Origin of the sequence: Clostridium sp. C2-6-12 (assembly GCF_009928485.1) — a bacterium.
In the GTDB taxonomy this organism is placed as follows: Bacteria; Bacillota; Clostridia; order Clostridiales; family Clostridiaceae; genus Clostridium.
Window position 1 is genome coordinate 57,672 of record NZ_JAABNP010000016.1, and the last position, 57,671, is coordinate 115,342.

General features: G+C 28.4%; 49 protein-coding genes (2 of these 49 cut by a window edge). 13 read left to right on the top strand and 36 right to left on the bottom strand.

Translation table 11 applies throughout. The features are described 5' to 3' along the window. From GXK56_RS14565 to GXK56_RS14590, 6 genes are all read right to left on the bottom strand, one after another. A protein-coding gene (locus tag GXK56_RS14565; RefSeq protein ID WP_160688606.1) for an N-6 DNA methylase crosses the window boundary here: on the bottom strand, positions 1-55 show its beginning. It extends 1,940 nt beyond the left edge of the window; 55 of the gene's 1,995 nt are visible here — the first part of the coding sequence; it begins with the start codon at positions 53-55; its stop codon lies beyond the left edge, outside the window. A 1,089-nt stretch (positions 56-1,144) separates the two neighbouring features. After that, positions 1,145-1,630 carry a gamma-glutamylcyclotransferase family protein gene (locus tag GXK56_RS14570; RefSeq protein ID WP_202127891.1) on the bottom strand — a complete coding sequence of 162 codons (486 nt, stop codon included), beginning with the start codon at positions 1,628-1,630 and terminating at the stop codon, positions 1,145-1,147. Positions 1,631-1,674: 44 nt separating this feature from the next. Next, positions 1,675-2,583, bottom strand: coding sequence for an amidoligase family protein (locus GXK56_RS14575; protein ID WP_160688608.1), 909 nt, complete (start codon positions 2,581-2,583; stop codon positions 1,675-1,677). 151 nt (positions 2,584-2,734) lie between these two features. After that, complete coding sequence (locus GXK56_RS14580; protein WP_160688610.1) at positions 2,735-4,312, bottom strand: DNA adenine methylase; 1,578 nt, start codon at positions 4,310-4,312, stop codon at positions 2,735-2,737. An 87-nt stretch (positions 4,313-4,399) separates the two neighbouring features. Then, complete coding sequence (locus GXK56_RS14585) at positions 4,400-4,675, bottom strand: sugar phosphate nucleotidyltransferase (RefSeq protein WP_160688612.1); 276 nt, start codon at positions 4,673-4,675, stop codon at positions 4,400-4,402. A 412-nt stretch (positions 4,676-5,087) separates the two neighbouring features. Continuing rightward, positions 5,088-6,803 carry a methyl-accepting chemotaxis protein gene (locus tag GXK56_RS14590; protein WP_160688614.1) on the bottom strand — a complete coding sequence of 572 codons (1,716 nt, stop codon included), beginning with the start codon at positions 6,801-6,803 and terminating at the stop codon, positions 5,088-5,090. Positions 6,804-7,075: 272 nt separating this feature from the next. Between GXK56_RS14590 and GXK56_RS14595 the strand changes: the two genes are divergently transcribed. Beyond that, positions 7,076-8,617 carry a GAF domain-containing protein gene (locus tag GXK56_RS14595; protein ID WP_160688616.1) on the top strand — a complete coding sequence of 514 codons (1,542 nt, stop codon included), beginning with the start codon at positions 7,076-7,078 and terminating at the stop codon, positions 8,615-8,617. A gap of 98 nt (positions 8,618-8,715) precedes the next feature. On the opposite strand, the gene lon is transcribed toward GXK56_RS14595, so the two are convergent. The 9 genes from lon to GXK56_RS14640 form a co-directional block, all read right to left on the bottom strand. Next, the gene (gene lon / locus GXK56_RS14600; protein ID WP_160688618.1) at positions 8,716-11,103 is read right to left on the bottom strand and encodes an endopeptidase La; all 2,388 of its coding nucleotides are present in this window, start codon (positions 11,101-11,103) and stop codon (positions 8,716-8,718) included. A 117-nt stretch (positions 11,104-11,220) separates the two neighbouring features. Then, positions 11,221-11,787, bottom strand: a complete 567-nt coding sequence (locus GXK56_RS14605) for a TetR/AcrR family transcriptional regulator (protein ID WP_160688620.1) — start codon at positions 11,785-11,787, stop codon at positions 11,221-11,223. Positions 11,788-11,924: 137 nt separating this feature from the next. Beyond that, positions 11,925-13,817, bottom strand: coding sequence for an SEC-C metal-binding domain-containing protein (locus tag GXK56_RS14610; protein WP_160688622.1), 1,893 nt, complete (start codon positions 13,815-13,817; stop codon positions 11,925-11,927). Positions 13,818-14,278: 461 nt separating this feature from the next. Continuing rightward, the gene (locus GXK56_RS14615; protein WP_160688624.1) at positions 14,279-15,916 is read right to left on the bottom strand and encodes an alpha-glucosidase; all 1,638 of its coding nucleotides are present in this window, start codon (positions 15,914-15,916) and stop codon (positions 14,279-14,281) included. 23 nt (positions 15,917-15,939) lie between these two features. Continuing rightward, positions 15,940-17,628, bottom strand: coding sequence for a glycoside hydrolase family 66 protein (locus GXK56_RS14620; protein WP_160688626.1), 1,689 nt, complete (start codon positions 17,626-17,628; stop codon positions 15,940-15,942). Between the two features lie 16 nt (positions 17,629-17,644). Further along, on the bottom strand, positions 17,645-19,480 hold the full coding sequence (locus GXK56_RS14625) for a glycoside hydrolase family 66 protein (RefSeq protein ID WP_160688628.1): 1,836 nt from the start codon (positions 19,478-19,480) through the stop codon (positions 17,645-17,647). 20 nt (positions 19,481-19,500) lie between these two features. After that, a complete protein-coding gene (locus GXK56_RS14630) occupies positions 19,501-20,343 on the bottom strand; it encodes a carbohydrate ABC transporter permease (protein ID WP_202127892.1) in 843 nt (280 codons plus the stop codon). Positions 20,344-20,357: 14 nt separating this feature from the next. Next, on the bottom strand, positions 20,358-21,317 hold the full coding sequence (locus GXK56_RS14635) for a sugar ABC transporter permease (RefSeq protein WP_160688632.1): 960 nt from the start codon (positions 21,315-21,317) through the stop codon (positions 20,358-20,360). Positions 21,318-21,382: 65 nt separating this feature from the next. Further along, a complete protein-coding gene (locus tag GXK56_RS14640; RefSeq protein ID WP_160688634.1) occupies positions 21,383-22,675 on the bottom strand; it encodes an extracellular solute-binding protein in 1,293 nt (430 codons plus the stop codon). A 291-nt stretch (positions 22,676-22,966) separates the two neighbouring features. On the opposite strand from GXK56_RS14640, the gene GXK56_RS14645 reads away from it, so the two are divergent. After that, entirely contained in the window at positions 22,967-23,872 is a 906-nt protein-coding gene (locus GXK56_RS14645; protein WP_160688636.1) for a helix-turn-helix domain-containing protein, read from the top strand. A 116-nt stretch (positions 23,873-23,988) separates the two neighbouring features. Here GXK56_RS14645 and GXK56_RS14650 read toward each other — a convergent pair whose 3' ends face one another. The 4 genes from GXK56_RS14650 to GXK56_RS14665 form a co-directional block, all read right to left on the bottom strand. Continuing rightward, positions 23,989-24,945: an aldo/keto reductase gene (locus GXK56_RS14650; protein WP_160688638.1), complete on the bottom strand. Its 957-nt coding sequence runs from the start codon at positions 24,943-24,945 to the stop codon at positions 23,989-23,991. Between the two features lie 171 nt (positions 24,946-25,116). After that, positions 25,117-25,935 carry an AraC family transcriptional regulator gene (locus tag GXK56_RS14655; protein WP_243156134.1) on the bottom strand — a complete coding sequence of 273 codons (819 nt, stop codon included), beginning with the start codon at positions 25,933-25,935 and terminating at the stop codon, positions 25,117-25,119. Between the two features lie 356 nt (positions 25,936-26,291). Continuing rightward, positions 26,292-28,076, bottom strand: coding sequence for an ABC transporter ATP-binding protein (locus GXK56_RS14660; protein WP_160688643.1), 1,785 nt, complete (start codon positions 28,074-28,076; stop codon positions 26,292-26,294). Further along, complete coding sequence (locus tag GXK56_RS14665; protein ID WP_160688645.1) at positions 28,077-29,837, bottom strand: ABC transporter ATP-binding protein; 1,761 nt, start codon at positions 29,835-29,837, stop codon at positions 28,077-28,079. Positions 29,838-30,099: 262 nt separating this feature from the next. Between GXK56_RS14665 and GXK56_RS14670 the strand changes: the two genes are divergently transcribed. Beyond that, positions 30,100-30,942: an AraC family transcriptional regulator gene (locus tag GXK56_RS14670; RefSeq protein ID WP_160688647.1), complete on the top strand. Its 843-nt coding sequence runs from the start codon at positions 30,100-30,102 to the stop codon at positions 30,940-30,942. Positions 30,943-31,018: 76 nt separating this feature from the next. Here the strand turns inward: GXK56_RS14670 and GXK56_RS14675 are convergent, their stop codons facing one another. Beyond that, a complete protein-coding gene (locus GXK56_RS14675) occupies positions 31,019-31,858 on the bottom strand; it encodes a patatin family protein (protein ID WP_160688649.1) in 840 nt (279 codons plus the stop codon). A 602-nt stretch (positions 31,859-32,460) separates the two neighbouring features. Between GXK56_RS14675 and GXK56_RS14680 the strand changes: the two genes are divergently transcribed. Next, positions 32,461-35,124, top strand: a complete 2,664-nt coding sequence (locus tag GXK56_RS14680; RefSeq protein ID WP_160688651.1) for a cation-translocating P-type ATPase — start codon at positions 32,461-32,463, stop codon at positions 35,122-35,124. 148 nt (positions 35,125-35,272) lie between these two features. On the opposite strand, the gene adhE is transcribed toward GXK56_RS14680, so the two are convergent. From adhE to GXK56_RS28570, 6 genes are all read right to left on the bottom strand, one after another. Then, the gene (adhE, locus tag GXK56_RS14685; RefSeq protein WP_160688653.1) at positions 35,273-37,870 is read right to left on the bottom strand and encodes a bifunctional acetaldehyde-CoA/alcohol dehydrogenase; all 2,598 of its coding nucleotides are present in this window, start codon (positions 37,868-37,870) and stop codon (positions 35,273-35,275) included. A gap of 290 nt (positions 37,871-38,160) precedes the next feature. Continuing rightward, positions 38,161-38,391 (bottom strand): transporter suffix domain-containing protein, encoded by a 231-nt coding sequence (locus tag GXK56_RS14690; protein ID WP_160688655.1) that lies wholly within the window; start codon positions 38,389-38,391, stop codon positions 38,161-38,163. Positions 38,392-38,462: 71 nt separating this feature from the next. Continuing rightward, a complete protein-coding gene (locus tag GXK56_RS14695) occupies positions 38,463-39,257 on the bottom strand; it encodes an EFR1 family ferrodoxin (protein ID WP_160688657.1) in 795 nt (264 codons plus the stop codon). 82 nt (positions 39,258-39,339) lie between these two features. Beyond that, positions 39,340-39,783, bottom strand: coding sequence for a MarR family transcriptional regulator (locus GXK56_RS14700; RefSeq protein WP_347707957.1), 444 nt, complete (start codon positions 39,781-39,783; stop codon positions 39,340-39,342). A 145-nt stretch (positions 39,784-39,928) separates the two neighbouring features. Then, a complete protein-coding gene (locus tag GXK56_RS14705) occupies positions 39,929-40,108 on the bottom strand; it encodes a hypothetical protein (protein WP_160688661.1) in 180 nt (59 codons plus the stop codon). A 121-nt stretch (positions 40,109-40,229) separates the two neighbouring features. Next, complete coding sequence (locus GXK56_RS28570; protein WP_279283109.1) at positions 40,230-40,352, bottom strand: hypothetical protein; 123 nt, start codon at positions 40,350-40,352, stop codon at positions 40,230-40,232. A 697-nt stretch (positions 40,353-41,049) separates the two neighbouring features. Between GXK56_RS28570 and GXK56_RS14715 the strand changes: the two genes are divergently transcribed. After that, positions 41,050-41,586 carry a hypothetical protein gene (locus GXK56_RS14715; RefSeq protein ID WP_160688665.1) on the top strand — a complete coding sequence of 179 codons (537 nt, stop codon included), beginning with the start codon at positions 41,050-41,052 and terminating at the stop codon, positions 41,584-41,586. Between the two features lie 51 nt (positions 41,587-41,637). Here the strand turns inward: GXK56_RS14715 and GXK56_RS14720 are convergent, their stop codons facing one another. Together GXK56_RS14720 and GXK56_RS14725 are read right to left on the bottom strand one after the other, a co-directional pair. Next, positions 41,638-42,075, bottom strand: coding sequence for a hypothetical protein (locus GXK56_RS14720; protein ID WP_160688667.1), 438 nt, complete (start codon positions 42,073-42,075; stop codon positions 41,638-41,640). Beyond that, complete coding sequence (locus tag GXK56_RS14725) at positions 42,056-42,277, bottom strand: helix-turn-helix transcriptional regulator (protein ID WP_160688669.1); 222 nt, start codon at positions 42,275-42,277, stop codon at positions 42,056-42,058. Before GXK56_RS14725 ends, GXK56_RS14720 begins: the two co-directional genes overlap by 20 nt. A 226-nt stretch (positions 42,278-42,503) precedes the next feature. Here GXK56_RS14725 and cloSI point away from each other — a divergent pair, with 226 nt between their 5' ends. The 3 genes from cloSI to GXK56_RS28215 all read left to right on the top strand — a co-directional run bounded on the left by cloSI (position 42,504) and on the right by GXK56_RS28215 (position 44,846). Further along, positions 42,504-44,102, top strand: coding sequence for a clostripain (gene cloSI / locus GXK56_RS14730; protein WP_160688671.1), 1,599 nt, complete (start codon positions 42,504-42,506; stop codon positions 44,100-44,102). Between the two features lie 163 nt (positions 44,103-44,265). After that, positions 44,266-44,565 (top strand): transposase, encoded by a 300-nt coding sequence (locus tag GXK56_RS28210; RefSeq protein WP_243156135.1) that lies wholly within the window; start codon positions 44,266-44,268, stop codon positions 44,563-44,565. An 11-nt stretch (positions 44,566-44,576) separates the two neighbouring features. Continuing rightward, the gene (locus GXK56_RS28215) at positions 44,577-44,846 is read left to right on the top strand and encodes a hypothetical protein (protein ID WP_243156136.1); all 270 of its coding nucleotides are present in this window, start codon (positions 44,577-44,579) and stop codon (positions 44,844-44,846) included. On the opposite strand, the gene GXK56_RS14740 is transcribed toward GXK56_RS28215, so the two are convergent. Continuing rightward, positions 44,830-45,108 (bottom strand): hypothetical protein, encoded by a 279-nt coding sequence (locus tag GXK56_RS14740; RefSeq protein WP_160688673.1) that lies wholly within the window; start codon positions 45,106-45,108, stop codon positions 44,830-44,832. The genes GXK56_RS28215 and GXK56_RS14740 overlap by 17 nt on opposite strands. Positions 45,109-45,362: 254 nt before the next feature. Here GXK56_RS14740 and GXK56_RS14745 point away from each other — a divergent pair, with 254 nt between their 5' ends. Beyond that, complete coding sequence (locus tag GXK56_RS14745) at positions 45,363-45,965, top strand: accessory gene regulator B family protein (RefSeq protein WP_160688675.1); 603 nt, start codon at positions 45,363-45,365, stop codon at positions 45,963-45,965. Between the two features lie 30 nt (positions 45,966-45,995). Here GXK56_RS14745 and GXK56_RS28750 read toward each other — a convergent pair whose 3' ends face one another. Beyond that, the gene (locus GXK56_RS28750) at positions 45,996-46,700 is read right to left on the bottom strand and encodes a GHKL domain-containing protein (RefSeq protein ID WP_347707959.1); all 705 of its coding nucleotides are present in this window, start codon (positions 46,698-46,700) and stop codon (positions 45,996-45,998) included. Positions 46,701-47,264: 564 nt separating this feature from the next. Next, positions 47,265-48,032, bottom strand: a complete 768-nt coding sequence (locus GXK56_RS14755) for a LytTR family DNA-binding domain-containing protein (RefSeq protein ID WP_160688677.1) — start codon at positions 48,030-48,032, stop codon at positions 47,265-47,267. Between the two features lie 295 nt (positions 48,033-48,327). Between GXK56_RS14755 and hydE the strand changes: the two genes are divergently transcribed. Next, positions 48,328-49,377, top strand: coding sequence for a [FeFe] hydrogenase H-cluster radical SAM maturase HydE (hydE, locus tag GXK56_RS14760; RefSeq protein ID WP_160688679.1), 1,050 nt, complete (start codon positions 48,328-48,330; stop codon positions 49,375-49,377). Between the two features lie 224 nt (positions 49,378-49,601). Here hydE and GXK56_RS14765 read toward each other — a convergent pair whose 3' ends face one another. After that, on the bottom strand, positions 49,602-50,345 hold the full coding sequence (locus tag GXK56_RS14765; protein WP_160688681.1) for a DUF3298 and DUF4163 domain-containing protein: 744 nt from the start codon (positions 50,343-50,345) through the stop codon (positions 49,602-49,604). Between the two features lie 446 nt (positions 50,346-50,791). Here GXK56_RS14765 and GXK56_RS14770 point away from each other — a divergent pair, with 446 nt between their 5' ends. Beyond that, positions 50,792-51,676, top strand: a complete 885-nt coding sequence (locus tag GXK56_RS14770; RefSeq protein WP_160688723.1) for a polysaccharide deacetylase family protein — start codon at positions 50,792-50,794, stop codon at positions 51,674-51,676. A 20-nt stretch (positions 51,677-51,696) separates the two neighbouring features. Here the strand turns inward: GXK56_RS14770 and GXK56_RS14775 are convergent, their stop codons facing one another. After that, on the bottom strand, positions 51,697-52,752 hold the full coding sequence (locus GXK56_RS14775; protein ID WP_160688683.1) for an anti-sigma factor domain-containing protein: 1,056 nt from the start codon (positions 52,750-52,752) through the stop codon (positions 51,697-51,699). 417 nt (positions 52,753-53,169) lie between these two features. Between GXK56_RS14775 and ispF the strand changes: the two genes are divergently transcribed. After that, entirely contained in the window at positions 53,170-53,643 is a 474-nt protein-coding gene (gene ispF / locus GXK56_RS14780) for a 2-C-methyl-D-erythritol 2,4-cyclodiphosphate synthase (protein WP_160688685.1), read from the top strand. Positions 53,644-53,796: 153 nt separating this feature from the next. Here the strand turns inward: ispF and GXK56_RS14785 are convergent, their stop codons facing one another. Beyond that, positions 53,797-54,471: a hypothetical protein gene (locus GXK56_RS14785; RefSeq protein WP_347707960.1), complete on the bottom strand. Its 675-nt coding sequence runs from the start codon at positions 54,469-54,471 to the stop codon at positions 53,797-53,799. Between the two features lie 516 nt (positions 54,472-54,987). Between GXK56_RS14785 and GXK56_RS14790 the strand changes: the two genes are divergently transcribed. Beyond that, a complete protein-coding gene (locus GXK56_RS14790; RefSeq protein WP_160688687.1) occupies positions 54,988-55,392 on the top strand; it encodes an HNH endonuclease signature motif containing protein in 405 nt (134 codons plus the stop codon). Between the two features lie 199 nt (positions 55,393-55,591). On the opposite strand, the gene GXK56_RS14795 is transcribed toward GXK56_RS14790, so the two are convergent. Next, positions 55,592-56,737: an FAD-dependent oxidoreductase gene (locus tag GXK56_RS14795; RefSeq protein ID WP_160688689.1), complete on the bottom strand. Its 1,146-nt coding sequence runs from the start codon at positions 56,735-56,737 to the stop codon at positions 55,592-55,594. Positions 56,738-56,762: 25 nt separating this feature from the next. Then, positions 56,763-57,671, bottom strand: partial view of a thiol reductant ABC exporter subunit CydC gene (gene cydC / locus GXK56_RS14800; protein ID WP_160688691.1) — the 3' portion only. The gene runs 816 nt beyond the window's last position; only the last 909 of its 1,725 coding nucleotides appear in the window; the start codon falls outside the window, past its right edge — the gene reads right to left on this strand; it ends in the stop codon at positions 56,763-56,765.

The window sequence follows — 57,671 nt, forward strand, 5'->3', positions numbered from 1 at the left end:
ATTGTGTTAATTTATAATTTGATTCTTTTATGATTGAATTAAGTATTTCACTCATTTATAATACTCCTTTAAAATTATGTAAAACTCAAATCAATTATATCATAATCTATCATTTTTCAATATTACCTAACTTGTTCGATTTTTTCTTTATATTTAATATATATCTTTATCCTAAATGCTATTCTATAACTCTATTATTAAAGTCTAAAATTTATCAAACTACAAATTTGATACGATGCCTTACCCTTTGGCTGTGTATCTACTGTCTTTGTGTTTATCTTCTTAGTGTTTATTATAATTTCTATAAATAAAGTGTGTATATTTAGCTTTTTATTATAAAAGTTTACCCCAAAGAATGAGTAACTCTGTGTGTAAAAATATATATTGTGTCTTTTTTAATACCTTAGTATATATAGTGAACTGGATGTATTTTTCTTGCCTTAAATAAATCTATACCCCAATTCTTATATTATTTTTTAAGCTTAGGCAACAACTGAGTAATTAATCTCAGCAAAAGTTATGGTATTAATGATTTTTTAATAGGTATTGTACTTTGAGATATTATGTCGTAAGTTTTCTAATAATCTGTCGTGGTATGTGAGCATGTAATTTATTGGATGATTCTGTAGACTTGGAAATCCCCCACATGTTGAGGATATTGCTGAATCATTATGTGTGCTTTGAATGAAATACTTATAGGTGTGTAGCTATACCTGCATTTACCTTTTTGACCTTAACATTTAATATTATTCTTATATAAGATACTGTGTTTATTATTCCTTATGCTTAATATAAAAGTACATCATAAAAATTATGTTAAGATATTTATCTATCTTAAAGAAAAATAGTACTACAACTTATCAATGGCTTTTATCTTCACCATATTTCTATAAGTTATAGTACTAAATCCCTTCATTCTATATTTATTATTTTTGATACTGAAATGAAAATATGATGTTGAAAATCTCAAAATAATGTTATATTAAAAGCTCACCTAAAATTATTAGCCAATTAATAATAGAATCTTGCATATTATTTTACTTGCTTACTTTGATAACTCCAGTAAAATAAACGTAAAAATTCACTTTAAGCTTTTTATAGAAAGTTTATACGTAGAACATAAAATAGCTCTAGAAATATTATTTTAACTATCTTTTTTATTCAAAACTGTTTGAGATTTGCTATACTCTAAAGCTTCTCTTAAAAATCGTTCTTCAAATCCTGCTGTCCTATAACCAAACTGAATAGTGGCGTAGTATCTTTGACTTGGGATGCCTAGTTTTGAGTTTTCATTCATTATGTACACCATTGCCTGAACTGCTGTACCTTCAACTTCAATCACTATATTTTTCTTGTAGTAAAAGGTTGGATATCCTTCATATATATCTAAATTTCGTTCGTCCTGTGGCTTAATGTCCCACACCAATACTGGCACTGTACTTCCCTCTTTTTCTTCTATTGTTGCATAGGAATTTGTAGGTGCTCCCTTAAATATTAATTTATACCCCATTAATTCACTTTTGCCAACTACTGTAGCCGTAGGGCATCTGTACTTCATTTGCTCCAAATGTAGGTTACTTCCATAAGCTATATAAAATCTCTTTTCCATCACTATAATACCTTCTTTCATATTAATTATATCCTAAGGGTAGATTTCTCTACCCCATTAATTCTTTATGCTGAGTATCTTCTAGATGCATTTCTCCAAGCAGAATCACCGTCTAAGTTCTTAATAAAGTGATGTCTACACGTTTTAAACTCATCTCCAATTAAGCCAAGTCTGAGCATCCAACAACGAAATGCATACTTCGGATTATCTGTAATCGTTCTCTTGGAACTTGCAGACTTTTGTGTTAATGCCTGATGAGAAACTGCCAAACAGAACTGTATGTATGCCTTAATTTCCCCTGCGTGTGTAGTTGAATTAAAACATCTAAACTCAACTGTACCTTTTGTAAATGTACTATGTAGGTTTAATCCATGATATCTAGTTGAATTATAATGCCTTGACCGATCTTCTTGTGGATATTCTGAATACCAAATATCAGCAAGTTCAGCAATTGTCTTAGGCTTTTTCTTATTAACTGTTTCTATTAATTTCTCATTTACCTTTTTACAATATCTAAGTCTTGCATAAGGGATTTTAAGTGATGTATAGAGCATGTCTTCCTTGCTAGCAATTATATTAACTAGGTTCTTTAATGTTTTAGGTGTATGCCTTGAAGCATCTATGTGGATGTGTACCCCACAATCAGAGGTAACAAATGCTCCTTGGTGTCTAACTAACCTTACAATCTCCTGCAAATCTTCAATATCTTCATATTGTAAAATAGGACTTACAATCTCAACCCTATAAACTTCATTAGCATTGACTATTTTTCCTTGCTCCTTTTTCTTGGGTGAAATACTGGAATCACTCATAATCTTCCAAGTTCTGCTTTTGCTATCTTTAACTGTGTATATATTGTAAGAGCCTCCTTCGAACTTAACTTCTGCTCCGAAGTATTTTGCTATTACTCTAGCTGTTGCATTTCTTGTTATTCCAGTTAACTCAATTTCAATACCAAAGTTTTGTGTTTTCATTATTAACTCCTCCACTCGTACATTCGTTCTCTTGGTGTGTATGTACTATAACTCTGTGTGTTTATAGAGTCAACTAATATTTTACTTTTTTATAATGTTTTCTCAAATGTATACCCCAAAAAGGTACACCTAAACAAGTGTACCTTTAATTCTATGATATATCTCTATTTTCTTTTCTTATTCTATCTAAAAACTCTTCATATGTTTCCTTTATAATACCTCTCTCACCATCTATTACATATTCATACTCTTTATTTTTTAACTCTGCTTTATGTGCCTTTAACCCTTGTACAGTCGGTGCTACAAAATCAAAATTTGTAATCATTATTTCATACTTATGATTTTCATGTTTCTCATATCTAATGACATACTTTGCTATGTCTGCATACATTTCAAAATATCTTACAATATTACCAATCTTAACTTCCCCTATTTTCTTATCTTTGTTTCTATTTTTATTATTATTTGTTATTCTATCTCTACATGAAAATATCCACTTACCTTTGAAATTTTTTAAACTGTCATGCAATGCTATATGGTCGGCATCTGTAAATCCTTTATCATATTGCTTAGTTCTATAGTATGGACTATCGGAGTATATTAAAGTATCTTCTTTATTAATTTTTTCATCTTCTATTACATTCTTGAAACTAGAACATCTAATTTCTACATCTTTCAAACGTTTTGAATATTCACTAATTCTGTATATGTTATTTGTAAACTTCTTATAATTTTTTTCATTTACGCCTGTAATAGCATTTTTACCAATAGCCTCAAAGCTATGTAAATAATAAAATTCCAATGCTCTTTTAACATCAGCTCTATCCTCATCGAATATGAATCCATTTTTTTCTTCATTAACTGTCTTAGAATTTTGATACTTCTTAATTTCATCCCTAAACTCTGTATAAATTCCCAGTGAATATTCTATTTCTTCTCTATACTCTGAAATTTCAAGTTTATGCGCCACTTTTTTTCTCTTCGTATCTTCATCAGTACCCCCCAAAAACCTTGATGCGTTATATCCTTTTTCCCTTTGGTTATCTATTCTCTTTTGGTATTCGACCTTTCCAATATCTAATATTTTCTTTTTCCTTTTTGCCTTAATTTCCTGTAATAAATTCTTGCATTCATCCTCTAATTCTTTTGGTTTGAATTTGATTACTGCTAAAAAATTTGCGACAGATTTATCCCAATCATTCACATATCCCTTTGTACCTTTTCTCATATGTCTTGAAGCAGTTACTGCTCCTAAACCTCCAAATAAATCTACAAATTTTATATATTTTTCTCTAGATATAATAGCATTAAATAGGTATAGCAAGTCTAAACTCTTCTTACCATCTCTATGTAATTCAATATCAGCTCCCCAATCATGTCCTTCTCTATAATATCTAACCGGTTCTAATCCCCATTTTGTGAATGTATTATGAGCTAGTCCTAAATCTTCAATTACTTTATTTTGAACTCCTTCTGTTTTTAATTCATCATATAAACTATATGCAATGAAGAAAATAGTTCTTCTATACAACATAGGAATTGTCTTCCCTTGCCTTGCATCAAGAAGTTCTTTCATTATAGTGCATGATGTTTCATGATCTGCTCTTCCTATTTTAGATAATTTAGTTAATTCTTCTTCAGTTATTGTATTATCTGCATTATATGCCTTTGTTGAACCAGTTCCATCTGGTACAATCTTTTTTAAAAATTCAATAAACTCTTTATCCATAAATTCATATCTCCATACAATTAAATTTTCTTAATTGTATATTAAATTTTGTGAGTTTACAATAAAAAACTGCCACATATATAAAACCTATTTTATGAATGTAGCGGTTTCCTTATTAGCAGGTTCTACAAAAATATTCTCTTCCGCAATTCCTCCAAGTTCATTTTTAACTTTTTCTTTATAATCCATATTGGTAACAACATAAATATTGTCTCTATCTATTATTGGGACTATCCTCTCAACGGTATTAACCAAGAAACTTTTATCGTTAATTAGTTTTAAAAATTGTTTTGGCTCTTTGGCTCTTGATAGAGGATATAGCCTACTTCCCTTACCTCCAGCTAAAATTAGCCCGTATATCACGCATTTTCAACTCCATGTAATGCTACTAATTCATTATATGTTTATTGCAATCATTTGTGAGTCTCTATTCAATAACATTTATAAAGCAATTTGAATACTTCTGGCATTGGTCCTTTCAATTTTAAATTTTAAGCAATATTCCTTACAACTTTATTATTATCTAAAATTATAAATTCACTTTGATAATCTTTTACTTGAAAAGGTATTGGAGTTTGATTAATTCCATTATTCTTCAATTAATATCTAATGAAAAGAAATCTATATAATAATTTATACGAAAACAATAACTAAATATTATTAAAGTATATATTTTTAAAGTTGCTATAAAATATAAATAAGGATATATTTCTATCCCCTTATTTATACTTAATAATAAAATGTAGATTGTCAATTGGAATATATTTATGTATATCTAACTAACCTTAAATTTCCCAATTATTTCATTAAGGTTTTGAGCTAATTCTGCCTGATTTTGTGCAGTAACTGCAACCTGTTCTATAGCTTGAGTTGTTTCATTCATACTTGCTTTTATTGTTTCTGCTTGTTCTGTGGACTTTTGAGCTGCCTCTGCCATATTTTGAATTGCTTGACTCACTTGCCCAACTGTTGCTGTTACTTCTTCTGACATTGCTGCAATCTCCTCTGACATATCGCTTACAAAATCAGAATCCTTATAATATTTCTCTCCTGTTTTCTTATATGCTTCAAATTGGTTATTTACTTCGTTATTAATGAACTCTAGTATTTCATTTCCTGTATCCAAACTCTTTTTAAAGGCGTTTTCTACTTTAACTATAGTGTTTTGAATATTCTTTACTGCCTCACCAGATTCTTCTGCAAGAGTTCTAACCTCTTCTGCTACAACTGCAAAGCCTTTTCCCATTTCTCCAGCTCTTGCAGCCTCTATAGCGGCGTTTAATGCAAGTAAATTTGTTTGGTCTGCTATATCAGCTATAGTATCTGCCATAACTCTGATATCGTCAACTACTTTTCCCTCTTCAATAACGTCTAACATCCTTTGTCGTTTTTCATGATATATAAATCTAGTATCCTCAATTGTTTTTTGACTTTCAATTTTAACCTTATTTGCTCTATCCTTGGACTTATTTGCATTAGTACTTCCATCCATTGCCTTCTGTGAAAGTATATTTATACTAGAATCAACTTCTTGAACAGATGCACTTATCTCTTCAGCACCTGCACTAGAATCATGCATATTTTCATTAATACTTGTAATAGCTTCATCTATGCTTACTGTCTTAGATGCTAATTCTTCAACAGTTGCTGATAATTCCTCACTAAATGCTCCTATATCCTCAGATTTTTCTTGAATTAACTTAACCAATCCACTTACATTTTCCTGTGCCTTATTTAATTCCACACCAGTTTGACCAAATTCATCTTTTCTCGTAACATTCATTGGTGTTGAAAAATCATATGAGGATAACCTTTTAGCGAATTCGACTATTTTTTGAAGTGGTTTATTTATATTTTGTGCCATGAAAACACCTAAAGCAATTGCCATTATAAAACCAACAAATGATATTCCAATCATTATTGAAGTTGATTTAGCATTCGTTGCTTGAATTTTATCATTTGCTAATTTAGCATCATGTAAATTAATTTCTATTAATTTATCTAAACTTTCAAACATAGCTTTTCTTACCTTAGGTATTTCAGCATATTTTTCTTCTGCTTTAGCATAATCATCTACATCAACATGCTTAACAATTTCTGCTCTTAACTCTCTATATTGCTTTAAATAACCTATAAACGCATCATATGTTTTCTTTTCTTCATTACCTATATCGAATTTTTCATACTCCGTCATATATTGTTCATTTTCTTTTTGATTTTCTTCTATATCATTCTTTAAATCTGATTTTTCCGAAGAAATTTTTTTATATACTAGTGACATCAGATCTGTCCTAACCTCCGAAAGATTTTCTTTCATGTCAGTTAAAATATAAACACTACGCAAATTATTTGCATACATTAATTCTGATTCTTTCCCTATATTTTTGAAAGATACAATTCCAACTATTCCTATAATCCCAATTAGAACCGCTATAATTAAAAACGCCGCTATTAATTTAATTCTAACTTTTACATTTCCTAAAAAACTCATATAATTCTTATCTCCTTTTTCTCATTAAAATACTTTAAATATGTACTCTAAAAAATCACTTTAAATAATTAGCTCATAGCCACTTGACTTCTTATGGTAATTTACTTGTTATGGTATAATATAGTAAATAATTCTAACTGCAATAATACCTTCATATATTCAGTCCATTTAATATTATAATATTTTACAGTTTATTATACATTGTGCAGAATTAAAAACATTATTGTCAAAAAAAGTGCAAAAAGCACAATTTGTGTTGAAAGGTTGATTGAATGTTAACATTCCATAATTTATTAAAAAGAATAAATAAGGCTGACTTAAAAATTCACAGTAACAAAAAGGAAGCCCTTAACTATACTATGGTTACTCCTATCTTTAAATCCTCATCTTTACAGGATAATACCTTATATGTTGCTTTTGTTTCAGATCTAGATAATCTATGTATAAATCAATCTACAGTTGGCTTTATTTTAATACCTGATATTCCTTTAAAAGAAAATATACATATATCTGGCGAATTTGTTGTTTGGGATAAAATAGTTCCATTAGAAACTCTTTATAACACTGTACAAATTGAATTTCGTAGAAAGGTAGAATTAGCATCAAATATGTCATCAATTTTTTCTGCACTTATCAAAGGAAATAGTCTACAAGAGTTAATTGATATAGGAACAAAAATATTAGGAAACCCCATTATTGTCACAAATTCTGCTTATAAAGTACTTGCTATGTCAAATATCCATATAGATGAACCATTTTGGCAATTTGCTAAAACTCATGGTTACTGTAGTCAAGATTCTATTAATTGCTATAAAAATGAAGGAATTAATAAAAAAGTTCTTGAAAGTGATGATCCTGTATTATTAAATGATGGAATATGGCAAGAAAATAACATAATCTCAAATAAATTAGTCATAAAGAATAAAATTTTAGGTTATATCGAAGTTCATGAAATGAACAAAAAATTCACTCCAAGTGATATTGATGCAGTAAAAATATTTTCTGACATTCTTGCTGTTGAAATTAGAACAGATATTTATGAAGAAGCTATTACACATACAGTCTATGAGGATATAATAATTGACTTATTGAATGAAGTAGTTCCTACCACAAATACTCTTTTGAATCGATTATGTAGTGCTAATTGGTCTTTAAAAAAATATCTAATCCTTATAAGAATCCCTTTATTCAAATCAGATCAAAGCATAAGCTTTTTGGATTATTTATATACTAAATTAGTATATCGCGCTACAGTTTCTAAGATTGCAAGATATCATGATTCTTTAGTAGTAATAATTAATTATAATAAGCAAACAGAATATGATATGGAACTAAATAATATTACAGATATTTTAATAGGTAACAATATTAAAGGTGGCATTAGTAGGATTTTTTCAAAATCTGAATTTGAAAATTTAAGTTTCTACTATCATCAAGCTTCCATAGCTTATGACCTTGGAACACTTACTAATAAAGCTTCTACTTTTCTATATCCTTATGAAAATGTTATTCTATTTCACTTATTTTCTAAAATTAAAGACAAGAACGAACTAAAAATATTTTGTCATCCTTCATACAATAAATTATTAAAACATGATAAATTAAATGGAACTGAATACTGCAAATCTATTTATGAATACATTTTATGTGCAAATAACATATCTGCAGCAGCAGATAAATTATTTATTCACAGAAACACCATGGCATATCGTCTCAATAAAATCAGTGAAATTACTGGTTTAGATTTGACAAATGGAATAAATATTTATAAACTATACTTTTCGCAAAAAATTAATGAATGGCTGAAATACTAGCAAGCAATAAAACCCATGCCTTCTATAAGTTTTCTAAATAATTACTTACAGAATGTCATGGGTTTTATGTCTATATAATTTTTACTATTAATTTATAATCAATTTACATTTGCATTAAATGATCCTTGTAATAAATTATTAGGGTTAAATATATGTTCTACCTTTGGTAATGATATTCCTAAGGTTTCTTTTAGAACATCTTCTACTGTTTCTACTGGTATTATAGTCAATTCTGATTTAACTTCCTCTGGAACATCTTTTAGGTCAATTACATTGTCTTTAGGAATTAATGTCCTTTTTATTCCAGCTCTTTGGGCAGCTATTAATTTTTCTTTTAACCCTCCAATTGGAAGAACCGCTCCTCTTAATGTAATTTCTCCTGTCATTGCCAATCTTGAATCAACCTTTATTCCTGTAATTAGTGATGCAAGAGCTGTAAATAATGTTATTCCAGCTGATGGCCCATCCTTAGGTGTAGACCCTGATGGAACATGAATATGAAGATCTTTTTCTTTAAAGTTTACTGCGTTCATAGGCAATCTTGATTTTAATAAGCTTAAAGAAATTTTTGCTGATTCTTTCATAACATCTCCAAGTTGTCCTGTTAATGTAACTTGTCCATTTCCTGGCATGTCTGTAGCTTCAATAAATAAAATTTCTCCTCCAACAGAAGTCCAAGCAAGTCCTGTTACAACTCCTGGCATATTATCATCTTGAGCTTTATCATGGCTTGAAACCTTTCTTCCAAGAACATCTTCTAAAACATTTGCTGTAACCTTAAATGGCAATTCTACATTATTAGAAACAATCTTTTCTGATGCAACTCTAGCGATAGTAGCTAACTGCTTTTTAAGTCCTCTTACACCTGCTTCTAAAGTGTATTCACTTATAATTCTTTGAAGTGCTTCATCTTCTACAATTAATTGTGTATCATTTAAGCCATGTTCTTCAAGAGTTGCTCTCATTAAATGATTTTTTGCTATATGGAATTTTTCACTCATTGTGTAACTAGAAATTTGAATTACTTCCATTCTATCCAATAGCGGTCTAGGAATTGTATCTAATGAGTTAGCTGTAGCTATAAAAAATACATCTGATAAATCATAAGGTAAATCCAAGTAATGATCTGTAAATGTATCATTTTGCTCTGGATCTAGTACTTCTAATAAAGCACTAGCAGGATCACCATTATAGCTTGTCATTAATTTATCTATTTCATCTAAAACCATAACTGGGTTTGTTTCTCCAGCTTTCTTAATTGTTTGAATAATTCTACCTGGCATTGCACCTACATAAGTTCTTCTATGCCCTCTTATTTCAGCTTCATCACGAACTCCACCAAGACTTAAACGAGTATATTTTCTACCAAGTGCTTCTGCAATACTCTTACCAAGACTAGTTTTTCCTGTACCTGGAGGTCCTACTAATAATAATATAGATCCTTTTTTGTCTTTCTTCAATTGCATAACTGCTAAATGCTGAATTATTCTATCTTTTACCTTTTCAAGACCATAATGCTGGTCATTTAATATTCTTCTTGCTTCATTTAAATCTACAGCTTTTGGTTCACTCTTTTTCCAAGGTAATTGTGTTAATAAATCTAAATAGTTACGCATTACATTATAATCAGAACTATTTGGGCTTTGACTTTCTAATTTTTCTAATTCCTCTAAAGCTGTTTCCTTAATTTCATCTGGCATTTGAGCCTCTTCAATCTTATTTAAATAATCTTTATCTTTTTTTGATTTTTTACTTTTACCTTCATTTAGTTCATTTTGAATAGCTTTTAGTTGCTCTCTCAAAACTGATTCTCTATAACTTTTATTAGCCTTTTCACTAAACTTTTGTGTAATTTCAAATTGTAATTCTACGTATTCTTTATGCTTTAATAGATAATCCATAAACTTAAGACCTCTATCCTTTAAAGACTGAGTTTCTATCAAATCATATTTTTCTTCATTTGAAATTGGCATAAAAGTTGTTAAAAAACCAATAAGTTTATTTAAATCCTTTTGTTCCTCTACATTTTCCATAAAATCTTTTGTACCTTTAAAATTATTACTAATTTCACGAGAAACTTTTTTAATATAATCTACCATTTCTTTCTGACTTTTTTCTGCAATATCTACAATATCAGGTGCGAACTCAAATTGTACTCTAATCAAATCTTCCTCAAAATTAATTGTTTTTATCTCAACTCTATCTAAGACTTTAATTTTAATTTTATATCCTATTTGAGTTTTTTCAATTTCATTTATTTTAAACGAAACACCAACACGATAAAAATCTTCTTCTTTTAAACTATTTTGATTAAAATTTTGTTTTAAAAGTAATGCAATCTTAACGTCTTCCTCATTGGCTAACTTTTCAATTTCCTTTTCACTAAATCTATTTAATTTTAAAGTGTGCACCATTCCAGGTAATAACACTGCATCAGATACCGGAATTGCAATTCCTTCATTATATTTTTTCTCTAAATTCATCATATTAATCATCCTTTCATTGGGCATTTCAATAAACGAGCATTCATTTATACTTGTATTTAAATAATAGCGAGATGCTTCTGCAATAATATATTTACAAAATTTTCTCGCTTAATAATTTTATCTGACTAACAATATATCTTGTATAATTTTAATCAATTCAATTAACAGTTCAGATTTTTCATCATTCTCAACACATGAATTCATTACAATTGATTTTGTTGGATAAAAAAGTATTGCTCTCAAATTCTCATTTCTGAAATCTTTAAAAACTCCATTTTTTTTCATTTCATCAAAGAAATTATTTAAAATATTTATCCCATTCCTTTCGGAACATTGCTTAGCTAATGCTGGACAACTTGAAAATTGATCTACAAAGTGAAATACTTCACTATTATCTTTAATATATAAATAATATTCTCTGACAAGTATTTCAATAATCTTCTCACCATCGTTACAATTATTAAGCTTATCAATTAAATAATCAAAAATCTCTTCAGAATACTCACGATATATATCCTGTAACATGATTTCTTTATTTTCATAATATATATAAACTGTAGCTGGTGAAACTCCTGCTTCTTTAGCTATCTTTGAAATAGACGTACCGTGAAATCCTTCCTTAAGTATTAACTTAATAACGGCTTCTTTTATACTCTTTTGCTTTTCATCGTCTTTTCTTCTCATTTAAACACCTCTATATGTTATTGTTTTAATATTAAACGAACGTTCTTTTATTGTCAAGAGTTTTTGTAATTTAATTTTATACAATTAAAAATAAAACAGCAGATTTATTATTTAAACCTGCTATTTCACTTAATTATTTAAAATAATTTTATAACATTTCCATCCTTAGCACAGCAATCTTTATATTTCCTTCCACTTCCACATGGACATAAATCATTTCTTCTGGGAGGGTTTGTGTCATCTTGAACTACAATGCTACTTTCATTAATATTAGCACCTTTCAATTTCCATAATCTAATGTTTTTAATGAATTTTCCAACACTATTTAGCATAAAATCTTTAACATCTTTACTGTCATCTTCTAATTGTTCTAATATTTCATTCATGACATCTTCAAAATCATTTTCTTGAATTTCTAAGTATAAAGATTCCATTAAGCCCTCTAATATTTCTATATCCATATTGAACATATTTAAAAATTCTTTGAAAAATGTATCTCCAAAGTCAGCTTCATAAATGTAATTTTCACTTGCCATATTTAGCAATTCCTCTTTAGAAATCATCGCATAATTTATATTTGTCTTTTGTTCAATTTCTCTCAATAAATCTACCCAATTATCTATAAAACAGTTTATATAAAACATTCCTTGAATTTCATATTCTCTATAGTAATCTTGTGCACTTGTTAGTAATTTTTCTATTCTACTATACTCATTCAAATCATAAGTTTTAAATATTTTCATTATATCTTTTAATTTAAGTATTCCATAAGCTTTGTTCATGCCTCTATAAAGATTAATTATTTCTGTATTTGCTTTTATCATGCCTCTATATTGTATGTTATTTTTTTCTTTAACTAACTTCTGAATTATTTCTGGCATTATCATAATAACTTCTTCATCTTTAACTGTTGAAAAAATCATACCACTTTGCAGGAAATAGGCCAACTTATATGCCGTTTTTTCATCAATTTGACTAAGAATTCTAACTCCATTATTATCTGCACAAGTTTTTAAAAGTTTATATCTTTCTTCGTCAAACAAGGACATCTTCTCTTCTACTAAAATTTCATACTCATTAATTAATCTCTCAGCTAATTGCGCTTTATTTAAACTTGATATTTTAGGCATGCCAAGATATTTTGCTATTTCATATATATTGTCTTTTGATAAATTATTTATAAGTTCCAATATATCGAAGGAATATACTGTTTTATTAAAGTTGTTCTTAACAATCCTTTGACTCTTGCTTATTAAATCATCAAATGCATAATCTACATCTGATAATTGATCAAAAATTTCATCTTCATAAAAAAGCACATCTTCTGGTTCTGTGCTTTTTACTTTATTTCTTGAACTCTTATATTTTTTTTGATTCCCTGGCAAATATGTAATTTCATCTCTTTTATTTCCACCATAGCAGCAAACTCCATCTCTTGGAGAATTGCAATAATCAAATTTAGCAATCATATCATTATTTTTATCAATGCATTTCTTACATTCCCACTGGTTATTTTCATAATTAAAATATTCCGCTTCTGCGTTGCAAATTTCACAATGATGAATTACTTCATCATTTCTTGCTATTATTTCAATTTGAGAAAAACTTACAGGAACTTGTATTATATCAACCACTTCCAAAATTAATTCTGTAGTACTTCCAAAATCATATTCATATTCAAATCTATCAGCAACATTTAATATATCCTTAAGCTTTGTACCCATAGAATAATCTTGATAAATTATCCCTTTTATTTTAAAAGCACTTAAATGTCCACAACATTCTAACCAAACATCTCTTAAAAATTGATCTATATGTAACAAACTTAGATTTTCATCAATTGATAAATATATGTTATATTCGTCTTTATCATACTTTGATTTAATTGATATCATAAATTGATTTCTCTTTTTTTTATCTTCATTACTAAGTTCTTCTATTTTTGTCTTCATTGCATTGCAATTCTTCATATGTCTTTTAATAGTTCTTTCAGTCAGTTCCTTATTACAATAGTAACACTTTCCCTTCAAGTAACAGACCTCCCTTTTGCCGTAATATTCCTAAAATTAGATATATACTTTTCTATATTAATATAACACTGATTTTACAAATATATTGCATTAAGGCTTAATTAAATGATGTTACAATGCTATACCTTGTTACATTTTACATATACATTAAATTTAAGTCAACATACGATATAAACTAAAATATTCTCTATTGTAAATTTCTCATGCATAAATAACAAATTTACGATAGTATAATACCCCTTTATATGTAATAAGAGATTGTCCTTATCATAAATAAATACTCAAAATCTAAAGAAAGTTCATATTAATATTTAAATTAAAAAGCTCATTAACCATCATTCTTTCAAATAACGTTCAAATGAGCTTTATATTAAATAAATTTAATTACTTAGACTAGAAAACCTAAGTAATCGAATTATATTTAACGTATATATAACTTTATTAATGTTTTGCGTCTGTATTTATATAAGGTTATAAATCCTGGCCTCATACGGCTTAAGTTCTATCTCTTCTATGGATTTACTCACATCTATATCATAATTTGAAATCAAAAGTTCCTTAGTTTTGAATTCTATTGGTTCTTCAAGGGTAAATCTTGTTTCGTTTCCTGTGAAATTACATATTACTAATAACTTTTCATTTTCTAAAGTTCTCGTATATGCAAATATTTCTTTGCTTTCTTCTAAAATTAATTTATATTTTCCATACACAACTACTGGATGTGATTTTCTAATTTCAATTAATTTTTTATAATAATTAAATATAGACTTTTCATTATTCATTTGAGACTTAGCATTTATTTCTTTGTAATTAGGATTTACCTTTATCCAAGGTTCTCCTGTTGTAAAGCCTGCATTTTCGATATCGTCCCATTGCATTGGCGTACGTGCATTATCTCTACCTTTTGCATATATAGATAACATTATGTCTTCATGCTTATAGCCTTTTTCTTTTCTTTCTTTGTACATGTTAAGCGTTTCTATATCTTTGTATTCCTCTAAAACTTCAAATCTTACATTAGTCATACCAAGTTCTTCACCTTGATATATATAAGGAGTTCCCTTCATTCCATGCAATAATGTAGCGAGCATCTTTGCACTTTCTACTCTATACTTCTTATCATTCCCCCACCTTGAGACTATCCTTGGCAGGTCATGATTATTCCAAAACAAACTGTTCCAGCCTGTTCCTTCTAGCTCTAATTGCCATTTTGATAAAGCCTTCTTTAAGTCTAACAACTCTAATGACTTCAAATCCCATTTTTCTTTATCAGGCTGCTGATCAAGCATAATGTGTTCAAATTGAAACACCATACTAAGCTCGCTACCATTTGGATTTGAGTACCTTCTAGCTATTTCAGGAGTGCACCCCCAGGCTTCTCCAACAGTTAACAAGTTTTTATCCCCAAAGGTTTCCTTATTCATCTCTTTAATATAATCATGAAGTTTCGGTCCATTTTCCTTAATTTTTTCATCTGGAACCTTGCCTATGAGATCAATAACATCCATTCTAAATCCGCCAATACCTTTATCAATCCAAAAATTCATCATATCATAAACTTCCCTACGGACCTTTTCATTTTCCCAATTTAAATCCGGTTGTTTTTTGCTAAACAAATGTAAATAATATTGTCCTGACCCTTCATCATATTGCCAAGCACTACCGCTAAATGTTGAAATTAAATCATTAGGCTCTTTTCCATCTACAGGATCTCTCCATATGTAATAATCTCTATATGGATTGTCCTTTGATTTTTTAGATTCAATAAACCATCTATGTTCATCGGAAGTATGATTAACAACAAGATCCATAAGTATTTTTATACCTCTCTTATTACCTTCCCTAAGAAGCTCTTCCATATCTTCCATTGTTCCAAAATCGTCCATTATATCTTCATAATCACTTATATCATAGCCATTATCATCGTTTGGTGATTTATATACTGGTGATAACCAAATTACATCTATCCCCAGTTCCTTTAAGTAATCTAACTTTTCAATAATACCTCTTAAATCACCTATACCATCTCCGTTAGAATCCTTAAAACTTCTAGGGTATATTTGATATACTACCGATTCATTCCACCATTTCTTTTCCATCCTTTTTATTCTCCCTTTGTTTTTTAATGTATAATATAAACTAAATCCCAAACTTTTAGTTCTGGAATTATGAATTTAACTTTGTTTCCATTTTCACTTTCAATATACTCGAAGTCCAATCCTAATGCTTTTCCTTCATTATAATCAGGCGAAGCTACATATACAGATTTCACTTCGTTACAGGTAATCATAGAAACCTCAATGTTTCTTATTTCAGAAGGTGTTCTTTCTTTAGCCTCATTCCAATTCATATCGTCAATACCTACAAAATTCACAAGGTTAATAATTTTATAACCTGGTTTCTCCTTTATTAAAGACCAAATGCAATCTGGCTCAGCTTTTGGTGAAACCTCTGCCCCACTAATTACATACTCTCCATTTATTCCACCAGTATTAACCATAGAAGTATCTATAATATCAAAATCATAAAGAAGCTCTTCATATTTAACTATGAAATCATAGTAGCTTCTTAACTTCTTCTTAAAGCTTTCACTTTCTATAGTTCTATATTTAGGATAATAAGGATCATCAAGAACTCCGTTATTCTCTCCTAATAGAAGATGAAATCCGCCGCTGGCAAATATAGTTGCCATTGTAAGTACTGTAGCATTTTCTGCTTGCTCTACTGGAATATTTAACTCTTGTAAAAAAGGTTTCATATAAGCAGCTAAAATTACTTGCTTTTGTGAAGCGTATTTCTTTGCGTTTGATATTAGATTGTATAAATCCTGATAAGTATCATTTGGAGGCCATACCTCAATATAAACTGCATCTTGACCTGCCTTCGCAACAGTCTCTACTGGCCAGTTGTTTACAGCGTTAAATATTAAACCTACCTCTTCACCTTTGTCTTCTATATACTTTCTAGTTTCATTAATTAAAATCGGGAAGTCTTCTCTTAAGTTTCTTACCTTTTCTTCTTCATCAATGTTTACTATTGCTTCCTTTGGGTAGCCGTACTGATCCATATGAATACCATCAAACCCAAACTTAATAGCCTTATAAAATTCATGAATTATATGATTATGCCACTTGCTTTCTTTTGATATATCCATCATATAAAGGAAATTATCAAATCCATAGACTTCTCTATTATTTTTGTAAATAGCCAGATCCTTATTTTTTTCATAAAAGTCTGGAGCTGCAGCATATACCGCACCATAACCCATAGCTTGCATATTATATTTATGTGCTAATTTAATTTTTTGTTCAATGGCTTGTACGCTTAATTTTCTATTTAAAGGATCTATAAATATATCTTCCTTTGGAATTAAATCATGATGTCTGTACATCCAATCGTAATACTGAACTACATTTAAGTGATATTTATTCATTTCTTTTAAATCGTCCTTATCACCCAAATCATCTGGTGAAAAATCAGCTAAAAAGCCATATCTGGGTGAATACTTCCAAGAACTTAATATATCAAAAGCTGTCGTTAAAACCTGGAGCCTTTCACCATTTTCAAAAAGTTCTACCTCTACACCATATCCTGACATAAAATCTTCATTACTATTTATATCAAATTCAAATAAAACTTTATTTTCAAAGTCACTAATACTCTTTTCTATTGAAATAATATTTTCGTGAAGTTTATAAATATTACATCTAATATAATTATCTGAAACATTGCCTTCGCTCTCTACAATTATTTCTATTTTTTCACCTTTATTAAATTGAGCTTTTGAAGGATATAAATCTTTTATAATCAATTGTATCATCTCCCTTTTATTCTTTTTCAATATATACCATATCCCAATACTTCAGCTCCGGAACTTCTATTTCAAGATGGGTTCCATCACTATCATTCTTTGCTTTATATTTTAATTCTATGGATTGACCTTTATTAAAATCAGGTGAAGCTAAATACACTCCTTTGACTTTTCCTTCTTTAATAGTGTAATTAAGCTTTAGGTTCTTTTTCTCATCTGGAGCATTATAATTTGCTCCGTCATCTCTCCAGTTTGAACGCTTCATTCCTAAAAAATTTATCATTTGAACTACTTCAACGCCCTGTTTTTCTTTTGCAAAGGCCCATACAGTATCCTGACTTCCATTGCTGCTTGTCTCAATTCCTCCCTCTAACTTAATTTCATTTTTACTGTCCTGCAACCCGTCTCTTAATAAATTCTCATAAGCAACAAGAAAATCATAGTAATCTCTCATGGAAGCTACTAAGGATTCCGACATAGTTAAATTTTTATTAGGAAAATATTCTCTAGCAAGCATTCCTGTATCTCCTAATTCTATATGAGCCCCTCCAGAAGCAAATATAGCTGCATCAGTTAATTTGACACTATTTTCATTGAATTCCCCTTTACTAGCTGCTTTTCCATAATTCATATAGGCTGCTATTACTGTACTTTTCTTTCCATTTGTTAATTCATACCCCTTATCAATAGTTTCCTTAAAGGAATAATAATTTGGAAAGTCACTAGGCCAAAGCTCAGAATAAAGAAAATCTACATCTCCCTTTGCAACCTGCTCAAGTCCATATCTGTTTACTGTGTTAAATACTACTCCAACGCCCATCTCTTTTTTTGCATTATTAATAAATTCAGTGTAAGTATCTGGCAGGTTAATCTTATTACCGTTATAATCATAAGTATCTTTTCTATATCCCAATGTATCCATATGGAAAATATCAAAACTTAATATCTTGTTTACTTCTTTTTCTGCATTATATATATATTCTTGCCACTCTTTATTTGCTGGATTAAATATGAATAAATTAGGTGATGCCCATCCCGCTGGAAGATTGTGAGCATCTTGAATTTGATGCTTGTTATCCTTGAATACTCCCCACTCCTGTTTTATACCATCTTTTTCAAAATCAGCGTATGCTCCATAAATAAGATTATAGTTACTAGCCTTCATGTTCTTGCTATGGGCTAAATCAATATAATCTTTTACTGTTTGAAAATATATATCTCTATTTGCAATATCCTTCCATGAAGTTAGGTTATTATTTTTGATTTCTGGTAATGGCTTTTCATGTTTATTCTGCCAATCGTAAAATTGAAGTCCATTTATGTGAAATTTGTTTATTCGATTTATTATCTCTTCACTCTTATTCTTATCCTGCTTCGGATATTCGGTTATGTATCCATACCTAGGGAACTTCTCCCAATTTGACGATACATCTACTGCAGAATTTTCATGATCATCAACCTCAGTTCCATGGGTTGCATAAACCTCTACAAGGTAACCCTTATAATCATCTTCTGGTACATCCCATGAAATATCTATTGTCTTCTTTTCATCATTTGCTATATTAATTTTGAATTCTTTCTTTTCAACAGTATTATTCAAATGTTTGAAATATATTTCTAAATTGCCATCATAGTTTTTATTAAGCTTATTATCTAATTCTACTTTTATATCGACTTTATCCTTAAGATTATATCTAGATTTATCTGTATATACATCGCCTATAAGCTTGCCACCGCTTATAATTTTTGTTTCTTTATCTGCATTGAAGGTTTTTAATTTATAAATATGAGTTCCCGCTATAGTTCCAATACATACTAGCAGTGCAATACCCAAAACAAACCTTTTTTTCAAGTGAATCACTCCATTCTAAATTAGCCTTTAACTGCACCCTCACTTCCACCTGATTTTATAAACTGTTTATTAAAAATAATAAATATTATAATTACAGGTATTAAAACCAATATTGCCGCTGCAAATATAACTCCCCATTGAGTTGCCTTTCCATTTTGAAGCAATTTTACTGCTATAGGCAATGTTCTCATTGATTGAGTTTTTATTACTGTTAATGCTGTAAATACTTCCATCCATAATCCTGTAAAAGTACCTATAGCGAGAGTTCCTAGAGCTGGTTTTGAAAGTGGTAATATTATTCTGCTGTATATAGTCCACTTATTTCCACCATCCATAATTATTGATTCCTCTAATTCCCTAGGAATAGTCTCAAAAAATCCCTTCAGAAAAAAAGTATTTCCAGCTATACCACCACTAACATATAAAAGAATCAATCCTGTATAGGTATCTACCAAATGTAACTCCTGTAAAACAGTAAATTGTGAAACCAAAGCAAGTACAGCAGGCATCATTAGAGAAAATATATAAATATTGAAGATTATTTTTTTTCCTGGAAAATTTAATCTAGAAAATCCATAACCTGAAAGCGATGATACAAACAATATACATATTGTGCTAACAACTGTTACAAATACACTATTGATAAAATATCTTGAAAAATTTTCACCGTTCCAAACAACTATATAGTTTCCGAAATAAAATTCTTTTGGGATTATTTGTGGTTTAGAAGGCATAACATAAGTACTAGCAGATAATGATGTACTTATCATATTCAAAAATGGCAGTAATGAAACTATAACTATGATTATTAGCATCAAATGTATTAAAACTTGAGAGAATTTCCTTTTTCCACCTTTATTCACATACCTCACCTCCATTAAAATTGAACTTCACTTTTAGCTATTTTTTTCTGTACAATAGAAGTAATAATTAAAATAACACCCATAATTAAACTTAATGCTGCCGCATAACCAAAATCAAAGCTTGAGAATGCTTTAGTATACATATAATTTAAAAGCACGTCTGTCTTACCCATTGGTCCACCTGCAGTAATAAGCATTACTTGAAGCATAATATTGAAGGCTCCTATTATTAGGTTAATAACTATAAAATAAGTTCTTGATGCAAGCAATGGTAATGTTATCTTCCACATTTGCTGCTTTTTAGTTGCTCCATCTACATCAGCTGCTTCATATAACTCCTTAGGTAAATCTTGAATGGCAGCTGTATACATAATCATTACCCAGCCTATTCCTTTCCATATACAAAGAGCCCAGATGACCATATTACCTGTCCATTCATTTTGCAGCCAAGAAATAGGCTGACTTATAATATGAAGATTTAACAATATTGAATTCACCAAAGCCCCTTTAGTGTCTTGGAAAATATACTTAAACATTATTGCAACAACTATCCAATCTGAAATAACTGGAATATAAAGTAGAAACCTGTAAAATACCTTTCCCTTTACAAGAGATTCAATAAATATTGCAATTATCATTCCTAAAAACCATTGAATTGGAACTGTAATTATTACTGCCAATAATGTATTCCTTAGTGATAAGTAGAATTTTGCACTTTCATCTATGGCTCCACCACCAATGAAAGCCTTCTTAAAATTAGCCAGCCCTACAAAAGTACTAGCTTTATTAGGATTAACGCTATAATCCATAAATGCCATCATTATGTTCTTTAAAAGTGGAAACGCTACAAAAACTATAAAGAGTAGAAAGCCAAGCCCTATAAAAGCCCATCCTTCTATGGCTTCTCTTTGTCTTTTATTAAATTTTTTCTTGCTGCCACTAGATTTTGAAACATTTGTTATACTATTTTCCAATTGCTTCGCCCTCCTATTCTGTAATTAGGGATTAAGATTATACCTTAATCCCTAACTTTCAAATTCTATTTTTCTTGAAGTAGAGCATCAACTTTGCTTGCCGCATCATCTAATGCTTGTTTGGCATCCTTATCCTTTCGAACAGCTGCTTCAAAATCATCCCTTATTACATTAGAAATATCTCCCCACTTAGGACTTGGAGTTCTTGCCCATGTTGAATTTAATTGATTCATATATACACTTAACATTTTATTATCTTTAATTATTGATTTTTCTGCTGTAATTTTATTAACTGGCATCATACCTAACTCCGTTGCAAATATGGTTTGTGCCTCGTCTGAGCCTAAATATTTAGCAAAAACATACGCTTGTTGCTGATTTTTTGATGCTTTAAATATTATAGTATCTTCTCCACCAACTACCGAAAAACTACCGCCAGCTCCCTTTGGTATTTGAGCAAATACTACATTATCTTTAACTGTATTTTGATCCTTATTAGCAGGGAACCACCATGGACCATCATCAATCATTCCATAATGTTCCGCATTAAAGCCTTCCCAAGAACCTTCACCACCAAGTAAGCTTGCTGCTACATATCCTTTATCATTCCATTCAATAATCTTTTCAAGAGCTTTAACGCTTTCTGGACTATTTAAGTATCCTGTAGCTTTTGTATTCTTATCATCAGTAAACTTGCCTCCAAGTGATATAAAATACGGAGCTATAGCCCATGACTCTAAGCCAGCAATACCTATACCATTTACATTATTAGCTTGTAATTTTTCTGCATATTTTTCAAGTTCCTCCATAGTTTTCGGAGCTTCTTTCAAGCCTGCTTTATCAAGCATAGCTTTATTATAGATAGCAACCTTTGTATTAGTATCTAGTGGAATACCATAATAGTGTCCATTATACATATTAGTACTCATTGGTCCTTCAAAGGTTTCTTTCTTTAAATCTTCAAAACCAGACATTTCATCTACTGCTGATAAATAATCCTGAGAAGCATATTGCGCAACATCTACAATATCAGTTCTTGCTAAATCAGGTGTGGTTCCACTCATGGCCGCCTGAAGTATTTGCTTTTTGTAATCATCTCCTCCAGGCATTGGAGTAATTTTAACTTTTATATCTGGGTATTTTTTGTTAAACGCAGGTATTATTTTATCTGTTAACACTGCATTTTCTTTGTCAGTGAAGGTACTCCACATTTCAATTTCACCCTTTAAACTCACCTCATCTGTGACTGCTATTTTTTGTGTTCCATTTTCAACTGCTTTATTACTCCCACAGCCCGTAAATACAATAGACAATATTAATCCTGTTAGAAATAATGACATGATTTTTTTAGATTTCATTTTATCTCCCCCTTGTAAATTATATTTTTAATTCATTACTCATCTTGAAAATTTTTCAATTTAACTAACTGATTTAATGATTTTTTTGTAAAAAAGATACTTTACTTATAAACTTTTATTTTCAGTAAATTACTATTATCTTTAACTTACTTTGTTAAAAACTTCTAGAAAGCATTTTTAAATTTCGCTTTGTTTACGTTTACTGCTTGATTTTATTTTAATCTGTATTACAATATAAATAAATGTACAAAAGTGAATTTTTTTTGTAATATTTCTACCTGGAGGGATACTATGAGTTTACTTGCTATTGATATAGATAAAAATTTAGATGTAAGATTCCTAGGGCATGTTAATTACACTGTGCCTTGGATGCATTTTACTAGAATCTTAGATGAATATGTAATGTATATTGTAAAAAGCGGCGAACTGTATATAAAGGAAGGAGATACAGAATATGCACTAAAAGAAGGGGATATGCTTTTACTCGAACCAAATATTAAGCATACCGGCTATAAAGAAGCTTGCTGTCATTATTATTATATTCATTTTAGGAGTTCTGGAATATACACTTTAAATAACAAAACATTTAATGAAATTTCTCAAGAATTATTAAAAAAACGTAACCATTCTCTTACTAGTGATACTTATGTAGAAGATAAATCAATTGATACAATTTACTACTTACCAAAACATTATCACTTTGAAAATAATTTCGAAGTATTTTCTATTCTTGAAAAAGCAGATTATGATTTTTATCAAAAATATGAAAATTACAGAAAGATTGCATCCTTAAAATTTCATGAACTAATTATAAGGGTTTGTAGAAATTTTATTACCACAAACATTCAAAACGGATCTGCAAAGCCCTTCATTAAGGTTAGGGAAATAATAACTTATCTTGAAGCACATTATATGAATTCAATTAACAGTCAAGACATTGAAGAACTCCTTGAATCAAATTATGACTATTTAAACCGAATATTCAAAAAAGTCACTGGTAATACCATAATTAATTACCTAAACATTATAAGAATTAATAGAGCGAAAGATTTATTATCCACAACCTCCATTAAGTTTTCAGAGGTAGGCTATCTTGTTGGTGTTAACGACCCCTATTACTTCAGTAAATTGTTTAAAAAATTAACTGGAGTGACTCCAAGCCAATATGTAAAAAGCAGAAGCGATATGAATTTGTAACTCTACTTTTCTAGATAAAAATTAATACGAAGGTATTTATTTTATAAAATAAATAACCCTGCATAGATGATAAATAAATACTTCCTTTATCATCTATACACGGTTTTACATATATTTTATCCTAAAATTTCATCAATTCTATCTAACTCTTCCTTAGTAAATTCAAGATTTTCTAATGCTATTACGTTATCTTCAACTTGAGCTGGTTTGCTTGCTCCAATTAATACTGAAGTTATATCTCCTCTTAAATCCCATGCAAGAGCCATTTGTGCAAGACTTTGACCTCTTTCCTTTGCAATTTCATTAAGTGCAATAACTTTTTTAATCTTTTCTTCTGTTACGTCATTCTCATGTAAATACAAACTATTTCTGCCTATTCTCGAGTCTTTTGGAATTCCATTAATATATTTATCTGTAAGCAATCCTTGTGCAAGTGGTACAAAGGCTATAGTTCCAATACCTTCTTCCTTATGAACCTCCAGTTGCTCCCCCTCAATATGTCTGTCAAACATAGAATATCTAAGTTGATTTATCAAACAAGGTGTTCCTAATTTCTTTAAAATTTCTGACGCTCTTTTAGTTTGTTCTGGACCGTAGTTTGAAATTCCTACATATAAAGCTTTACCTTGTCTAACCAATAGATCTAAGGCTGCCATAGTTTCTTCTAGTGGTGTTTCTGGATCAAATCTATGATGATAAAATATATCTACATAATCTAGTCCCATACGTTTTAAACTTTGATCTAAACTTGCTACTAAGTATTTTTTAGAGCCTCCATCACCATATGGTCCTTCCCACATATCATAGCCTGCTTTTGTAGAAATAACCATTTTGTCTCTATCATATGAAGTATAATTTTTCTTTAATATCCTTCCAAAAGTTTCTTCTGCTGATCCATCAGCTGGTCTTCCATAGTTATTAGCCAAATCAAAATGAGTTATCCCTAACTCAAAAGCTCTTTTTATGATTGCTTCACTATTTGAAAAAATATCGTTTTCACTAAAGTTATGCCATAAGCCTAAAGATATAGCTGGCAATTTAAGTCCACTATTTCCACATCTGTTATATATCATTTTTTATTTCCTCCCAACAATTTGCTTAACTAATACTTTTATGTGACTTGTTTATATAAATTGTTCTTAAAATGTTTATTATTCATTTGTCTTCTTAAGAATATCATTGTTAGGATGTAGTATAAATATCATAATGTCAGATAAATATCACCTTATGTCTCTAAAATATAATTAAATAGAATCTCTGTATTCACTTGGCGACATCCCATTAACTTTTTTAAACATTTTTGAAAATATTAATGGATTATCATAACCTACAGAACGTGAAATATCACCTATTGATAATTGCTTATCTTTCATCATTTCCTTTGCTTTATTAATTCTAAAGCTTATTAAATAGTCTTGAATTGTAACTCCAACTATATCTTTAAATAATTTTGATATATATTTCCTGTCTAAACCTATATACTTTGCAACTTCAGAAACTCTGATTTTACGAGAATAATTAATATGTATGAAATTAATTACTTTGTTTATATACATATTCTTATTTGTTTTAATTTCTTGAAAAGTTGAATCTAAATCAGTCTCATCAATTATAGTCGCTAAAAAAAGATATAAAAGCCCCTGCAATCTTAAATCACTGCTCTTTTCAGAATTTGTAGCCCCTATCATTTCCTCAAAGCATTTATTTACTTTATCATCTTTACTATATTCAAAAATAGGATTATCATTTGTTAAATTAGCTCTTTTCAAGTAAGCTTCTGCATTAATTCCATCAAATGCACACCAAGAATAACTCCAAGGTTCTTCATCATCCGCCTTATAATACGCAATAACATTGGGGCATATAAGAAATCCTTGGCCTTCTTCTAAATGAAAGATTTCATTTCCTAACCTAAAAATCCCCCTACCTTTATGTATATAATGTATTTTGAAATGTTCCTTAATTGCAGGCCCCCAAGAATGGTTAGGACTACACTCCTGTGTGCCGCAATAATATAACTTTAAATCCAAATTATTTATTAGGTTCAATTTATTTATATCCATAATTTTTTCCCATTTCATCTTTTTTATTATTTATAGTCTTCATATTTTTATGCTTTAATTTACAAGTTTGATTTTATATTAAAGATAGTAATTTGAGTAATAAATTTTCTTTTATGAATCATCAATAACTTTATATCATCTACTTCTTATGTATATATTGTACCTAAAATATGGCATAATTCAAAAGTAACATTTTAAAACACAATCTTTTTATTTTAAAATTAATTATCAAAATTAATTTTCTTGATATTCATATAATAGAACTTAATGGAAACGAGAAAAAGCACCCATTCAATCAAGAATAGTGCTTTAAACTCTTAAATTCATATAAAAATTTTTATCCAATAGCCCTAATTTTATACTGCTTTAACCATCTCATACTGAGATGTATAAAGTTCATAATACTCACCTTGTAATTCAATAAGTTCATCATGACTTCCTTGTTCCACAATCTGTCCATCATTTATAACCATTATTCTTGTAGCATTTTTTATTGTAGATAATCTATGTGCAATTACAAAAGAAGTTCTTCCCTTTAACAATCTATCCAAGCCTTGTTGAAGTGCTTGTTCTGTCTTTGTGTCTATGCTTGAAGTAGCTTCATCTAAAATTAATATTTTAGGATCTGCAAGTAAAGCTCTTGCAAAGGAAATTAACTGTCTTTGTCCTACTGACAATCTGCTTCCTCTTTCATTTACTTCTGTATTATAACCATCTTTTAGATTAATTATAAAATCATGCGCCTTTACTGCTTTTGCAGCTTCTATAATTTCCTCTTCTGTTGCATCTAATTTTCCATACCTTATATTATCTAATATAGTACCTGAAAAAATAAATGTATCCTGAAGCATAACTCCCATTTGCTTTCTTAAAGAGTCTAATGTTACTTTTCTTATATTGTTGCCATCTACTAAAACTTCTCCAGAGGTAACATCATAAAATCTGCTTAAAAGATTAATAATAGTCGTCTTTCCTGCACCTGTTGGTCCAACTAAGGCAATAGTTTCTCCTGGATTAACCTTGAAGGATATATTTTTTAAAATTTCTCTGTCTTCATCTTCATATTTAAATACTACATCTTTAAATTCAACACGGCCTTCTATTTCTGGAATTTCATATGCATCTGGCAAATTAGCTATATTTACAGGTTCATCTAATGTTTCAAAAATTCTTTCTAAATAAGCCATGACCATTATTAAATTATTATAAAAATTAGAAATATTTACTATTGGGTTCCAAAACCTCCATATATACCCCACGAAGGCTATAAGAGTACCTATTGTTATGGATTCTCCAATTGATCTCACTCCAATTAAATATACTAAAGCTACTGTAAATACTGACGTATTTTCAATTGCTGGCCAAAGTAATAGCTGAATACTTACAGACTTTAGCCATGTACTTCTAGTTTCTCCACTTACAGTTCTAAATTTATCCGCATTTTCTTCTTCTCTAGCAAATGCCTGGGTAACCTTCATCCCACTTATACTTTCCTGTATATAAGCATTTAAATTAGATTGCTTATTGCTATATGCCTGAGAAGCTCTTCTTTGCACTTTTATAAGAGAAGCTACAATTATTCCAAGAATAGGCATTCCAATCATACATACTAAAGTCAACCTAGGGCTTATAAATAGCATAAAACCTAAAATTACAAAAATACTGAATAAGTCTGTTAATAAGTTAATAAGCCCATTAGACAATAAATCACTTAAAGAGTTTACATAGTTAACTACTCTGACTAAAATCTTGCCATGAGGCCTGCTGTCATAATATGAGAAAGGCAACTTTTGTAAGTGATTAAATATATCAGATCTAATATTTTTTACTACCTCTTGACCTACATAAGTCATAGTTTTTATTCTAAATTTCATGCACAAAGCACTTATTACTATGGTAATAAAAAATAATACACATACCATAATAAGTCCTTTAACATCTTTATTAGGAATATTATTATCCATAGCAATCTTCACTAAGTAAGGACCAAGTAAAGTTGATACACTGGATATAAGCATAAATATAAGAGTTACTATCATTTCCTTCTTATATGGTATTAAATATTTTAATAGTCTTTTTGTATATTCCCAACTAAAGGGAGTGATTAATTCTTCATCTTCATCATATTTATTTCTTGCCATCTATACCACCTCCTTGGAATTTTCTTCATCTGTCTCATCTAAATAATCACCATATTGAGCTTGATAAACACCATAATAATGTCCTTTCTTATCAAGTAATTCTTTATGTGTTCCACTTTCAATTATGCTTCCATCTTCTAGAACCAAGATTAAATCGCAATCTTTTATAGATGAAATTCTGTGGGCTATTATAAAGGAAGTTTTTCCTTTATATATTGTATTTAAGTTATTTTGAATCATAGCTTCTGTTTCTACATCTAAGGCTGATGTAGTATCATCTAATATTAATATTGAAGGATCTTTTATTATTGATCTTGCAAGCGTTATTCTTTGCTTTTGTCCTCCTGATAAGCCTACGCCTCTTTCTCCAACTACAGTTTCATAAGAATCTGATAATTTTTGAATAAAATTATTAGCATCTGCCATCTCTGCAGCCCAGGTTATCTTGCTACTATCTGCCTCTGATACTCCATAGCTGATATTTTCTTCTATAGTATTAGAGAATAAAAATACATCCTGCATTGATATTGAGATATTTTTTCTCAAAGCTTGTAGGTCATATTTTCTTATATCTATACCATCAATTAATATTTCTCCAGAGGTTGCATCGTAAAATCTTTCTATTAAATTAATTATTGTAGATTTACCTGCACCAGTTTGTCCAAAAATCGCAACTCTTTGTCCTTTTTTTACTTTAAAGTTTATGTTTTTCAAAATTGGTTCATAATCATATTCAAAGCTGACATTTTTAAATTCAATTTCACCTTTTAACTTCTCTGGCTTTACTCCATCTACAGGATTCTTTATTTTAGTTTCTTCATTAACTAATATTTTCATTTTTCTTGCAGCTGCTATAAATCTTTGAGCATCATTTATAAGCCATCCAACCATATTCATAGGATTGTTGATTGCCCAAATAAGTCCATTAAACATTACAAGCTCTCCCATAGTAAGCTTGTTATTAATTACAAATATTCCACCTGCTAAAATCATTACAATGGTAAATATATTTGATAATCCATTTAATGTAGATAAATATTTTTGTGCAACGCTAGCAAGCTCCATATTAGCATCCATATAAGCTTGATTTCTCTCTTCAAATTTTGAAATCTCATAATCTTCTTTTGCAAAAGCTTTAACAACTCTATTTCCACTTATGTTCTCTTGAACAACTGTATTTAATCTTGAGAATTGTTCTCTTATTCCAAAGAATATTGGATTTGCCTGCTTTGCAAATTTAAATGCACAAAAGGCAACTAAAGGTGTCAATGCAAACATAAGCAAAGTAAATTTAACATTTATAATAAACATACTAACAATTGCAAATACAAAAACAGTAACATTTTCACAAATATTATAAATAACCCAGGCAACAAAATGTCGTACTGCATCCATATCCCCTGTCATCCTTGCCATTATATCCCCTGTTCTAGTCTTGTTATAGTAATCCAAATCTAATTCTTGCAATTTACTATACATATTTTGTCTAAGTTCAAATATTACATTTTGAGATACAAATTCAAAGGTCATCTGATAAGAATATCTAATAACTGCTTTTACAAAAGTAACAGCAATCATTACCCCTAAAATAGGAAATAGAAGCTCCATCTTATTATTAAGAATTACTTCATCCACCAATCTCCCACTTAAATAGGGACTTATCATTGCCATTAATGAGCTTAGTAATACTGCTGAAAGTGCAAAATAAAATCTAAATTTGTACTTATTAATATAGCCAAAAATCCATTTAATACTACTCATTAATTCATCCTCCTTTTTTCTCTTTCATTATTTTTAACATGTTTAATTATCTAATAAAATATTCGAAATAAAAATGTACTTTTCTATTTACATGATGTATATTCTTATATATAAAGTGAAACTTTTTAGTTAAAATTTCATCTATGTTACTTATAAATAAAATAAAGTTTTTATATAACTTTAAAGAAATTCCAAAGGAATTTCATCCAAAACTTTTAACCCATAACTCTAAACTCTTAACTGATCAAAAGGTGGTGTAATAATGTGTGTAGGTATTGCTATTGAAAATTTTAATCCCGAAATTTTGTATGCGTTTAAGTGTGATAATAAAGACTTTCTTGATGGCAAGTATCATACTCATGATTTTATAGAATTCAGCTATATAGTATCTGGAAGTGTTAATTATAAAATAAATGATGAAATTTATAGAGTTAAAGAAAAAACTCTTCTTGTTTTTAATCCTGGAGTATATCATAAGGAATCCTTAAGCAAAGGAGAACAAACCACAGAGCTTCATATAGGTTTTCGCAACATTAAAATTGATGGACTACCTCTTAACTATATATTAAAGGATAATTTTCAAGTGCCTGTTGAATTTATACAATATAAAGATGAGGTTCATAAATGTTGTTTAGATATAATCGAGGAGCAAGAATCTTGTGAAGTAGGTAAGGAATTAGTTTTAAAGAGCCTTATAATGAAATTAATTGCACTCTTTTTAAAGGAAACTAACTATGTAAAAAATAGCAAGAAGGTTGATAGATATGATTTTCCTTTTTATGATAAATCTAATGTAGTAAAAATTATTTTAGAGTATTTTGAAAATAATTATATGAAAAATATTTCTTTGGATGATATAGCCCGAAATATGTATTTAAGTTCAGTTTATATTTCTAAAGTATTTAAAGAACAAACTGGTGAATCTCCAATTAATTATTTGATAAATCTAAGATTAGAAAAAGCAAAGAATTTATTGGTTTCTACCGAATCTCCTATAAAGTCCATTGCTCAATCTGTTGGATATACGGATGCTTATTATTTTAGTAAACTTTTCAAGAAATATTGTGGACACTCTCCTTGTAAGTTTAGAGCAATTAATAAATAATTTTTTACAAAAAAGACCTAACTTGCACAAAAATGCATATCAGGTCTTTTTTATAAAATATATTCATTTATAATATCTAAATATACTTAAGTATCTTTTCCTTATCCTTCATAATTAAATCATATCCATTTTGATAAATATCTCTTAATTTATTCTTATCTCTTTCAAACCTATCAATATCCATATTTACAGTTGGTCTTATTATCATAGCTTTTCCTTCATCTTCAAGCTTTTTACAATAATCAAGCTGATCATTATATTTTATATATCTATCCCTCAAAACCTTAGCAAGCTTTGGATATTTCTTTTTATAAATTTTGTATGTTATTTCATTTGCTTTAGATTTCTTTTTTCTATAACCTTCATTTCTTGTTAAAACAATTATATTCTTATCATTTCCATCTTCTATTGATTTGCTAATAGGGATAGGTTCTGAAAGTCCCCCATCTGCATAATATTGCCCATTAATTTTTTCAAAAGGAAACATTAAAGGTATTGCAATACTAGCTCTGAGAATTGAGCTTCTTGTATCTAACAGCTCTTTATCAAAATATACATTTTCACCAGTTTCTACGTTAAAAGCACCAGCAAGCATTCTTCCATCAAATTCATAAAAAGTTTTATAATCAAAAGCGCAAAGCTTATTAGGTATTTCATCAAATACAAAATCTAAATCCATAAGTGATCTATGTTTAATTAGATTTCCATAGCTTATATACCTTTTATTATCCATAAATCTCTCCATTATTTCTAGATTTCTTCCTCTTTGTCTAGAAATATATGAATATGCATTTGTTGCTCCTGCTGAAACGCCTATTACATATTTTAATTCTGCTTTTATATCTAAAAGAGCATCTAAAACACCAGCTGTAAACAATCCTCTAAATGCTCCACCTTCAAGTACAAGTCCTGTCATAATTGAATCCTCCCCTTTTTATTTCACTAGTATATTATACTCCAATTGTAAATTAAATCCTAATATTACTATACACTAACTTCCTATATTTAATAATTAATTTTATGTAAATTCTTCTTTTAATTAGCAATATATTCATTCATAAGGTATCCACTTTTACTTCTTTCTAATCAATAAAAATTCATGAAGCTTTTATTTTTCATCACAGTACTCCTTAGTCTTATAAATATTATTAAATTCTTTTTTTATATGTTATTGACAACCTCTTAATAATATAATATATTATTAATATAAATACTTAATTAGTATTAAAAGGGAGTAGTTATAAATATAGCATCAACAATCGCGACTATCTTTATAGTCTGGTGTTATATGCCCGTGTTGGCAACGAGACTTTTAATATAACTTTAAATTTTTTAAAGTTATATTAAAGGTCTTTTTTGTTAATAATTTTAAATAGAGACTTTTACTCTTTGAGGATTCGACTTATTTATTATATTTTTATTGAAATAATTCCAAAGAATTGAATTTTGTTTTATATTTATATTAAGAACTTATAAAAATTCCTCAGAGATATATTAAACTTGAAAGGAAGATGTTGTATGAATAAATATTTTACCAAAACCCCAGAAGAAGCCTTAAACGAATTTAATGTGACCTTAGAAGGACTTACCGATGAAAGAGCCAGCGAAATATTGAATACTGTCGGAGAAAATATTTTAAACGAAAAAAAGAAAAAAAGTATCTTTTCTGTATTCTTAGAGCAATTTAAAGATTTATTAGTAATTATTTTAATTATTGCCGCTATTATTTCTGCCTTGACTGGTAATATGGAAAGTACCTTTGTAATTATTGCTGTTATTACTATGAATGCTATTTTAGGAACAGTTCAATATGTTAAAGCTGAACAATCATTAGATAGTTTAAAAGCATTATCTGCACCTAATGCAAAAGTAATTAGAGATGGTGTTAAAATTGAAATTCCTTCTAAAGATGTTGTACCTGGAGATATTTTAATCTTAGAAGCTGGTGACTTAGTTGTTGCTGACGGTAGAATTTTAGAAAATTTCTCTCTTAAGGTTAATGAAAGTTCCTTAACAGGCGAATCTGAAAGCGTTGATAAATTCTCTGAAGTTATCAATAAAGAAGAAGTTGCTTTGGGTGACCAAAAAAATATGGTTTTCTCTAGTTCCTTAGTAACCTATGGTAGAGCTACTATTCTTGTAACTGATACAGGAATGGATACTGAACTTGGTAAAATCGCTACACTTATGGAAGAAACACAAGAAAAAAGCACTCCTCTTCAAGTTTCTTTAGATGAATTTTCTAAAAAATTAGCTATTGGAATAATGGGCATTTGTGTTATTGTATTTGGGTTAAGTATGTATAGAGGTACCCCTCTTTTAGATTCCTTAATGTTTGCTGTTGCCCTTGCTGTTGCTGCTATTCCAGAAGCTCTTAGTTCAATCGTTACTATTGTACTAGCTATAGGAACACAATCTATGGCAAAGGAAAATGCAATAATAAAGAAGCTTAAGGCTGTTGAAGGTCTTGGCTGCGTATCTGTAATTTGTTCCGACAAAACAGGTACTTTAACTCAAAATAAGATGACTGTAAAAAAAATATTTGTGGATAACAAATTAATTGATAGTAATGAAATAAATTTTGATGACCCACTTTCAAATTTTTTATTAAAGGGCTCTGTGCTTTGTAATGATTCTACTTCTAAGGATGGTGCTGAAATCGGTGATCCAACAGAAGTTGCTTTAGTAAATTTAGGCCATAAATATTCTTTAAATGAAATTGAATGTAGAAATGCTTATCCAAGACTTAAGGAACTTCCTTTTGACTCTGACAGAAAACTTATGAGTACACTTCATGAAATAGATGGAAAATTCGTAATGGTTACAAAGGGTGCTCTTGATGTATTAATGAATAGAGTGACTTCAATTAAAACTTCAAGCGGAGCTCACGCTTTTACAGAAAAAGATAAAGCTAATATAAATAAAACAAATATGGAACTTTCTTCACAAGGATTAAGAGTTTTAGCGTTTGCATATAAAGAACTAAATGAAAATAAAGAACTTACTTTAGAAGATGAAAATGACTTTACTTTCTTAGGCTTAATCTCAATGATTGATCCACCTAGAGAAGAGTCAAAAGGTGCAGTTAGTGATTGTATAAGAGCGTCTATTAAACCAATTATGATTACAGGTGACCATAAAATCACAGCTTCTGCTATTGCAAAAGAAATTGGAATCCTTCAAGAAGGTGATTCAGCTGTAGAAGGTTTAGAACTCGATAAAATGTCTGACGATGAACTAAATTCAAAATTAAAACATATTTCAGTTTATGCAAGAGTATCTCCTGAGCATAAAATAAGAATAGTTAAAGCATGGCAAAATCAAGGTAAAATCGTTGCTATGACTGGAGATGGAGTTAATGATGCTCCTGCATTAAAGCAAGCTGATATCGGTATTGCAATGGGTATTACAGGTACTGAAGTTTCAAAAGATGCTGCATCCATGATTTTAACAGATGATAATTTTGCAACTATTGTTAAATCCGTTACTAACGGAAGAAATATTTATGCAAATATAAAAAATTCAATTAAATTCCTTCTTTCAGGTAATACATCAGGAATACTTGCAGTACTTTATTCTTCATTGCTTGCTCTTCCAGTTCCATTTGCAGCAGTACATTTATTATTTATAAATCTACTAACAGATAGTTTACCTGCTATTGCAATTGGTATGGAGAAATCTAAAAAAGACGTTTTAAAAGATAAGCCTAGAGATGCCAGCGAATCTATATTAACTAAAGATTTCATTCAAGAAATCGGTGTTCAAGGTCTTCTTATAGGAATATTTACAATGTTTTCTTACCATATAGGTTTAAGTACAGGCAATCACGGCCTAGCTATGACAATGGCCTTCAGTACTTTATGTTTAGCTAGATTATTCCATGGATTTAACTGCCGTGGTAGGAAATCTATCTTTGGACTTGGAGTTTTCAGTAACAAATTTAGCTGGATTGCTTTTATATCAGGTGTTTTCTTAGTAAATATAGTTTTACTAGTTCCAGTACTTCAAAGATTATTTGAAATAACTCCGCTTAGCAGTAATGAATTATTATTAGTTCACTTACTAGCTTTTGTACCAACTTTAATAATACAAACATTTAAAGTAATCAGAGATTTTTTCGAAAGCAAAAACGAAAAAATTCAAGAAAAAAATCATAATAAAATAAAAAATAAAGCAGCTTAAAATATAGATAAGGCTATATCAAAATAACTAAAGATTATTTTAATATAGCCCTATTAAATTACTTTTTGATTTTTTCTACATACATATTTCCACTAGATATGCAAAATCAAATATCAGTTCTCTAGCATTAGATAAACTGCTAGATTTATTACTTTATAACATTTCCGTTATATGATTTTATATACATTTCTTTGATTTCACTCATTAAAGGATATCTCGGATTTGCTCCTGTACATTGATCATCAAAAGCTTGCTCTACCATTTCATCCATTGATGCATAAAATTTCTCTTCTGAAATACCAAATTCCTTCAAGCTACTAGGTATCCCAATTTTTTTCTTCAATTCATCTATAGCTTTTATTAGCAATTCAATTTTCTCTTCTTCTGTATTTCCTCCTAGATTTAGATAATCAGCTATTCTAGCATATCTCCACCCTGCATTAGGATACTTGTATTGTGGGAATGCTGCTTGTTTTCTTGGTGCATCTGTTGCATTAAATCTAATTACCTCATCTATTAATAATGCATTTGCTATTCCATGAGGTACATGATGAAATGCTCCTAATTTGTGTGCCATTGAATGACATATTCCTAAAAACGCATTTGCAAATGCCATTCCTGCTATTGATGACGCATGAGCCATTTTTTCTCTAGCCTTAATATTTGTAGCTCCTCCATTATATGCATCTGGTAAATATTTAAATGTTAATCTTATTGCTTCTAATGCTAATCCGTTTGTATATTCTGATGCTAATACAGAAACATAAGCTTCTATTGCATGAACTAAAGCATCTATACCAGAGGCTGCTGTTAACCCCTTTGGCATGCTCATCATAAGCTCAGCATCAACTATTGCCATATTAGGAGTTAGAGCATAATCTGCTAATGGGTACTTAATTCCTGTTTGCTCATCAGTTATGACTGCAAATGGAGTTACTTCTGAGCCCGTTCCAGCTGATGTTGGAATTGCAACCATAATTGCTTTTTCACCCATGGTTGGGAATTTATACACTCTCTTTCTTATATCCATAAATCTCATAGCTAAATCTTCAAATCTAACATCTGGATGCTCATACATTACCCACATGATTTTAGCAGCATCCATTGGTGAACCTCCTCCAATAGCGATAATCACATCTGGTTTAAAATCTTTCATTGCCTCTGCACCCTTCTTAGCTGCATTTAATGTTGGGTCAGGTTCTACATCTGAAAATATTTTATATTCTATATCATTTTTACTTAAAATATCTGTAACTTTATGAGTATATCCCAATTCAAATAAGACTTTATCTGTTACTATAAATGCCCTCTTCTTACCCATGGCATTTAGTTCTTCTAAAGCTACAGGAAGACAGCCATATTTGAAATAAGTTTTATCCGGAACTCTAAACCAAAGCATATTTTCTCTCCTCTCAGCAATCCTCTTAACATTTATCAAATGCTTAGGTCCTACATTTTCTGATATAGAATTCCCACCCCATGATCCACAACCAAGAGTTAATGATGGTGCTAATTTGAAATTATAAATATCTCCAATTGCACCTTGAGATGCTGGCATATTTATTAAAGTTCTAGCAGTTTTCATAGCCACTCCAAATTTCTCTATTCTATCTCTTGATTGTACTTGATTTGTATAAAGTATTGAAGTGTGACCAAATCCACCTAATTCTATTAATCTTGATGCTTTCTTTAATGCTTCATCAAAAGTTTTAACTTTATACATAGCTAAAATTGGCGATAATTTTTCATGGGAAAATGGCTCTTCTAGTTCAACAGATTCAACTTCTCCAATTAATACTTTTACAGCCTCAGATACTTCAACACCAGCCATCTTTGCAATTTTATATGCTGATTGACCAACTATATCAGAATTTAATGATCCCTTTGAATCTAATATTATATTCCTAACCTTATCTATTTCATCGTCTTTAAGAATATACGCACCTCTATCATCTAATTCTTTTCTAACTTCTTCATATATAGATTCCATTGCTATTATACTTTGTTCTGATGCACAAACTACTCCATTATCAAAAGTTTTAGAAAGTAAAATTGAATTTACAGCCATCTTTATATGAGCTGTATCATCAATTATTGCTGGAGTATTTCCAGCCCCAACTCCAATAGCTGGCTTTCCTGATGAATATGCAGCCCTAACCATTCCAGGTCCACCTGTAGCCAATATAATGTCACATTCTGCCATGACATTTTTTGATAGTTCAACTGATGGTTCATCTATCCAACCTATTATTCCTTCAGGCGCCCCAGCTTTTACTGCTGCGTCTAAAACTATTTTAGCTGCAGCTATTGTTGATTCTTTTGCTCTTGGATGGGGGCTTATAATTATTGCATTTCTGGTCTTTAAAGCAATTAATGTTTTAAATATTGCTGTTGATGTCGGATTTGTTGTTGGCACTATTGCTGCTATTACCCCTATTGGTTCTGCTATGTGAGTTATTCCAAACATCTCATCTCTTTCTATAATTCCACATGTCTTTGTATCTTTATATTGATTGTATATATATTCAGCTGCAAAATGATTTTTTATTACCTTATCCTCTACTATTCCCATTCCACTTTCTTTTACTGCCATCTTTGCAAGGATTATTCTTGAATCACTAGCCGCCATGGCGGCTTGCCTAAATATATCATCTACTTGCTCTTGGGTAAATTTTGCAAATTCTTTTTGCGCCGTCCTTAATTCTTCTATTCTTTTTGTTAATTCTTGTGAATTGGTTACTTTCATTTCCATACCTCCAAAACTTATTTTTAAATTTTCATACTCATAATAGTATTTATTATTCAACAATTTTACTTAGGGCTATTAAGAAATGTACATGGTATTATTGTTTGTCATTTTTTCACATCCCTTATTGCAAATAAACTTATAGATAGTTTATCCAAAAAGCCAAATTTAATTAATTTAATATAAATTATTGATAACTTTATAAACACTTCTAACAGAGTTGAAAGTATGGTTTACAATATAATTCTTTTAGAACTAGTATCTTACTTATAATGCTAGTTGCTTAAATTTCACTTCTTTCTAACCCATGTTATAGGATTAATATTTTTTATGTATTTTTTCACTATATCCTTTCCTACTAAAACGCTTCCGCCCCAGAAAAAGATTTCACCTAAAATTATGAAAATTGTAACTGTAGCAGCTTTTAATGTAGTACTTATAGAAAACCAAGAAATCATAAAAATAAATATCCATAATATAAATGAAATGATAATTAAGGTAATTCCTATTTTCTTGCTCATACTAATACTCCTTTGCTCATTCATATTCTAAAATATATCTCCAACCTTTGAGCTGTTACTATTCACATAACTTACCAGTAAAATAATTCACTAGTTGAAACATTAGGATTTCTATATCTTCTTTTATTTTTAGTTCTGCTATTAAAATAAATAGCTTTATGCGGGCAGCTTTGCACACACGCCATGCAATCTTGGCACTTTTTATCCCATTCCAGCTTATTATTTTCTAATTTAATATTCTTTGCTGGACAGGTTCTTATACATATTCCACATTGAATACAATTTTCATTTACTTTAAATGTTTTATTTATGGATGCTAGTCTCGCTTTCCAAACCTTATTTATTACTAAGGAAGTTGTATTTAAAATCATTCCTTCTTTTTGCACATATGTTTTTTCTTCTAGAAGTTCTTGTTTTATTATCTCCAATTTATCTGCAGCCTTCTTAAAAACTTTCTGTTGTGCTTCTTTTGAATGCGCCTGATCCCATCTAATATAACAATCTGGAAAACTTATATATTTTCCATAACTTAAAGTTTTTCCTTGCTTCATTAATGTTTTGTTTATTTCTGTAAATACTAAACCTTTTGTATATGCTCTTGTTATAACAGAAAATATATAACTAGCATTTGGTATACAAAGCTTACTTAAGAATTCATTCACCATTACAGGCATGCCCATAAAATATAATGGCATTACAAAGCCAACTTTACTATAATCTTTATAATTAAACTCTTTTCTATCTATTGCTTGCGGAATTGCTACTATATCACACTGTGGAAAACTTTTAGAAATTTCTTTCACCACATAAAGTGAATTTCCTGTTCCAGTAAAGTAAAATATAATGCCTTTTTTATTTTCTTTCATTTTCCCCACCTCCGACTGATTAAATACATTTAATTAAATATATTTAATCATTTTCTTAAAAAATTTGTTTTTTTGTTATATTTTATTCTTTAACTTTTAAAATCTTAACAACTTCTCCTAATAAACAATCTAACTCTTTTAATTGTTCTTCGGATATGATTTCACCAATTAATTTAGTAAATTTTGAATAAACCGCATTATCTCCTTCTATTATTTTTATACCTTTTTTAGTGACCTTTAAATAATAAATCCTTCCATCCTCATTTGATTGGACTTTTTCTATTAGGTCATTTTTTATTAATCTCTTAACTAATGCGGATATTGCTGGTTTAGTGAGCTTTAATTTTTCCGCTACTTCACCTAAATTAGGATTATCCATATTATATATTGTTGTTAAGTAATAATAATCCGTTATATTAAATTGTTTCTTTTCTTCACTTGATAAAATTGAATCTATATTATTTATAGATTGCTGCCATAAATAATTTGCTATATACTCAAAATATTTTTCTATCACTATACTCATCTCCCAAATTAGTTCATTTAATTTAATTAAATTTATGTAACTATTATATTTTTTCAACTTAATGATTGTCAATATATTTAATCACAAATAGTAAAAATATATATTTTAATAACATAACTACAAATGAATAAAAAATAGTACCCACCTAATTAGATGTAATAATATAAATAATCATATAAATTGTTATCAAAATAGCAGGTGAAATATATAATAGATACCCTGTACCTCTACCTATATTCAGCGCTTTACGATTAAGTTTTTTATCTACTTCAATTTTATCTATTTCATCAATTTCATTTTGTGAAATATATTCATCACTCTTCATAAAAAAAACTGCTCATCATATGGATATAAACGATAATTTCTACATCGTAAAAGGACACTTAAAATTATAATTTTTCAGTGCCATCTAAATAGACTATGCCCAAGTTAAAATATATAAAACGCTATTTAAATTCATCTATAAAACCCATAAAAAAAGATACAACTGGAACAACTATCGTTAACATACCAATTACTCTCCCAATCCATTCTATAACCTTAACTTTAATAAGTCTTCCTAAAATCATGAACACACTTCCCATTGTTAAAACTAAAATAAAACTATAAAGAAAATTCATTATTTCACCTTGTACTGTTGTCAGTTTAAGATATTTGCCTAATTACTGACCTTTATCTTTACTAAAATTCTTAGCTGTATTTCAATTCAAATCTACTTCTTTCTTTATTTCAATTAATAGATTTTTCATTTGTTCTATTCAATCTTGTTTTTCTAATTCTAATACACAGTTAAATTCTCTTAGAATATTAGCATTGCATAGAGAATAATTACAATTATAATACTTATTATAAGTTTTAAAGTAGTATTGGAATGCCGTTCCGGTAAAGTTAGGCAAAACATTTATTTCATCTATAGCTTTTTCTCCACGCTTATAAGAAATTAATTGATACTGTGTTAAATAAACTAGTATAGTTTTTATCTTTTCACCATATTGGATGGTATTTGTTATACCATCTGAAAATTTAAGGTATATTGATAGCTTAATAGTTATATTGTTTTTATATTCTATACACTATATTGGATAAAAATTCAATGCTATTAGCATTAAACATACATTTTAAGAAGCAAAAAGAATAGTTTGAAAATTTTTAGGAAAAAATATAAACTATTTCCGTTTATGACTAGTTTTGTACGTTTAGTGATGTAAATATTTACTTTATTTCGTCATTATGTAAAAATGTGTTTGAAAGGGGATGACTTGAAAGATGAAAAGAAAAAAGTTAACACAAACTATTGCATTAGCACTATTATTAGTTATTGGAGGTAGTATTGCTCCATCATTATCAGCTTCAGCAGCAGAGGTAACTATAGCTTCTGATCAAAAAGCTACAGAAAAAGGTACAAGTATTACTTTTTCTGAATTTAAAAATGCTTCAACTGTTGAAATATTGGATGAAAATACAATTTTAATCGATGGAAAAAGCTATGATTTTAACAATGTTGCTAATGTTTTATGTAAAGAAATTGATTCACAAAAAGCAACTACTAGAAATCCTGCTACAGCTGGGATAAAAAAAGGTGCAAAATGGATAGTTAAAAATTGGCAAAAAATCGAGAAGAAACTTCCAGACAATGTAAAAAAATACTTTAAGCTAGATGCTTTCATGAAAGTAATGGATCAATACATTGGTATATCTGATAGTATTGAAGAATTCCTTAACAGTTGCTTTAGAGAGATGGGTATGCCAGAATGGGCAAATTGGGCAATAACAAATGCAATAATGGTAATAATACCAATTTAACACCTTTAGTTAATAAAAAATAGGTGATTTAACCACCTATTTTTTATTAATTTAATTTCGCTTATTATAATAAGAATAACTTATTATTTGAGTAATTATCATAATTACAGGAACAACTCCTATGCCAATAAGAATTCCAACAAATAGAACATTCTTTGTTAGTAACAATGCAAACATACACATAATCGTAATGATAAGACAAATTGAAAATGTGCTATTAAAAGCACTGCTTTTTGATTTCATATTGACCCAAAATTCTCGTTCATCATTGTTTTTTTTATCTTCCTTTGTACATTTACTACTTAAACTTCTATATACTTCTGTTATTCCCAATAGAACACAAAAAATAACTACTAATGTATATTCAATAATTCTTAAAGTATCTAAATTATTAAAATGTATGATTGTAGACACAATAGCAAATACTGACAATAATAAAAACACCATACCACTACAAAATTTCTTTTTATCATATATTTTTTTTCTCATTCTCTAAATTCTCCTTTAAACAATATAAATCTTCAATGGTAGTATTAAAAACGCAAGATATCTTATATGCTAACATAATTGATGGATTGTACTGTCCTTTTTCAAGTGAAATAATTGTTCTTTGGGAAACTGATACTAAATCAGAAAGTTGTTGTTGCGTCATATTGAGTGAATTTCTTAATTCTTTTATTCTATTTTTCACTAGTGCACCTCTTTTAAAATTAAGATGAAGCAAACTTCATGTGAAGTCTCTTTCAGTTTACTATTATATAATTTTCATGTCAATATTTTCAACAAAAAATTTATAATTATTATGAAAATAAATTAAAATATTAATAATATATCTAATTTTTACATATTTATTATTTTTTGATAAAAATAATATTATTAAATACTAAAAGTTTATTTTAAAAGGAGGATTTAATAAAATGAAAAATATTTTAAAACAAATCACATTAGGGGCCTTATTTTTATTTTTAACTATATCTTTTTTTGAAATTATTCCAGCAAAAGCAGTTGATATCACTAATGAAAATTCATCTAAGGAAATAGTAGTTGAAGAAAATGTGACCACTGGGGCGGCAGTTAAGGTTGAACCTACAGACAAGAAATTAACAATTATGGTTTATTGTGATGCAGATAATGATTTAGAAGAGGATTTACTTCAAGATATTCAACAAATGAAAGATGGATATGTAGAAAATTCAAACTTAAATGTAATTGTTTTAGTTGATAGATCTCCAGATTATTCTGATGATTCAAATATACTAGGAGAGGATTTTTCAGACACAAGAATGTATAAAATTGAGGAAGATGAAGCAATTAGAATTGATGGAGGGACTAAGTTTCCTGAAATAATCAAGACCAGTGATTATGAAGCAAATATGGGAGATGCTCATACACTAAAGAAATTTATAGATTCTTGCAAAGAAAATTATCCTGCAAATAAATATGTACTCATTGTTTCTAATCACGGTGGTGGCGCAAGAGATGAAAAATCAGATGAACAAATAAAAAAAGCAAAAGCAGTATGTTTTGATGAGACAAATGATAATGATTGTTTATATACTGCGGAAATATCAGATATATTAACTGATAATGAATCTGTAAATGTATTGGTTTATGATGCTTGCTTAATGGGAGCAATAGAAGTTGCATACCAATACAGACCACAAAATGGTAGTTTCGAGGCAAATGTTATGGTTGCATCACCTCCTGACGTTTGGACCAATGGGTATGATTATGAAAAAATATTTAGTAGGCTAAAATCTGGAGGGGGGAATAATGGACTAGAAGATACAACACTTGGAGGAAAAGAACGATATTTTGACCCTTCTAAAGTTACAGATATTCAATTAGGAGCCATAATGATTGAAGCACAAAGAGATTCGGTTAATGAAAAAAAAGTTAATAATCAAGTCTTAGGCTGTTATGACCTTACCAAAGTAGAAAGTGTAAAAACAGCCGTAGATACTTTAGCTGTAAGTCTATGGAATGAAAATAAAAAAGAAGATATTGAAAATCTTAGAGGAACTGGTAGAAACGTAAATTTAATTCATTACTTTCGTGAAACAAGCAAATATCAGTGGTTAGATTATCCTTACTTTGATTTATATGACTTATGCAAAAATATAAGTATTAGCAATGCGTTTAGTGATAATATTAAGAATTTAGCTATAAATGTAATGAATAGCGTAGATGATATGATAGTGTATTCATATGGTGGAACTAAGTTTAATGGATTTACTGAAGGCAAAAATGGACTAAGTATTTTCTTACCAGATGGGAGTTTATTATATAAGGATGTGACTGCAAATGCAAGTTATCCATCATGGAAAGCTCAAAGATGGTACAATTCAATAGATACAACTACCATTCAATCAGATTATCTATATGGAAAATTAAGCTGGTGTAAAGATGGACAAGATTCTGAAATTAATAAGGTTGGAAATTGGTTTGAACTTCTTGATTCTTGGTATGATAGTACGAATGATGAGAATGGAGGCGATAATGGATATCAATGGTAATGATTATATAAAATTGAGGCGTACAACTAATACAATTAGGTTGATTTATATATAATTAGGTTGTTGAATAAATAGAATCTGTAAAAAAATAAACAAGTCATTCCTTTGTAATATAATAATTTCGCGAAAAACCTAAATATATCACATAAGGAATGACTCAAATATGATTATATCATTAAATATTAAAAGCGAAAATGACCAATATAAAATTTTTGAATCTGTTAAAATTGCATTTGCTAAATTAAATTCAAATATTCAAAGTACTAAAGGCCGACCACGTAAGTATTCAGACGAACAAATAGTTGTATGTGTATTATATGGAGTTAAAAGTAGTATTTTCAGTTTAAGAGAACTTGAATACCGCATAAAGCAAGACCATGTGTTTCAATCTATAATTCAACTTAGTCAAGTGCCAGATTATTCTACAATCTCGTTAAGAACTAAAATTTTAGAGAAACGTTAACTGATATAAATATGCGCAAGGCTAAAAGTGTTGAGTCATTTACTGATAAACGATATGAAAACACCTTGTTTCTTCAATCTCCTATCGGATCAAAATTATATAAAAACAGATTGAAAATAGAGCAATTATTCTCTGTATTAAATGGATTATATAACTTAGAAAATCCAAGGCTTTATGGGCAAGCCCGATACGAACGTCATATAAAATGGTTCTTATTAGCGTACTTAATAGATGAATTTAATAAAAAACAGCAGAGAATAACAACTAGAAAATATCCTTGAAATCTATAGCTTCTAAGAATATTTTCTTAATTAATGTTTCTATTATAGGAGCAACTATTGATCCAACTATAATTTGGGTCACCAGAGATCCTGATTCCATACTAGCAGCTACCCCAATTTCTCCGATATATTCCTCATATAAATAAAATAAAGGTCTAAATGGTATTATAATTAAATATGTAGCTCCTACCATAGACATGATAAAATATGCCGTAGGTAAATTTTTTAAATAATTACTAATCTTTTTTAAAATTTCTTTCACTTTTTATTCCTTCTTCTCCATACTTTAATTTTTTCTTAATCTTAAAATATTACTAAAGTTTATGCTACATTGTGTAACAATTCATTAGTACTAGCATTAAATGTATACTTTGCGGAATGAAACGTATCTTTGTAATTCTTTCAAAACATTCTTTTTATTCCTAAAAATATACGTTTTGTTCCACTAGCATTGAATTATAAATAAATATAATATATATATTATTTATAACATCAACTAATGTAAGTGAGGTTAAAATGATAAAGTCATTATCAACTTTTATAACTCAATGTCTAGAAAGAAATAATAATTCTTTAACCGGAAAAGATATACTTAAAATTCAATATACATTAGAAGTAATTTTAGGCGATTTAACTAAATTTATAATATTATTATTAATATTTTTAAGCTTAAATGAAATCCCGCTATTCCTTTTATGTTTTACTCTACTAATCTCAACAAGACCTGTAGGCGGAGGTATTCATTGCAAAACTTTTTATTCATGCTTAATATTTACTATACTATATTTTATAGTTATATTATTGTTTAGCAATTTGTCACCAAAATTAAATATTAATTTTTACATAATTTTCTTTATAATATCCTTCGGTGTTACTTTATTTTTTGCTCCATGTCGTAATGAAAAAAGACCAGTAAAAAATAAAGTGATATTAAAAATCTTATCTTTAATATCACTAACTTTTTGGACTATTATATTTTTTAACTTATCTAATATACAGGTATCTAACTGTATATTTATAAGCATATTGCTACAAATTATTCAGTTAACCATTGTTACTATGAAAGGAGTTGTTTTTAATGGAAAAATCAATAAAAGTTTTTTCAGTCATACTTATTAAATTATTTAATTTAATATCAAAGTCAAGTTGTCACACTTTTTTAGGCGAACCTGATTTTCCTGAAGAATTACTAAAATAAATATGGAATATTATTTTTTCGCATTCTACATTTAATTTTATATATCCCTTATGTAGGTTTATAATTTGCTGTAGATTGTAAAGTCCATATCCCCTTGTACTTGCTGTATTTTTAGTGGAATAACCACTTGTAAACATCTCATTTAGATTAATATTCTTAGCATCTACTATTTGATTTTTAACTATTAAATGAGATGTTCCTTTTTCATTAAAAATCTTAATTTCAACATCTTTTTTTACACACTCATCTTTTACCACTTCTTCAAATGCATTATTTAATAAATTATTTAATACATTAGATATTTCATGATACGTTAATATATTATCTAAAACATTATTTTCTATGTTGTATTTAAAATTAACATTATACTTTTTTGCTTTACATATATTTCTATATATTATAGATCGGATAACTACATGATCTATATAGATAAGTTCATTTATTCTATTATCATATACATCTTCATCTTTCATATAATTTTTAATTGCTGCTTTTACTTCTTTATCTTCTGTAACTTCAACTATACCAATTATTGTATTTCTATAATTAGCGAAATCATGTTGTCTTTGCTTTATTTCTTGAACTATTTCATTAATAACAAGGTTATATTCATTGGAAACCTTTAGAATTTCCCTTTCTTTTATCACTTTAATCACATATAAATATGTGAAAATTTCAGATATAATTAATGCACTTAATATTCCTGCAATAGTAAATAAGTTATTGAGTATTATTTTATTATTATAATCCCAAATAAACTTGAGAATAAGAACATATATACAGGATGTTAAAATAAAATAACCTAGAATACCATTATTTACTCTTTTAAGAACAAACTTTTTATTTGATAATTTTGAAAAAGTTAATACACAAATAAATATTATTAATTGTATAATAATTACCTTAATTGTATAATCTAAAACAAATTTATTAATAAATGTGAAAAATATTAATTGCATTAACATACATAATTATAAGAACTGTTAATGTTAATCCGAATATAACATTTTTAAAGTCACTCTTATATATAATCATTATTGCAATGATATCTACTATATATACACTAATGAAATGTAATTCTAATTGCTGCGTTGCTGTAATTAAACTAGAAATGATAATTACACTAGAAATTAACTTAAGAAAATTCCTCTCTCTCTTAGCCAAATTCATCCATAAATAAACTATATTAAAGGTATCCATTACATTTAACATAAAATTAATCAACATAATATCACTTTTCCCTTTTTAAACTTAGTCATAATATTATCTTTAAACTTATATCCCAAAAGAGCAGTTTTAGAATAATTTTCAAAATATATTTCGCTTAATTTTAAATCCAACTTTTCTACTTTTAATATATAGTTTATATTTATTGCAAATGCCCTATGACTCTGAATAATAAATTCGCAATTAATCATCTCTAATATTTTTTTCAAGCTAATGTTGTTAGCAGTATACATTCCATTAATAGTATTTATATCGCAATTCTTCCCTTTTACTTCTATAAAAAATATATCATTGATTTTTATTCCTATATATATTCCATTTTTTAGAGTTATGATAACTTCTTTATCATCTTCTTGAATAATCTCTTCTTCAATTTTATTTAACTGGCTATTTTCATAAACTATAAATTTATCTAAAATAGCAAGTACATCTTCTTTATTATATGGCTTTATTATATAATCATAACAATGGATTTGCTTAAATGCTTGCAACATATAATCCACATGCGTTGTTAAGAAAATAAGTGGACTAAGTTCATATTTAGGGATGTCCCTAATCTTCTTTGCAAGCTCTAATCCTGAAGACTCCTTCAAGCTAATATCTATTAAAAATATGTTAATATCATGTTTATTTATTATCTCCAGCGCTGAACTCTCACTATCAGCTTCATAGATTACCATAGCTTCATACTTAGCAGCTATCATTTTTTTCAGAATCTCTCTTTGCATATAATCATCTTCTACTAAAAGAATAGAACTCATCCCTTTAACACTCCCAACCCCTATACTTAATTTATACCAAGCAAAACTATACCAATTTGCTTAATATAAATGTAATCTCTTATCAAATGTAATTTATCTCTATATATAAAATAGTACAATATTATTAATTGTCAGTCAAATTTTTCCACCATATGACAATGTATTTGCATATACCCATATGTCATTATATTGTTATATCTATTAATTCTATAGTATACTAATAACATCTACGATTATAAAAATATAGATAAAGTAAAAGAACTATTTCTAATTTTATTTTGCAATAGGAGGAACCATGAATAAACTTATTGAAAAGGCAAAACTTACTCATGATTTAGATGAAAACGAAATATTGGAATTATTACAAAATGATGATATAAACGAAGAACTTTTTAAAGCTGCAGACGAAGTACGTCAAAAATATTTGGGTGATTACGTCCACTTAAGAGGTTTGATTGAATTCACAAATATATGTAAGAGAAATTGTATGTATTGCGGACTTAGAAGAGATAATAAAAATCTTGAAAGATATAGACTAACTCAAGAGGAAATATTAGATTTTGCTGAAAAGGCTGTTAGCTATGGTTATAAGACTCTAGTCCTTCAAGGTGGAGAAGATGATTATTTCACAAAGGAAAGAATGAGTGAAATAATAAAAGAAATCAAGAAGTTAGGTGTAGCTTTAACTTTAAGCTTAGGCGAAAAAACTTATGAAGAATACAAAGCTTTTAAAGCTGCTGGTGCAGATAGATATTTAATACGTATTGAAACTACAGATAAAAAACTTTATGAGGATATGGACCCTAATATGAGTTTTGAAGAAAGATTAGAATGCTTAGACAATTTAAGAGATTTAGGCTATGAGGTTGGAAGCGGAATCCTTGTTGGTCTTCCAAATCAAACTTTAGAATCTATTGCTAAAGATATCTTATTCTTCAAGAAAATCAATGCAGACATGATTGGTATAGGACCTTTTATCCCAAATGAAGATACTCCATTAAAGGATGCAGATGGTGGCAGTCTTACTTTAGCATTAAAAGTTATGGCATTAACGCGTTTAATGCTTCCTGATATAAATATTCCTGCTACAACTGCTATGGAATCCCTTGCTCCTAATGGGAGGATAGTTGCGCTTCAAAGTGGTGCCAATGTTGTAATGCCTAATGTTACTGAAGGAGAATATAGAAAGCTTTATGCCTTATATCCAGGTAAAATATGCACTGGTGATACACCTGCTCATTGTAGAGGCTGCATAACAGGTAAAGTCACTGGTATTGGTAGAATAATTTCAGATGGCTATGGCTTTAGGGGAAATCAAAATTCTAATGCTAACGATAAACTTTAGCACTTTTAACTTTTAAATATTATAATAGGCTTATTTCTGTTAATAGTTTTTATATAATTAAATCTATTTACGGAACTAGCCTATTTTTATTATTATCTTCCTCTTTAAAAATATTAAAAACTATCTAATTATTAGTTTAATCAATAATTAGATGGTTCTAATTATATGATTCAAATTTTATATGAATAAATAACAATACTAACTAGTTTATTTAACCATATTACTTATGAACCAATACTTTTGTAATAAACATAATTTTCTCCAAATGACTTTAATGGAATTTTAAACTCTGGAATCCCAAATACATAAGGTGCTATCTCATATAGCTGATAGTATATTACAAGCTTATCTCCTTCAACATAAAAACTTTGATTTTCACTGATTCCTTTAAATTCACGCCCTGAATTAAAATAGTTATCTGGGTTTTTATCAATTTCTTCTCTTACGCTCTTATTAATTACATCTCTATAGGAATATCCATCATTAAATAATTCTTTTAATGTTAATAACTTTTCTTTTTGCTTATCTATAGTATAAGAAGTTCTTGTTGTCATTCCATGGGCTCCACCTAAATATTCATAATAATCATTATACAAACTTATAATAGAATTATTATTTACTCCTAATGTATATCTTGAATAAACCTCAAAGGGGAATGTTGGCTTTTCTTGTCCTTCCATACCAAAGTATTCTTTTGCTGTTTTTTCAGCCTCCTCAGCTTTTGGCATAATATCCTTAATTATATCATTATTAATTAAATTTATTTTTTTTTCATCATTTCCATTTAATATTTGAGGCATTTTTATGTCTTCTTTGAAATAATCTATACTTTTATTAATTGATTTTTCCCCAACTGTAATTGTATTTTCCATACTTGCTACACAGTTTATACACATTTTCTGTGGATAAACTGTATATAACATGGAAACCACCATAATTAGAGCTGTTATATTTGTTATAACACTCATTTTAATGCCTCCTTTGCTTATGCTTTTTTTGACTTTTTTCATTTAATATCCACAAAATCAACATGTAATATTATGTATATTAACATATTCATAACATGTTATCCACATGCAATTGTGGATAATGTTAATAGTTATACTATTTAATATTATGCTACACTTTTAATAGTATTATTCTAAAAATTATATAATTTATTATTTAAAAATTATCAAATAAATTTACCACAACATATTATTCTAATATAATTTGGTATATAATTAAAATAGCATTTTTCATCGTATTATAAGGAGTCTTAAATATGTCTAGAAAGAATACTATAAAAAGAATACTCATATATATAAATAATTTTTTAGATAATACTTCTCTATTCAAGGACAAATTCAATCTACCAATATTTTTTTTGATTGCTATCTTATTAGTTTACATAGTCTCATACAACTTATCTTCTATGAAAAGAATAGAAAATAAGTCTAGCAACATAATATTAAATGAAAGCAATTCTGATAAAGAATATAATATTAATTCAAAATCTTCTTCTGAAAAGGATGATACAGTTGCTGAAGATAGAAATGATACCCATATAACAACTTCAAAGGAACCTATTACTTCTAATGTAGATAATAAAGCTACTTTCAGACAAACTGAAACATCTAATCTTATTAACGATAATAGAGGTGTTCCTGTACTATATTATCATTCAGTTAGAGAATCAGCTGATAATGAAGTAACTATAAAACCAGAAATACTTAGAGAGCATCTAAAATATATTAATGAGCAAGGTTACACAACTTTAACAATGAAACAGCTTGAAGACTATATATTAAATAATTCTCCTATTCCTGAAAAAAGTATTTTAATTACCTTTGATGATGGATATATGGATAATTACTATAACGCATTTCCAATATTAAAAGAATTTAATATGACCGCAACTATATTTTGTATAACCTCAGAATTAGATGGATCTTATTATTTGTCAAAAGAAGCTATAAAAGAAATTTCAGATTATGGAATAGATATTGAAAGTCATACTGTAACACATCCTCATCTTAATAAGCTCAAATATGACAAACAATTAGAAGAATTACTTGAATCTAAAAAAACTTTAGAAGGAATAACAGGAAAAGAAATAACTTCAATTGCATATCCCTTTGGAGATTTTGATGATAATAGTGTAAAAGCTGCAAAGGAAGCTGGCTATACTCTAGGCTTTACTACAAAACTTGGTTTATCTGATAGAAATGATAATCCACTTGTTCTTGATAGAATTTATATTAGTTCCGAATATAATATGAATACATTCAAAGAACTTTTAAATAAAACAAAAAAGTAGCTTTAAGCTACTTTTTTGTTTTATTTCTTTGTATTATTTTCTTCATCTTCGTCAAAACGCTGTGGTAACTTTTGTTGATTTCCTACATTGTTAATAACTATAGGTATATTATTATCGTAAACATATTTACTTGTTTTACTAAGTATTCCGTACTTCAAAGGTTCTCCATTTACTGTAATTAATATCTTTTTACTCAATGCTGGAATTTCTTTATTAATTTCCAGCATTTGATTGTTTAATGCGTATTGAAAAGTTTCTAATATAGCCTGATCAATATCTTTATTCAACATATTTGTACTTTTTATAAGTTTATCTCCTTTTTCTGTAGGTGAATAAACATATATCAATTTATTAAATTTATTTACATGCATTACTATATTAGAACTTGTCTCTATAACAATTATACTTTGTGTTGTTCTATATTGAATTACTATTCCACTTCCAATTATAATAAGCAATAATAACAAAATAGATATATATATTTTATAATACTTTAATGTCTTCTTCTCCTTGCCTTCGGCTACTTCACCAACATTAATTTTATTATTAGTTTTTATCTTTATAAATTCACCCATAGACGTTAAAATGTACGCAGATTTTTTTAATGATTTTATAACTACACCTTTATGTATAGTTTCTTTCTTATTTGAAATACTTCTTACCTTTTCATCTTCTCGAAGCTTAACTCTAAAATAATCTTGTATACCTTTGTAATTAGGGTTAGTTAAAACTATATAATAAGCTATAATATAATCTCTGCACTTTTCTATATATTCAACTTTTATTTTGGTTAATCTGCTTAATCTTGAAAAAGGTAAATCTTTTTTTTGAGTTATTGTGTTAATTAACTCTTCATTATCATATATATAATAAGCGATATTTAAAGCTAAATTTCTATCAATCTCTTTAAGCGGAAAATTTACTAAGTCTTTAAGCAAAACATTATAAGTATTTAATTCACTTAAAAATAGAGAGATTTGCTTACTTCTATTAATTTCTGCCGAATCTCCTACTAATAGCATAGATGGAATTGATGCAAATACATATTTATTTCTATTAAAGCTTGAATTTTCCATAATACTAACACCTCTTTAAAATATTAACCCATTGAAAGAATGCTATCAAAAATATATATTCTTCATACTATGTTATTATAGCATATAATGCTATTTATCCCTAAATTTTTATCTAACCTTATAATTTTAAATCAATATTTTGGAGATTATTTATGAGGAGAAAAATCATCTATGTAGATTTTATAAAAAGACGTAGAATAACATTTGTGCATTTTATTATAAATAAGATTCTTTCTTTATTCTCTGAAAAATTCAGTCTAAAAAATAGGAACTCACAAAACATTGAAATTAAACGTAATAGACGTATTTCTAATTAAAAGACATGAAAATAATAATTAAAAACCTATCCTTGAATGTCTTGTTTATAGCATATATGTTAAAATGAATATATAAAAAACATTTTAACGAGGTGACTATATGAGAGTAGGATTAGGATATGACGTTCATAAATTAGTAGAAAATAGAAAGTTAATTTTAGGAGGAGTCGAAATTCCATTTGAAAAAGGATTACTTGGTCATTCTGATGCTGATGTGCTTCTTCATGCTATAATGGATTCTTTGCTAGGCGCTTGTGCCCTGGGAGATATTGGTAAACATTTTCCTGATACAGATAATGCTTTTAAAGGGATCTCTAGCATTTTATTACTTAAGGAAACTGGCAAATTAATTGAAAAGGCTGGCTACGAAGTAAACAATATAGATGCTACAATAATAGCTCAAAAACCAAAAATGATGTCACACATTGAACAAATGAGAGAAAATATTTCAAAAGCGCTTGGCATTGATATTAATAAAATAAATATTAAAGCAACTACTGAAGAAGGCCTTGGTTTTACTGGTAAAATGCTTGGTATATCTTCTCAATGTATAGCTTCTGTTGATAAAATATAAACTATTATAATTCATTAAACATAGTGAAATATTATATGTAATTCAATTAGAAACAAAAGGTGAAAAATGATTATTTATTCATTTTTCACCTTTTAACAACTATATAATTAATAATGTCACTAAAATTAAAAATCATTCTATACCTAAAATAAATTAAAAGATTTCCTTTAATTTTTTCAATAGAATATTTCTAAAAAGCTCTCCTTTAATTAGATCTTTTTCTGCTGCTCTGAATACTTCTCTCCATTCATCTATTGTCATATCTAATTTGTTTTCTAATTCTTCAGAATTACTTGCTAACAACGCTGATGATATTACAAATTCGCCTAACTCCTCTGGTGTTTTAAAAATTCTAATATATAAAAATTCTGCATTATCACCCATCCATTTCTTGTTAAACTTTAAAGTAAATTTCTTTAATTCATCTTCCATCTTACTATCAGATAATCTCCATAAATTATTTAAGAATTCATAATCATCTCTCATGCTAATAGAAATATCTTTATTTATTTTATTAGATTTTTGTCCTTCAATTACAATTTTATCTACTGTTAAATGTGGAATTTTAGCAACAAATTTTTCTTTACCATGTATCCATTTATAAAAAGCTTCTTGCAAAAAAGAGTATTGAATATATCCAAGTAAACCTCTAATATTAGGACAATACCCCCATACACTATTTATTCCATTTTTACTTCCAAATATAATTGTATGAAAATAAAAACTATCTTCTGTTGGAGGATTTTTCATAAACATATGCCCTCTTATTGTCTTATTCTCATTGATAAGGTTTTCCCAAAAACTAAACGAATGATAATTTTCTCTCATTTTATTCACCTTCCCAGTCAATATTTTATAAAATACAGTATCTAAATATTTTCTGTGGTTTACTATTATATTTATTATAAAGTGCTTTTAATTGCATCTTTAGATTTCATTGAAATGTAACTATCGAAAAATAATCATATATTACTATTTTACCCATCATATTCTATTTTATTACTCATTTAAAAAATATTATCATATACATTATATAAGCTCTAATTAATTTAATTCACAAATTTAAAGTTATTGAGTCGTCAAAAAGAAAACAGTAATAGTTATAGATAAAATCATTTTCATAAGTGCATAGCTAATATTTTTATATGTGGGTATGCTCTCTATGTAGTTAGAAGGTTCCGCATTGGAGCATAACCGCTCTCTATATAGGCGAAATGATCCGCATTGTGGCATAGCCACTCTTTTTAGAAGTGTATAATAAAATTGCTATTTTTCATTGATTACTTTATAATAATACATGCCAATTAATTTTTTACGAGATAAATTCTAAGGGGGATAAAAACATTGTCTTTATGTGAAATATGTAATGCCGAAGCTGATATACATCATATTGTTCACAGAAGTGAAGGTGGATTTGATATAGAACTTAATTATAAATATTTATGTCCTTCTCATCATAGAGGAAAATATGGCCCCCATCAATCTAAGGAGGTCGATCTTAGATATAAGTTGGATCTTCAAAATAAATTATATAATATGCTGAAAAAAGAATATTACTCTTTTAAAGAATTAGCTTTAGAATTGAATATTCCTAAAAACACTCTAAAAAGAATAACCAAAAACTTAAAGCTTTATAAAGAAGGCTACAAAAAATCAGAGGTTATTTTAATAATAATGGGTGGACATTTTTATTCTGAAGAAATGATTGTCAATTTGACTTTAAATAAATTAATCGAAGATAATTATTAATTATTTTCTTATGTAAAAATTCTTTGATATATTAAATAAGAAATTATTAAACAAATCATGTGAATAGTTAAAATACTAAAAGAGCAGTTCAAAATGTTTAAAATTTTGAACTGCTCTATATAGTTATTACTATAATTCTTACGCATAAAATGTAATTATATTTTTTTACTAAAAGAAATATACTTCTTTTTAATATTGATTATAATTGCGTGAATGGATACTTTACAGCTGCAATCAATTCCTTTAGGAAATTACTAATATTATAGTTCTTTATTCCACAAATAAAATAATGCATAAATATTCCTTTACGTCCTTTTACCTCAACTCCCATAACAACTCCTACACTAGTGATATACATTGGTATTATCCAGCCTAAATCAATAGGTTTAAATTCTTTTACTTGTCCACCATTTATAGTAGCCGCTATATTTTTGCCAGCGTGCTTACCTGACATTTCTGAAAAAGTTACAGCTCTCCTTAGCATATTGCCTTTTTCATCCTTTATTGCCGCTGCATCCCCTGCAATAAATACTTCTGGGTGATTTTCAAGGTTTAAGTACTTATTAACTATAATTCTGCCATCAGGAAGCATATCAAATTTACCATTTGGCTTTAATGGTGCCTTTACTCCACTACACCAACAGAAAAAAGTGTCTTTTATAATTTCTTCATTTTTTAAAACTATATCCTTTCCATCAAAACTTACAATTTGATTTTCAGTATATATTTTAAAGTTCATCTTTTTTAATTTATTTACTACATGATCAGCAGCTTTTTCAGAAACCATAGATAAAACTTTCTTACACAAATCTACCATAATAACATTAACTTTCTTTCCCTTTTTTACACCTAAATCATATAAATTACAAGCAAGTTCTATTCCTGTAAAACCTGCTCCAGAAATAACCAAATTAACTTCATTTTTATTTTCAATATGTTCTAAGAAATTTTTTCTAACCTTTTGAGCTGCTTCTAAAGAATCCAGTACATTTACTTTATCTAAGTTATCTTTAAAACCGAAAAAGTTTGTCGTAGAACCAGGTGCAAAAACTAAATAGTCATATTCATATTCATCACCTTGGGTTACTATCTTTTTATCTTCAAAATTAACCTCACTTATCTCACTTTTAATAAAATTTACTTTACTAGGAACCAGATTAGTGATTTTTTCTGTTATATCCTCTTGATGTAATCTTCCACTAACTACTTCTGGCAAATTAGGTAACATAGTTGTATACTCGTTTTTATCAATCAAATATATTTCATGATTCTCTGACAAACTTTTCCCTAATTCCTTAGCAGCCTTTATACCAGCAAATCCGCCTCCAATAACAAAAATCTTCATAAATTATCCCCCTTCTCATAATTAGTTACATATTTAAATATTGGTTTTGTAAAATCCAAAATTCATAATATCTTCCCTTTAAATTTATTAATTCTTGATGAGTTCCCTTTTCTATAACCTTTCCCTCTTCAAACACTAATATTTCATCAAATCTATCCATTTCTACTAACCTGTGAGTTATCCATATACAACTTTTTTCTTTAATTTCATCATGTATGGCCTCCACTATTTTCTTCTCTAATTCTTTATCAAGACTTGATGTCGGCTCATCTAATATAGCTATTTTACTTTGCTTTAAAAATGTCCTCACAAGCATAAGCCTTTGCTTTTCTCCACCTGATATGTTGTATCCAAATTGACCTAATAATGAATCTAATCCTTCATCACTTTCTTTAATCAAATTGTTTATTTGAAATTTTTCTAATAAATTTATCATTTCATTTTCTTCTGCCTCTTTATTAGCAATTAATAAATTTTCTCTTATAGATGTATTAAATACATATGGATTTTGCTCCATAACCGTAAAAAGTTTTCTTATATTATCTATAGCTGTATTTTTGTAGGAAGTTTCTCCTATAAAAATATCTCCTTCTTGATATTTAATAAAACCTAATAAAGCTTTAACTATAGTGCTTTTACCTGAACCGCTCAAGCCTACTATACCTAATTTCTTTTTATGTGGCAGTTTAAATGACAAATTTTTAATTATATATTTTTCTGCTTCATCATCATAAACACTTAAGTTTTTTACTGAGATATCATAATCAGCTATTTCTTCAGATAATTGAATTTCTTCATTACTTTTATTATCTATTATGCTAAAAATATTTTCTCCACTCTCAAAGGTTTCTTTAAATTTATACATTACCATAACCATTGGCAGTAAAGCTTCAAAAGATGCTAAAATTGTAAGAGGAAGCATGGCATAGTATAT

Excerpts from the sequence above, each read along its gene's own strand:
- GXK56_RS14695 (WP_160688657.1), bottom strand. The coding sequence starts at position 39,257 with ATGAAAGAAAATAAAAAAGGCATTATATTTTACTTTACTGGAACAGGA.
- GXK56_RS14680 (WP_160688651.1), top strand. The coding sequence starts at position 32,461 with ATGAATAAATATTTTACCAAAACCCCAGAAGAAGCCTTAAACGAATTT.
- GXK56_RS14570 (WP_202127891.1), bottom strand. The coding sequence starts at position 1,630 with ATGAAAGAAGGTATTATAGTGATGGAAAAGAGATTTTATATAGCTTAT.
- lon (WP_160688618.1), bottom strand. The coding sequence starts at position 11,103 with ATGATGAATTTAGAGAAAAAATATAATGAAGGAATTGCAATTCCGGTA.
- GXK56_RS14590 (WP_160688614.1), bottom strand. The coding sequence starts at position 6,803 with ATGAGTTTTTTAGGAAATGTAAAAGTTAGAATTAAATTAATAGCGGCG.
- GXK56_RS14645 (WP_160688636.1), top strand. The coding sequence starts at position 22,967 with ATGAGTTTACTTGCTATTGATATAGATAAAAATTTAGATGTAAGATTC.
- GXK56_RS14580 (WP_160688610.1), bottom strand. The coding sequence starts at position 4,312 with ATGGATAAAGAGTTTATTGAATTTTTAAAAAAGATTGTACCAGATGGA.
- GXK56_RS14670 (WP_160688647.1), top strand. The coding sequence starts at position 30,100 with ATGTGTGTAGGTATTGCTATTGAAAATTTTAATCCCGAAATTTTGTAT.
- GXK56_RS14720 (WP_160688667.1), bottom strand. The coding sequence starts at position 42,075 with ATGAGAAAAAAAATATATGATAAAAAGAAATTTTGTAGTGGTATGGTG.
- hydE (WP_160688679.1), top strand. The coding sequence starts at position 48,328 with ATGAATAAACTTATTGAAAAGGCAAAACTTACTCATGATTTAGATGAA.
- GXK56_RS14770 (WP_160688723.1), top strand. The coding sequence starts at position 50,792 with ATGAAAAGAATAGAAAATAAGTCTAGCAACATAATATTAAATGAAAGC.
- GXK56_RS14660 (WP_160688643.1), bottom strand. The coding sequence starts at position 28,076 with ATGGCAAGAAATAAATATGATGAAGATGAAGAATTAATCACTCCCTTT.
- GXK56_RS14675 (WP_160688649.1), bottom strand. The coding sequence starts at position 31,858 with ATGACAGGACTTGTACTTGAAGGTGGAGCATTTAGAGGATTGTTTACA.
- GXK56_RS14795 (WP_160688689.1), bottom strand. The coding sequence starts at position 56,737 with ATGAAGATTTTTGTTATTGGAGGCGGATTTGCTGGTATAAAGGCTGCT.
- adhE (WP_160688653.1), bottom strand. The coding sequence starts at position 37,870 with ATGAAAGTAACCAATTCACAAGAATTAACAAAAAGAATAGAAGAATTA.
- GXK56_RS14690 (WP_160688655.1), bottom strand. The coding sequence starts at position 38,391 with ATGAGCAAGAAAATAGGAATTACCTTAATTATCATTTCATTTATATTA.
- GXK56_RS14665 (WP_160688645.1), bottom strand. The coding sequence starts at position 29,837 with ATGAGTAGTATTAAATGGATTTTTGGCTATATTAATAAGTACAAATTT.
- GXK56_RS14575 (WP_160688608.1), bottom strand. The coding sequence starts at position 2,583 with ATGAAAACACAAAACTTTGGTATTGAAATTGAGTTAACTGGAATAACA.
- GXK56_RS14715 (WP_160688665.1), top strand. The coding sequence starts at position 41,050 with ATGAAAAGAAAAAAGTTAACACAAACTATTGCATTAGCACTATTATTA.
- GXK56_RS14705 (WP_160688661.1), bottom strand. The coding sequence starts at position 40,108 with ATGAAGAGTGATGAATATATTTCACAAAATGAAATTGATGAAATAGAT.
- GXK56_RS28210 (WP_243156135.1), top strand. The coding sequence starts at position 44,266 with ATGATTATATCATTAAATATTAAAAGCGAAAATGACCAATATAAAATT.
- GXK56_RS28570 (WP_279283109.1), bottom strand. The coding sequence starts at position 40,352 with ATGATTTTAGGAAGACTTATTAAAGTTAAGGTTATAGAATGGATTGGG.
- ispF (WP_160688685.1), top strand. The coding sequence starts at position 53,170 with ATGAGAGTAGGATTAGGATATGACGTTCATAAATTAGTAGAAAATAGA.
- GXK56_RS14775 (WP_160688683.1), bottom strand. The coding sequence starts at position 52,752 with ATGGAAAATTCAAGCTTTAATAGAAATAAATATGTATTTGCATCAATT.
- cloSI (WP_160688671.1), top strand. The coding sequence starts at position 42,504 with ATGAAAAATATTTTAAAACAAATCACATTAGGGGCCTTATTTTTATTT.
- GXK56_RS14650 (WP_160688638.1), bottom strand. The coding sequence starts at position 24,945 with ATGATATATAACAGATGTGGAAATAGTGGACTTAAATTGCCAGCTATA.
- GXK56_RS14655 (WP_243156134.1), bottom strand. The coding sequence starts at position 25,935 with ATGGATATAAATAAATTGAACCTAATAAATAATTTGGATTTAAAGTTA.
- GXK56_RS14615 (WP_160688624.1), bottom strand. The coding sequence starts at position 15,916 with ATGGAAAAGAAATGGTGGAATGAATCGGTAGTATATCAAATATACCCT.
- GXK56_RS14745 (WP_160688675.1), top strand. The coding sequence starts at position 45,363 with ATGATAAAGTCATTATCAACTTTTATAACTCAATGTCTAGAAAGAAAT.
- GXK56_RS28215 (WP_243156136.1), top strand. The coding sequence starts at position 44,577 with ATGCGCAAGGCTAAAAGTGTTGAGTCATTTACTGATAAACGATATGAA.
- GXK56_RS14595 (WP_160688616.1), top strand. The coding sequence starts at position 7,076 with ATGTTAACATTCCATAATTTATTAAAAAGAATAAATAAGGCTGACTTA.
- GXK56_RS14755 (WP_160688677.1), bottom strand. The coding sequence starts at position 48,032 with ATGAGTTCTATTCTTTTAGTAGAAGATGATTATATGCAAAGAGAGATT.
- GXK56_RS14785 (WP_347707960.1), bottom strand. The coding sequence starts at position 54,471 with ATGAGAGAAAATTATCATTCGTTTAGTTTTTGGGAAAACCTTATCAAT.
- GXK56_RS14700 (WP_347707957.1), bottom strand. The coding sequence starts at position 39,783 with ATGAGTATAGTGATAGAAAAATATTTTGAGTATATAGCAAATTATTTA.
- GXK56_RS14605 (WP_160688620.1), bottom strand. The coding sequence starts at position 11,787 with ATGAGAAGAAAAGACGATGAAAAGCAAAAGAGTATAAAAGAAGCCGTT.
- GXK56_RS14765 (WP_160688681.1), bottom strand. The coding sequence starts at position 50,345 with ATGAGTGTTATAACAAATATAACAGCTCTAATTATGGTGGTTTCCATG.
- GXK56_RS14640 (WP_160688634.1), bottom strand. The coding sequence starts at position 22,675 with ATGAAATCTAAAAAAATCATGTCATTATTTCTAACAGGATTAATATTG.